Annotated in this window: 54 protein-coding genes (2 of these 54 cut by a window edge); 23 read left to right on the top strand and 31 right to left on the bottom strand. The window is 61.4% G+C overall.

The genetic code is table 11. The annotated features are described in order from the left end of the window. The 3 genes from PMI25_RS18350 to PMI25_RS18360 all read left to right on the top strand — a co-directional run. Positions 1–42, top strand: partial view of a beta-ketoacyl-ACP synthase gene (locus PMI25_RS18350; RefSeq protein ID WP_007967260.1) — the end only. The gene continues 1,185 nt to the left of window position 1, outside the view; the window shows 42 of its 1,227 coding nt (coding positions 1,186–1,227); the start codon falls outside the window, past its left edge; the stop codon is at positions 40–42. A 25-nt stretch (positions 43–67) separates the two neighbouring features. After that, positions 68–871: a hypothetical protein gene (locus PMI25_RS18355; RefSeq protein WP_007967258.1), complete on the top strand. Its 804-nt coding sequence runs from the start codon at positions 68–70 to the stop codon at positions 869–871. A 271-nt stretch (positions 872–1,142) separates the two neighbouring features. Next, on the top strand, positions 1,143–1,580 hold the full coding sequence (locus tag PMI25_RS18360; RefSeq protein ID WP_007967257.1) for a hypothetical protein: 438 nt from the start codon (positions 1,143–1,145) through the stop codon (positions 1,578–1,580). An 82-nt stretch (positions 1,581–1,662) separates the two neighbouring features. On the opposite strand, the gene PMI25_RS18365 is transcribed toward PMI25_RS18360, so the two are convergent. Then, entirely contained in the window at positions 1,663–2,559 is an 897-nt protein-coding gene (locus PMI25_RS18365) for a LysR family transcriptional regulator (protein ID WP_007967254.1), read from the bottom strand. Positions 2,560–2,677: 118 nt separating this feature from the next. Here PMI25_RS18365 and PMI25_RS18370 point away from each other — a divergent pair, with 118 nt between their 5' ends. Beyond that, positions 2,678–3,952 (top strand): MFS transporter, encoded by a 1,275-nt coding sequence (locus tag PMI25_RS18370; RefSeq protein ID WP_007967252.1) that lies wholly within the window; start codon positions 2,678–2,680, stop codon positions 3,950–3,952. Here the strand turns inward: PMI25_RS18370 and gspM are convergent. The 24 genes from gspM to PMI25_RS18490 all read right to left on the bottom strand — a co-directional run bounded on the left by gspM (position 3,945) and on the right by PMI25_RS18490 (position 31,402). Beyond that, positions 3,945–4,391, bottom strand: a complete 447-nt coding sequence (gspM, locus tag PMI25_RS18375; protein ID WP_007967251.1) for a type II secretion system protein GspM — start codon at positions 4,389–4,391, stop codon at positions 3,945–3,947. The two genes, PMI25_RS18370 and gspM, sit on opposite strands and share 8 nt — an antisense overlap. After that, on the bottom strand, positions 4,388–5,482 hold the full coding sequence (gene gspL, locus PMI25_RS18380; RefSeq protein ID WP_007967249.1) for a type II secretion system protein GspL: 1,095 nt from the start codon (positions 5,480–5,482) through the stop codon (positions 4,388–4,390). The genes gspM and gspL overlap by 4 nt, the downstream gene beginning before the upstream one ends. After that, positions 5,479–6,327, bottom strand: a complete 849-nt coding sequence (locus tag PMI25_RS18385; RefSeq protein WP_007967247.1) for a general secretion pathway protein GspK — start codon at positions 6,325–6,327, stop codon at positions 5,479–5,481. The genes gspL and PMI25_RS18385 overlap by 4 nt, the downstream gene beginning before the upstream one ends. Continuing rightward, the gene (locus PMI25_RS18390) at positions 6,324–6,830 is read right to left on the bottom strand and encodes a type II secretion system protein GspJ (protein ID WP_007967246.1); all 507 of its coding nucleotides are present in this window, start codon (positions 6,828–6,830) and stop codon (positions 6,324–6,326) included. The genes PMI25_RS18385 and PMI25_RS18390 overlap by 4 nt, the downstream gene beginning before the upstream one ends. Then, positions 6,823–7,206, bottom strand: a complete 384-nt coding sequence (gspI, locus tag PMI25_RS18395) for a type II secretion system minor pseudopilin GspI (protein ID WP_007967244.1) — start codon at positions 7,204–7,206, stop codon at positions 6,823–6,825. Before gspI ends, PMI25_RS18390 begins: the two co-directional genes overlap by 8 nt. Continuing rightward, positions 7,199–7,666 carry a type II secretion system minor pseudopilin GspH gene (gene gspH / locus PMI25_RS18400; RefSeq protein WP_007967242.1) on the bottom strand — a complete coding sequence of 156 codons (468 nt, stop codon included), beginning with the start codon at positions 7,664–7,666 and terminating at the stop codon, positions 7,199–7,201. Before gspH ends, gspI begins: the two co-directional genes overlap by 8 nt. Continuing rightward, complete coding sequence (gspG, locus tag PMI25_RS18405; protein ID WP_007967241.1) at positions 7,666–8,124, bottom strand: type II secretion system major pseudopilin GspG; 459 nt, start codon at positions 8,122–8,124, stop codon at positions 7,666–7,668. Before gspG ends, gspH begins: the two co-directional genes overlap by 1 nt. Before the next feature lie 3 nt (positions 8,125–8,127). Then, entirely contained in the window at positions 8,128–9,336 is a 1,209-nt protein-coding gene (gene gspF, locus PMI25_RS18410; protein WP_024164476.1) for a type II secretion system inner membrane protein GspF, read from the bottom strand. 3 nt (positions 9,337–9,339) lie between these two features. Continuing rightward, positions 9,340–10,812 carry a type II secretion system ATPase GspE gene (gene gspE / locus PMI25_RS18415; protein ID WP_007968312.1) on the bottom strand — a complete coding sequence of 491 codons (1,473 nt, stop codon included), beginning with the start codon at positions 10,810–10,812 and terminating at the stop codon, positions 9,340–9,342. Further along, positions 10,809–12,701: a type II secretion system secretin GspD gene (gspD, locus tag PMI25_RS18420; RefSeq protein WP_007968314.1), complete on the bottom strand. Its 1,893-nt coding sequence runs from the start codon at positions 12,699–12,701 to the stop codon at positions 10,809–10,811. The genes gspE and gspD overlap by 4 nt, the downstream gene beginning before the upstream one ends. An 8-nt stretch (positions 12,702–12,709) precedes the next feature. Continuing rightward, a complete protein-coding gene (locus PMI25_RS18425) occupies positions 12,710–13,165 on the bottom strand; it encodes a type II secretion system protein N (RefSeq protein ID WP_238547090.1) in 456 nt (151 codons plus the stop codon). A 58-nt stretch (positions 13,166–13,223) separates the two neighbouring features. Next, positions 13,224–13,772, bottom strand: coding sequence for a cytochrome b (locus PMI25_RS18430; protein ID WP_007968317.1), 549 nt, complete (start codon positions 13,770–13,772; stop codon positions 13,224–13,226). A 75-nt stretch (positions 13,773–13,847) separates the two neighbouring features. After that, on the bottom strand, positions 13,848–15,314 hold the full coding sequence (gbpA, locus tag PMI25_RS18435; protein WP_007968318.1) for an N-acetylglucosamine-binding protein GbpA: 1,467 nt from the start codon (positions 15,312–15,314) through the stop codon (positions 13,848–13,850). Positions 15,315–15,598: 284 nt separating this feature from the next. After that, complete coding sequence (gene hemE, locus PMI25_RS18440; protein WP_007968321.1) at positions 15,599–16,666, bottom strand: uroporphyrinogen decarboxylase; 1,068 nt, start codon at positions 16,664–16,666, stop codon at positions 15,599–15,601. Between the two features lie 253 nt (positions 16,667–16,919). Continuing rightward, positions 16,920–18,338, bottom strand: coding sequence for an FAD-dependent oxidoreductase (locus PMI25_RS18445; protein WP_007909438.1), 1,419 nt, complete (start codon positions 18,336–18,338; stop codon positions 16,920–16,922). Positions 18,339–18,371: 33 nt separating this feature from the next. Next, entirely contained in the window at positions 18,372–22,817 is a 4,446-nt protein-coding gene (gene gltB, locus PMI25_RS18450; RefSeq protein WP_007968324.1) for a glutamate synthase large subunit, read from the bottom strand. A gap of 349 nt (positions 22,818–23,166) precedes the next feature. Beyond that, a complete protein-coding gene (locus PMI25_RS18455) occupies positions 23,167–24,756 on the bottom strand; it encodes an AAA family ATPase (RefSeq protein WP_007968326.1) in 1,590 nt (529 codons plus the stop codon). A gap of 10 nt (positions 24,757–24,766) precedes the next feature. Then, positions 24,767–25,867, bottom strand: coding sequence for a 3-dehydroquinate synthase (gene aroB, locus PMI25_RS18460; RefSeq protein WP_007968327.1), 1,101 nt, complete (start codon positions 25,865–25,867; stop codon positions 24,767–24,769). 151 nt (positions 25,868–26,018) lie between these two features. After that, the gene (gene aroK, locus PMI25_RS18465) at positions 26,019–26,537 is read right to left on the bottom strand and encodes a shikimate kinase AroK (protein ID WP_027611316.1); all 519 of its coding nucleotides are present in this window, start codon (positions 26,535–26,537) and stop codon (positions 26,019–26,021) included. 4 nt (positions 26,538–26,541) lie between these two features. Next, positions 26,542–28,614: a type IV pilus secretin PilQ gene (gene pilQ, locus PMI25_RS18470; RefSeq protein WP_007968331.1), complete on the bottom strand. Its 2,073-nt coding sequence runs from the start codon at positions 28,612–28,614 to the stop codon at positions 26,542–26,544. 13 nt (positions 28,615–28,627) lie between these two features. After that, positions 28,628–29,155 (bottom strand): pilus assembly protein PilP, encoded by a 528-nt coding sequence (locus tag PMI25_RS18475; RefSeq protein ID WP_007968333.1) that lies wholly within the window; start codon positions 29,153–29,155, stop codon positions 28,628–28,630. Then, positions 29,152–29,775 carry a type 4a pilus biogenesis protein PilO gene (gene pilO, locus PMI25_RS18480; protein WP_007968335.1) on the bottom strand — a complete coding sequence of 208 codons (624 nt, stop codon included), beginning with the start codon at positions 29,773–29,775 and terminating at the stop codon, positions 29,152–29,154. The genes PMI25_RS18475 and pilO overlap by 4 nt, the downstream gene beginning before the upstream one ends. Further along, on the bottom strand, positions 29,772–30,338 hold the full coding sequence (locus PMI25_RS18485; RefSeq protein WP_007968337.1) for a PilN domain-containing protein: 567 nt from the start codon (positions 30,336–30,338) through the stop codon (positions 29,772–29,774). The genes pilO and PMI25_RS18485 overlap by 4 nt, the downstream gene beginning before the upstream one ends. After that, positions 30,338–31,402 (bottom strand): pilus assembly protein PilM, encoded by a 1,065-nt coding sequence (locus PMI25_RS18490; protein WP_007968339.1) that lies wholly within the window; start codon positions 31,400–31,402, stop codon positions 30,338–30,340. Before PMI25_RS18490 ends, PMI25_RS18485 begins: the two co-directional genes overlap by 1 nt. Positions 31,403–31,621: 219 nt before the next feature. On the opposite strand from PMI25_RS18490, the gene PMI25_RS18495 reads away from it, so the two are divergent. Continuing rightward, positions 31,622–34,066, top strand: coding sequence for a penicillin-binding protein 1A (locus PMI25_RS18495; RefSeq protein WP_443200891.1), 2,445 nt, complete (start codon positions 31,622–31,624; stop codon positions 34,064–34,066). Between the two features lie 261 nt (positions 34,067–34,327). On the opposite strand, the gene PMI25_RS18500 is transcribed toward PMI25_RS18495, so the two are convergent. The 3 genes from PMI25_RS18500 to rpmE all read right to left on the bottom strand — a co-directional run bounded on the left by PMI25_RS18500 (position 34,328) and on the right by rpmE (position 36,819). Beyond that, entirely contained in the window at positions 34,328–35,596 is a 1,269-nt protein-coding gene (locus PMI25_RS18500; RefSeq protein ID WP_007968342.1) for a malic enzyme-like NAD(P)-binding protein, read from the bottom strand. 183 nt (positions 35,597–35,779) lie between these two features. Beyond that, a complete protein-coding gene (locus tag PMI25_RS18505) occupies positions 35,780–36,562 on the bottom strand; it encodes a thermonuclease family protein (protein WP_045122129.1) in 783 nt (260 codons plus the stop codon). A 41-nt stretch (positions 36,563–36,603) separates the two neighbouring features. Next, positions 36,604–36,819 carry a 50S ribosomal protein L31 gene (gene rpmE / locus PMI25_RS18510; RefSeq protein ID WP_007968345.1) on the bottom strand — a complete coding sequence of 72 codons (216 nt, stop codon included), beginning with the start codon at positions 36,817–36,819 and terminating at the stop codon, positions 36,604–36,606. A 284-nt stretch (positions 36,820–37,103) separates the two neighbouring features. Between rpmE and PMI25_RS18515 the strand changes: the two genes are divergently transcribed. From PMI25_RS18515 to PMI25_RS18560, 10 genes are all read left to right on the top strand, one after another. Continuing rightward, a complete protein-coding gene (locus PMI25_RS18515; RefSeq protein WP_007968347.1) occupies positions 37,104–39,323 on the top strand; it encodes a primosomal protein N' in 2,220 nt (739 codons plus the stop codon). Positions 39,324–39,585: 262 nt separating this feature from the next. Then, positions 39,586–41,322 (top strand): arginine--tRNA ligase, encoded by a 1,737-nt coding sequence (gene argS, locus PMI25_RS18520; protein WP_007968348.1) that lies wholly within the window; start codon positions 39,586–39,588, stop codon positions 41,320–41,322. 1 nt (position 41,323) lies between these two features. After that, positions 41,324–42,031 carry an SPOR domain-containing protein gene (locus PMI25_RS18525; RefSeq protein ID WP_007968349.1) on the top strand — a complete coding sequence of 236 codons (708 nt, stop codon included), beginning with the start codon at positions 41,324–41,326 and terminating at the stop codon, positions 42,029–42,031. 305 nt (positions 42,032–42,336) lie between these two features. Beyond that, on the top strand, positions 42,337–42,867 hold the full coding sequence (hslV, locus tag PMI25_RS18530; RefSeq protein ID WP_007968352.1) for an ATP-dependent protease subunit HslV: 531 nt from the start codon (positions 42,337–42,339) through the stop codon (positions 42,865–42,867). 55 nt (positions 42,868–42,922) lie between these two features. Then, positions 42,923–44,260, top strand: coding sequence for an ATP-dependent protease ATPase subunit HslU (hslU, locus tag PMI25_RS18535; protein WP_007968354.1), 1,338 nt, complete (start codon positions 42,923–42,925; stop codon positions 44,258–44,260). Positions 44,261–44,462: 202 nt separating this feature from the next. Beyond that, positions 44,463–44,843 carry a gamma-butyrobetaine hydroxylase-like domain-containing protein gene (locus tag PMI25_RS18540; RefSeq protein ID WP_007961787.1) on the top strand — a complete coding sequence of 127 codons (381 nt, stop codon included), beginning with the start codon at positions 44,463–44,465 and terminating at the stop codon, positions 44,841–44,843. Between the two features lie 257 nt (positions 44,844–45,100). Beyond that, positions 45,101–46,780 carry a class II poly(R)-hydroxyalkanoic acid synthase gene (gene phaC / locus PMI25_RS18545; protein ID WP_007961785.1) on the top strand — a complete coding sequence of 560 codons (1,680 nt, stop codon included), beginning with the start codon at positions 45,101–45,103 and terminating at the stop codon, positions 46,778–46,780. A 222-nt stretch (positions 46,781–47,002) separates the two neighbouring features. Then, positions 47,003–47,857, top strand: coding sequence for a poly(3-hydroxyalkanoate) depolymerase (phaZ, locus tag PMI25_RS18550; RefSeq protein WP_007961784.1), 855 nt, complete (start codon positions 47,003–47,005; stop codon positions 47,855–47,857). Positions 47,858–47,996: 139 nt separating this feature from the next. Further along, a complete protein-coding gene (gene phaC / locus PMI25_RS18555; protein WP_007961783.1) occupies positions 47,997–49,679 on the top strand; it encodes a class II poly(R)-hydroxyalkanoic acid synthase in 1,683 nt (560 codons plus the stop codon). Between the two features lie 30 nt (positions 49,680–49,709). Beyond that, positions 49,710–50,330 carry a TetR/AcrR family transcriptional regulator gene (locus PMI25_RS18560; RefSeq protein WP_007961782.1) on the top strand — a complete coding sequence of 207 codons (621 nt, stop codon included), beginning with the start codon at positions 49,710–49,712 and terminating at the stop codon, positions 50,328–50,330. Positions 50,331–50,442: 112 nt separating this feature from the next. Here PMI25_RS18560 and PMI25_RS18565 read toward each other — a convergent pair whose 3' ends face one another. From PMI25_RS18565 to PMI25_RS18575, 3 genes are all read right to left on the bottom strand, one after another. Further along, positions 50,443–51,360 (bottom strand): phasin family protein, encoded by a 918-nt coding sequence (locus PMI25_RS18565; RefSeq protein ID WP_007961781.1) that lies wholly within the window; start codon positions 51,358–51,360, stop codon positions 50,443–50,445. A gap of 10 nt (positions 51,361–51,370) precedes the next feature. Continuing rightward, on the bottom strand, positions 51,371–51,793 hold the full coding sequence (locus PMI25_RS18570; protein ID WP_007961780.1) for a phasin family protein: 423 nt from the start codon (positions 51,791–51,793) through the stop codon (positions 51,371–51,373). A 243-nt stretch (positions 51,794–52,036) separates the two neighbouring features. After that, a complete protein-coding gene (locus tag PMI25_RS18575) occupies positions 52,037–52,312 on the bottom strand; it encodes a polyhydroxyalkanoic acid system family protein (protein ID WP_003220859.1) in 276 nt (91 codons plus the stop codon). 154 nt (positions 52,313–52,466) lie between these two features. On the opposite strand from PMI25_RS18575, the gene ubiE reads away from it, so the two are divergent. The 8 genes from ubiE to tatC form a co-directional block, all read left to right on the top strand. Then, positions 52,467–53,237, top strand: a complete 771-nt coding sequence (ubiE, locus tag PMI25_RS18580; RefSeq protein WP_007961779.1) for a bifunctional demethylmenaquinone methyltransferase/2-methoxy-6-polyprenyl-1,4-benzoquinol methylase UbiE — start codon at positions 52,467–52,469, stop codon at positions 53,235–53,237. After that, a complete protein-coding gene (locus PMI25_RS18585; protein WP_007961778.1) occupies positions 53,237–53,860 on the top strand; it encodes a ubiquinone biosynthesis accessory factor UbiJ in 624 nt (207 codons plus the stop codon). Before ubiE ends, PMI25_RS18585 begins: the two co-directional genes overlap by 1 nt. Next, a complete protein-coding gene (gene ubiB, locus PMI25_RS18590; RefSeq protein ID WP_007961777.1) occupies positions 53,857–55,461 on the top strand; it encodes a ubiquinone biosynthesis regulatory protein kinase UbiB in 1,605 nt (534 codons plus the stop codon). The genes PMI25_RS18585 and ubiB overlap by 4 nt, the downstream gene beginning before the upstream one ends. 80 nt (positions 55,462–55,541) lie before the next feature. After that, complete coding sequence (hisI, locus tag PMI25_RS18595) at positions 55,542–55,943, top strand: phosphoribosyl-AMP cyclohydrolase (RefSeq protein WP_003220851.1); 402 nt, start codon at positions 55,542–55,544, stop codon at positions 55,941–55,943. Beyond that, positions 55,936–56,268, top strand: coding sequence for a phosphoribosyl-ATP diphosphatase (locus PMI25_RS18600; RefSeq protein WP_007909355.1), 333 nt, complete (start codon positions 55,936–55,938; stop codon positions 56,266–56,268). The genes hisI and PMI25_RS18600 overlap by 8 nt, the downstream gene beginning before the upstream one ends. A 25-nt stretch (positions 56,269–56,293) precedes the next feature. Beyond that, positions 56,294–56,575, top strand: coding sequence for a twin-arginine translocase TatA/TatE family subunit (locus tag PMI25_RS18605; protein WP_003220847.1), 282 nt, complete (start codon positions 56,294–56,296; stop codon positions 56,573–56,575). 9 nt (positions 56,576–56,584) lie between these two features. After that, entirely contained in the window at positions 56,585–57,034 is a 450-nt protein-coding gene (gene tatB, locus PMI25_RS18610) for a Sec-independent protein translocase protein TatB (RefSeq protein WP_007961776.1), read from the top strand. Continuing rightward, positions 57,031–57,176 carry the 5' end (the start) of a twin-arginine translocase subunit TatC gene (gene tatC, locus PMI25_RS18615; protein WP_007961773.1) on the top strand. The gene runs 646 nt beyond the window's last position, so only the first 146 of its 792 coding nucleotides appear in the window; the start codon lies at positions 57,031–57,033; its stop codon lies off the right edge, out of view. Before tatB ends, tatC begins: the two co-directional genes overlap by 4 nt.

Here is a 57,176-nt window from a genome sequence, read left to right on the forward strand (position 1 = left end):
GGTGGCGTCAACACCTCGTTGATTTTCCGCCGCTGGCACTGACCGCAACACGTTTGGAGTGAAGGGAATGACTCAGTTTCACCGCATCGCCGCCCTGCTGGCCCTGGCCTTTGTGCTCGGCGGTTGCACCAGCAAACCGGTTTACAACGCCAAGGAAGAGTTCTCGCCCAACCTCGGCTTCACCCAGCAACAGATGAGCCGCGCCATCGTCACCGCGCTCAATGATCGCCAGTGGGTGGTGCAGTCGGTGCGTCCGGGCATGATCAAGGCAGCGATTACCGTACGCGGCCGTCACCACGCCGAAGTCGACATCCCGTTCAGCCCGACCTCGTTCGAAATCGACTACCGCAGCAGCTACGGCCTCGACGCCAAGGACGGCAAGATCCACGGCAACTACAATCGCTGGGTCAACCGCCTGCGCGACAACGTGCTCAAGGAACTGTCGATCAACCCGGACATCGAGTTCGTCAACGACTTGGGCATCGTCAAGCAAGGCGCCGACGAACCGACCTACCTGAGCTTTCGCGAGGGCGTCAAACGCGCCACCGACGCCGGCCTGCTCGACGGCAGCGTGAAGTTCTACCTGGCCGGCGAAACCCTGCCAAAACAGGTGCGCAAACTCGACACCGTCAGCAGTAGCCGCAAAACCAACGGCTCGAACAAATCCGACACCGACGCCTGCTTCTGGGCCCTGCAATCGGCCCTCGCGACCCTGCAGAATGCCGCGAAAAAAGCCGACGCCAACGCCGTGATCAACATCGCCAGCGTCGACCAGCGCGACCTGTACAAAGACACCGAGAAATTCCAGTGCCGTGCGGGCCTCGTAGTGTCGAGCGTGGCGTTGCGCGGAGACCTTGCGCACGTTGACTGACGGAGTGAATCCAATCCTGTGGCGAGGGGATTCATCCCCGATGGGTCGCGTAGCGGCCCCGAAACCTGAGAACTCGGAGCATCAGACATACCGAGCTCACTGGTTTTACGACGGCTGCGCCGCCGATCGGGGATAAATCCCCTCGCCACAAGGTGTTGTCTCCATTTCTGCATCTACACTCGCTCAACAGGCCTCATTCAACGCCTGCCGGAACGGCGAGCCCCCATCGATCGAGCACTCGCGGTTCTCTTTCACCGTCAAGGAGATGACCATGCAAGTGAAAGCCCTGATCGCCGCCACGCTCCTCGGTTTATTGCCCAGCGCCAGCCACGCCACCAATCTGATGTACATGCCGTTCGAGACCGTGCTCTCGGATGCGATTCGTGCCGGGCGGCTGGATGGCAGTGTGAAGTTCTATCTGATCGGCAACGGGCCGCAGGGCACGCAGCGCTTGTTGCGCCGGGATGTGGTCAGTGATCTGAAGACCAACGGCTTCAACAAGAGTTATCACGATTCCTGCGAGTGGGTGCTGCAGTCGAACCTGATCAAGTTGCAGGCCGACGCCAAACGGGTCGGGGCGAATGCGGTGGTCAATATCGTCAGTTATTACGACCAGCATGTGCGCAAGGATTTGAATACTTATGAGTGCCGGGCCGGGGTATTTGTGACGCGGGTGGCGTTGAAGGGGGATCTGGTGCGGTTGCCCTGACGGCAAGATCAAAAGATCGCAGTCTGCGGCAGCTCCTACATTGGAATGCTTACCTGTAGGAGCTGCCGCAGGCTGCGATCTTTTAAGCGGACTCAACCTTGCGCGTCAGCAGTTCGACAAAGGCCTTGGCCATCGGCGATTTCTGATCCTTGCGCTGTACCAGCCACACCGCCGATACCGCCTCCGGATCGAGCAGCGGTCGATAGACCACACCGTCGATGCGCATCCGCTGATACGACGCCGGCAACACCGAAACTCCCAGCCCCGCTGCGACCAGTCCGATGATGGTCATCGCCTCGCCAGCCTCCTGAGCAAAGTGCGGGCTGAACCCGGCATCGCGCGCCAGACTGAGCAGTTGCGCATACAGCCCGCTGCCGTAGCTGCGTGGAAAGAACACGAACGGCTCCAGCGCCAGCGCCGAGAGGAACAGCCCTTCCTCGCTGCCCTGGGCCAACGGATGTTTGGAGCCGAGCACCGCCACCAGCGGCTCACGCATCAGCTCCACCACACTGAGCGAATCCGGCAAACCCAGCGGACGCATGATGCCGACTTCGATCGACTCATCCACCAGTGCGTCCGCGACCATGGTGCTGCTCATCTCCCGCAGGTTCAGGTGCACTGCCGGGAAACGCTGACGAAAAGCAAAAATCGCTTGGGGAATGGTCGAGTTGAACGGCGCCGACGAGGTGAAGCCAATCTTCAATTCGCCGAGTTCGCCGAGTTGCGCACGCCGGGCGACGTCCGCCGCTTTGTCGACCTGCGCCAGCACCAGCCGCGCCTCATCCAGAAACAATCGGCCGGCTTCGCTCAGCTCGACCCGACGATTGGTGCGCTCGAACAACCGCGCGCCGACCTCTTGCTCCAGCGCCTGAATCTGCTGGCTCAGCGGCGGCTGGGAGATGCCCAGCACCTGTGCGGCGCGGCCGAAATGCAGTTCTTCGGCGACCGCGATGAAGTAGCGCAGATGACGCAATTCCATGGAAACCCCATTAGGTCGTTAAAGCTATCAAACAGGTCGAACAATATATTGGATAGAAACATTAGCCAGCTATATGATTTTTTCATTGCCTGCCTGGCCGTGCCCTCCGAGGTCTGAAGTGAAAACAGCTGTCGCCCCCCTGGCCCATGAAGTCCCGCCTGCCGCAGCGGACGATGTCGTCGCCGAGCTGCAGGAGATCTACATCGAAAAAGGCACACCGATGTTCATGCGCACGGTGCTGGCGCTGTTCAGCGGCGGCTTTGCGACCTTCGCCCTGCTGTATTGCGTGCAGCCGATGATGCCGCTGCTGTCCCACGAATATTCGATCAACGCCGCGCAGAGCAGCCTGATTCTGTCGGTGGCGACCGGCATGCTGGCCTTCGGTCTGCTGATCACCGGGCCGATCTCCGACCGCGTCGGGCGCAAACCGGTGATGGTCGCAGCGCTGTTTGCCGCCGCGTTGTGCACCATCGCCAGTTCGATGATGCCGAGCTGGCACGGCGTGCTGATTATGCGCGCGCTGATCGGCCTCTCGCTGAGCGGCCTGGCGGCCGTGGCGATGACGTATCTGAGCGAGGAGATCCATCCGCAGCACATCGGTCTGGCGATGGGCCTGTACATCGGCGGCAACGCGATTGGCGGGATGAGCGGGCGCTTGATCACCGGGGTGCTGATCGACTTCGTCAGCTGGCACACGGCGATGCTGGTGATCGGCGGCCTGGCGCTGGTCGCGGCAGCGGTGTTCTGGAAAATCCTTCCCGAGTCGCGCAATTTCCGCTCGCGCTCGCTGCATCCGCGCAGCCTGCTCGACGGCTTCACCATGCACTTTCGCGACGCCGGACTGCCACTGCTGTTTCTGGAAGCATTCGTGCTGATGGGCGCCTTCGTCACCCTGTTCAACTACATCGGCTATCGTCTGCTCGCCGCGCCGTACAACCTCGATCAGGTGTTCGTCGGTTTGCTATCGGTGGTGTACCTGTCGGGCATCTACAGCTCGGCGAAGATCGGTTCGCTGGCAGACAAACTGGGACGGCGCAAGGTGCTATGGGCGACGATTGCGCTGATGTTCGCCGGCCTCGCGCTCACCATGTTCACGCCGCTGTTGCTGGTGATTGTCGGCATGCTGATCTTCACCTTCGGCTTCTTCGGCGCGCACTCGGTGGCGAGCAGCTGGATCGGCCGGCGCGCGACCAAGGCCAAGGGGCAGGCGTCTTCGTTATACCTGTTCAGCTATTACGCAGGTTCCAGCATTGCCGGGACGGCGGGTGGGGTGTTCTGGCATCTGGGCGGCTGGAACGGGATTGGCCTGTTCATTGGTGCGCTGTTGCTGGTGGCGCTGCTGGTGGCGTTGAAACTGGCTAAGTTGCCACCTCTGACCGGCGCGACTATCTGAACTGCAGCCGCGCCTCAATCAGCGTGTCGCGCGGCTCCAGCGTCAGTGACTGCAACAAGACGTCGTCCCGCTCAAGCCTGTCCAGCCAGCGCAGCAGTGGCTCGGGCTGGCCGCTGAGGGTCAGGCGAATCTGCTCGTTATCGCTGTCCATCTGCTGCACCTCAAGCCCTGCCGTAACGAGGCTCTCGCTGATCCACAAGGACAACGGCTGACTGGCATCGGACAACGACCGGGTCTGCGGTTGAGCGCGCTCCAGCTGCACGGCGAAATGCTGTTGCTGGCGATACCGATGCTCGGCCGCGTCCAGCCGTTGCATCGCCGGTTGCCAGAGGCAAAAAAATAGCGCGCCGCCGAGCAGTCCGGCCATCATCAGCACAAGCAGGCCACGCTCACGCTGCGAAAGGCGTCGCCACCGCTTGATGTGAACGTCGGTGTTCATACGTCATCCTCCCAGGTCAGCGTTGCCGTCACCCGGTCGAGCATCTTGCTGGCGCCATCGATCCTGATCGTCAAACCTTGCTGGCGACCGCGCTCACGCAAGCGCTCAAGCTCGGCAAAACTGTTTGCAGTCAATTGCACTTTCCAGCCATTGGCTTGCTCATATTCAATGCGCCTGACCTCAACCTGACTGGCGCCAATCACTTGTTCAACCAACCTGACCAGCGCTGCAATGCGGGTTTCGCGCGACTGTGCAGGCACACTCTGAATCGCCTCGATCTGCGCGGTCAGGCCAACGATTTGCGCGTGTTGTGGATACAGCGTCTTGAAGCGCTGGTCATTGACCTGCGCCAGACGCCGTGTTTCGCCATCGAGGAAACGTATCCGCGTTTCACTGGCGCCCGCGCCCAGCAACAACAGAATCAGCACCACCGCCGATAAGGTACGCCACGGCAGCGGTGAGTTTCGGGGAGCAAATTCGCCATGTCGCAGGTTGATCGCCTGACGAAAACCCTCCGCCAGCCATGCCTGTTCATCCGGTTCATCACGCCAGAGCATGTCCTCGGGCAACACACTCTTCAGCGCCAGCAAATCTTCCTCCGTCAACGCGAGCCGGGCCGGCAACGCTCCACCCAATAACCACCGCCCGAACCATCGGGTAGCGATCGGCTGATCCGTGGGCAACAAATCGGCATCAACGAACACCGAGCGCACGTGCAGGCCATTTTCGGTGAGCAGCGACAACACTGCCGCCAAGCGCTCACGAGCGATGACGATCAGCGGATAACGTCGCTCGGCATCCGCTCGACCGACGCTCAAGTGCACCCTGTCCAGCGCTTCGCCAAGCTGCTCTTCCACCGCAAACGCGAGGGCCTGCGCGGCGGGCGCACGGCGGCCGGGCCAGGGTTCACTGCGCAACCAACTGCAGGATTCGATGGGCAGTAACAAGTTGATTTTTTGCCCGTGCAGCACTTGGGCCGCTTGATGCAGCGGCATTGTTAACCGCTCGCTGGTGTGCGACCAGAGACAACAAGGCCAGTCGGACGACAGGTCCGCAAGCCCTTCGGCGGTCAGGTAAAGCCAGTTTTTCATTGCGTTATCTCGTTGCCGCGGGAGGGAAGTAAACGGCGTTGCAGGACTGTCAGTCGGGCTGTTTTCACGATGTACTCGACGTCGGTGCTCAGCGTCAGCACCTGCTGGTCTTGCACGACGCGCACAGTCAGGCGGTGCCAGCGGCTGTCGACACCGAGGCCATGTGTGTTGACCCCGGCATCGGCAATCAGTGGATCGGTGCTGAATGCTTGAACAGCGGGCCAAGGCTGCGCCGAGCGCTGGCGAACCAGCGCATCGGCGGTGGCGGACTCGATTTCCAGCACGCGCAGCAACAGCGCCGGTGCGGTGTTGATATTCAGCGGCGCATCCGTGGGCAGCAGCGCTACCCACGGTTCCAGGCGACGCAGCGTGGTCGCATCAAAACCCGGCAGTAGACGCAACTGGCTCACTTCGGACAAGGCGCCGACCTGACTCGGTTGCAGCGCGGGCAGCTCCAGCAATTCGAGCAACCTCGCCCAGCGCTCCAGCGTCACCACCTCGATCTGGCCCTGGCGCAGCAATGCGTTGAGATTGAACCGCGCCGACAGGTCCTCGATTTGCACCTCGACCTGCGCCTGATCGTTATCGAGTCCGGGCATGATTCGGGGCCAGTCGCGAAGCATCTCGGCGTGGCTTTGCTGATTCACCACAGCCCGATGCAAACGTCGCAGCGCCCAGGCTTCTCCGGCATCTGCCAACTGGCGCAGGTGCAGGGTCTGCAGCTGTTGCACGCTGCTCTGCAAGGACAGTCGGTGGCTGCGCAACAGGCCACTGGTGATCAGCAAGGCCAGGCTCAACACCAACATCACGCTGATCAGCGCCAGCCCTTGTTGCCGGCGCTTCATGACAAGGCTCCCGGCAACAACCACACCCGGCGAATCGCCTCATAGCGCCGAGTCGACACCTGCAACTCCAGCGCCAACGGTGTACCCGCAGAGGCCTCGATCATTCGCCATCGCAGATCAATCACCTCATCCAGCAGTTTTTGCCGCTGGACAGTCAGCGCCCCCTCAGCGCGGCTTTCGCGCCACAGCACGCCGTCGAGCAGGCGATAGGTCAGTTCCTGGCGTTCGCTACGCGGTTGATCCAGCGGATTGCGCCAGTTGCTGCGTTGCACACGCAGTTGCCCGGCATTCAAGACCAGGGGCTGCCCGGTGACCTGCAATAGGTCACGCTCGATCACCGCCACCGCCCGTTGCAGACTCCTGAATTCGCGTTCGTGGTCGGCCGTCGCTTGCTGCACGCGCAGCACGCTGTCTAACAGCCCCCAACTGGCAAGACCAAGTACGGCGAAAATCGCCAGCGCGAGGATCAGTTCCAGCAAGGTAAAACCACGCTGGTCACTCATGACGGCTTTGCAACCGAGCCATTGTTCGATAGAGCGGCTGATCGCCGTCGGCCAGACTGACTTCCAGCTCCACCGAAAACTGACCCGCTGTATCGACTTCGCGCAAGTGCTGACGCAGGCGCCAGTCACGACGATCCATGCGCACGATCTGCTGCTGTTGCCCGCTGACCCAAGCGCTTTGCAGGCGCAGTTCGCTGAGCCGGTTATCCGCCAGCCATGCTGCAAACAGCCGCTGCTCAGCCGCACCGCTCTGCTGCACCACGTAACGGCTTGCCGATAACAGGGACGCCGCCAGCACCGCGAAAATTGCCAGCGCCACCATGACTTCCAGCAACGTGAAACCTTGCATCCGCCTGACCATCGCTCGCTTATTCATCGAGCGTTACCTCACTCAAGCCATCCGACGCCAGACCGGCCCACACCCGCTCGCGACTTGCCAGCAACAAGCTGAATGCGCTGATTTCATCACTGCTGAGCATCAATAATTGCGGGGCCGGTGCGCTGTTCAGCAAACGCACCGGCAGACCATCCAGCACAAGCTGCGCATGCAGATCCGCCGGCCATTGCTGCAGGGCCGTCAACGGCTGCCAGCCTTGCGCGTCGAGCTGCAGAACGCGATAGCCCTCGAGGCTGAAACCCACGCCAAATTCCCGCCCTTCAAGCACCGCGCGTTCGCGAAACTGCTCGATCATCCGCGCAATCCGGCTCGCCTCCTGTCGCGCCATTTGCGCCGGATTATTCCCGCCGACCAAGCTGAGCATGCCCAGCAGCATGCCGATCAGCACCATGACCACCATCAATTCCAGCAAGGTGAAACCCCGGCAATGCTGGCGCATCAGTCGACGGCCCAGTTGCCGATGTCGGCGGCGTGGCCTTCCCCGCCACTGACGCCGTCGGAGCCCAGCGAATACAAGTCGTAACCGCCGCCCACCGAGCGCGTGCCGGGGTTGAGGTATTGATACGGCGTGCCCCACGGATCACGCGCCAGACTTTTCAGATAACCGGCGGGGTTCCAGTTGCGCGCCGCCGGTGTGCCGGTCGGGCGTTTGACCAAGGCTTCAAGGCCCTGCTGCGTGGTGGGGTAACGCGCGTTGTCCAGCCGATACATCTCCAGCGCCGTGGCAATTGCCTGAATGTCGATCTTCGCCGCAGTGGTCTTCGCCTGATCCGGCCGGCTCATGAATTGCGGCACGACAATGGCGCCGAGAATGCCGATGATGACCACCACGACCATGATTTCGATCAGGGTGAAACCGCGCTGCGCGGCCGCTGTGTTTCTGTGCAGAAGAACCATGGATCAATTCACCAATTGGTTGAGACTGAGGATCGGAAGGAGGATGGCCAGGACGATCAGCAACACCACGGTGCCCATCACCAGCAGCATCGCCGGCTCGAACAGACTCACCATCAACGCGATGCGCGCGGCGAGGCTGGCTTCCTGTTGTTCGGCGGCACGGGCGAGCATCGCGTCGAGTTCACCGGCGCGCTCACCGCTGGCAATCATGTGCAGCATCATCGGCGGGATATCGCCGCTACGTTCCAGGCTGCGGGTCAGGGTCGAGCCTTCGCGCACCGAGCGAGCGACCGTGCTCATGTGCGCACGAATGGTCCGGTTACCGATGACGGCAGCGGCGATTTCCAGCGCATCGACCAAGGGCACCGCGCTCTTGCCCAGAATCGCCAACGTGCTGGCAAACCGCGCCGCTTCCATGGCACGCAGCAACGCGCCGATCAGCGGAATGTTCAACACCAGCGCATGCCAGCGCAGCCGCCAGATCGGCTGACGCAAACTCCAGCGCCAGCTGCCGAGCAGCGCCAGACCAGCGCCCACAAACAGCAGACCAGACTGACGTACGCCGTCGCTCAGGCTGATCAGTGCGCGGGTCAGCCATGGCAGCGGCTGGCCGCTGTCGATAAAAATCTTCACCACGTCCGGCACCACGTAGCCCAGCAGAAAAGCGACGATGACCAGGCTCGCGAACATCAGAATCGCCGGATAGATCAGTGCCATCTGGATCCTTTGCCGCGATGCCTGCCGCGCCTGGGTGTAAGCGGCCAGTTGTTCAAGCACATGCCCGAGATGGCCGGAGCGTTCACCCGCCGCCACAGTAGCCCGGTACAGCTCGGGAAAAGCCGCCGGGAAGCGGCCTAACGCGACGGCCAGCGCATGCCCTTCCATGATTCGCCCGCGCACTGCCCACAGCAATCCGGCCACGCGGCGCCTGGTGGTTTGACGGGCGACCACTTCCAGCGCTTCCTCCAGCGGCAGACCGGCCTGCACCAGCGTCGACAATTGCAGCGTCAGCAGTGCCAGATCGCCAGCGCTCAGGCGGCCGGCGCGCCATGTTCCGTGGCCGTCGCCATGGCTGCGCAGTTCCTTGAGCTGTAATGGCCACAGCCCGCGCTCGCGCAACAGCTGTCGCGCATGCCGGGAATTCTCCGCTTCGAGTTGGCCTCGGCAGCGATGACCCTGAGCGTTGTCGGCGCGGTAATCGAAGGTCGGCACCGGCTAGTCCTCCTGCGTCACGCGCAGCCACTCATCGACGCTGGTTACGCCGTCGAGCACCCGTTGCCGAGCGGCCTGAAACAGACTTCGCGACTCCTGGCGCGTGGCGTCGGTCAGCTCGCGCTCACTGGCCCCCTGATGAATCAGCGCGGCAACCGCATCGGTGATGCTGATCAATTCGTAAATACCGATGCGTCCCCGATAGCCATGCTGACAATGCTCACAGCCCTGCGCACGAAACAGCAGCGGCGCCGCCAGGGGCTCAAGCCCCAACCGCTGGCAGGTCGCCGCATCGGCGAAATACGCTGTCTTGCAGTGCACACACAGCGTGCGCAACAAACGTTGCGCGAGTACACCGACCAGCGACGAGGCCAGCAAATACGCATCCACGCCCATGTCGACCAGACGCGTGACCGCGCCGACGGCGTGATTGGTGTGCAATGTCGACAACACCAGATGCCCGGTCAACGAAGCCTGCACGGCGATCTGCGCCGTCTCGCGATCACGGATTTCACCGACCATCACCACGTCCGGATCCTGACGCAGAATGGCGCGCAGACCGCGCGCGAAGGTCATCTCGACTTTCGGATTGACCGGCATCTGGCCGATCCCCGGCAGGTGATATTCAATCGGGTCCTCGACCGTGAGAATGTTGCGCGACGGATCATTCAGGCTGCTCAATGCGGCATACAGGCTGGTGGTTTTGCCGGAGCCGGTCGGCCCGGTGACCAACAAAATGCCATGAGGTCTGGCGAGCAGTCGTTGCAGGGTGGCGAGGGTGTCATCCGGCATGCCCAGACTTTGCAGTTCCAGGCGTCCGGCCTGCTTGTCGAGCAGGCGCAGCACCACGCGTTCACCGTGCGCCGACGGCAGCGTCGAGACCCGCACATCGACTTCGTGGCCGGCCAGCCGCAGGGCAATCCGGCCATCCTGCGGCACACGTTTTTCCGCGATGTCCAGGCGCGCCATGACCTTGATCCGCGACACCAGCAACGTCGCCAGTTCACGCCTTGGCCTGAGCATTTCGCGCAACTGGCCGTCGACGCGCATGCGCACCGAAAGGTATTGCTCGAAGGTTTCCAGATGCACGTCCGAGGCCTGCGCGCGCACCGCTTCGCTGAGCAGTGCATTGATCAGGCGAATCACCGGTGCATCACCTTGTTGCTCCAGCAGGTCTGCGGTCTGCGGCACTTGCTCGGCGAGGCTGAGCAGATCCAGTTCATCGTCCAGCCCTTGCGCGACCTGTTGCGCGGCGCTCTGGCCTTCACGATAGGTCGCGGCCAGTCGCTCAGCGAACAGCTCCGGCGCAAGCACCTCGATCGACAATTCGCGGGCGCACAACCGGCGCACTTCGGCGAGCGCTGTCAGCGACGTGTCGCCGCGAATGAGCAGACGGGCCTGCGTGCCCGTGCCGTGCAGCAGCACGCCAAACCGCCGGGCGAAGCCGAACGGCAGGACTTCCAGCGCGGCACTCATGGCGCCACCGTTGCCGGCTCAAACAAATGTCGCGCCTCGGCCGGTAGCAACAGCGAGTTGCTCTCCCCGGCTTTGGGCTGGCTCAGATCACGCAAGGTGTCGTAACGCTGCTGGCTGATGCCGGAGAGATCCTCGCGACTGCGCACGATGGTCGGACGCAGAAACACCATCAGATTGCTTTTGGTCTGGGTGTCGCGGCTCCAGCGAAACAACGCGCCGAGATAGGGAATGTCGCGCAGCAACGGCACACCGCTTTTCTGCGTGCGCACGCTGTCGCGGATCAGCCCACCGATCACAATGATCTCGCCGTCGTCCGCAAGAATCGTGCTTTTCAGGGCACGTTTGTTGGTGATCAGATCCGAAGAATCAATCCCCGACACCGAGGGCGCGATGTCCGAGACTTCCTGCTCGACTTCCAGGCGCAGGGTCGAGCCTTCGTTGATGTAGGGTTTGATCTTCAGGCTGATGCCGACATCCTTGCGCTCGACCGTGGTGAACGGATTCTCTGCACCGCTGCTGTTGGTGGAGTAGGAGCCGGTCTTGAACGGCACGTTCTGCCCTACGATGATTTCCGCTTGCTGATTGTCCAGGGTCAGCAGGCTCGGCGTGGACAGCAGATTGCTCCGCGTATTGCTCGCCAGGGCCGAAATCAAAGCGCCGAAACGGTCGCTGCCCAATTGCAGAATCGCGCCGTCGGGCGCCGATATTTTCTCGTCGAACGTCAGCCCGCCGACGATGGGAATGTCGGTACCGGGAAAGTTGATAAAGCCCTTGGCATCACCGGTGCTCAAGCCCCACTGCACACCCACGGCGTCAGCGATATCGCCGGAAATTTCCACGATGGCGGCGTGGATCAGCACTTGCGCGCGAGGCTGATCCAGCTCGCGAACGATATTTTCAATGGTTCTGACCTGAGCCGGATCGGCAATCAGCACCAACGCATTCTGGCTCTCGTCGGCCTTGAGCATGAACGGCGTCGCCACGGCCGCGTCCTTGCCGCTGCCGAGGGCCACTGGCTGCTTGCGATTCTGGCCCATGCTCTCCAGCACTTCTGCCAATTGCCTGGCATCGCTGTGGCGCAAACGAATCACCCGCGCAGTGTCGAGACTGGCGGTGGCCGGAACATCGAGCTGGCGAATCAGCTCGGTCAGACGCTGACGTACGACAACGGGGCCAATGACAATCAGTCGATTGGTTCTGACATCGGCCAGCACCTGAATCGGCGAGTCGGCATTGCGCTTGCCCAGCGAAGACTCGATGACGGTGGCGACATCACTGGCCTGGGCAAAGCGCAGCGGTACCACGGCGTGCTGATCTTGCTGCCCGGCGTCGAGTTGGCGCACCACGCGGGCGATGCGCTCAACGTTGGCCTGGGTGTCGGTGATCACCAGGGCGTTGGCCGACACTGACGGGCCGAAGTAGCCGTTGGCAGACACCAATGGCCGGAGCAGCGCGGCCAGATCGGCAGCGCTGCTGGTGTTCAGTTCAATGACCCGGGTAATGAATTGCGCCGGAGTCGCTTGCGTATCGGCAGATTGGCTGGCGCGGGTTTTCACGTCGGCCACCGGGGTGATCAGGATGCGGTCGCCCTCATCGATCACGGTGAAGTTGTGCGCGTCCAGCACCGAGTAGAACAAGCGCCGTACGCCTTCGCGATCCAGCGCCTGACGGGACATGACGGTGACGCGGCCCGACACGCGCGGATCGAGCACCACAGTGGTGCCGAGGATCGTCGAGATTTCTTCGACGATGTCGCGCAACTCGGCCTGATTCATCGCCAACTGCCAGCGCTGTTCCACGGCGTGCACCGGGTATCCGAGAAGCGGCGTCGCCAGCACGGCGCAAGCCAACACGACGCGCAGGGCCTGCGCGCCAATCAAACTGTTCATCAATGTAGTCACTCTGACTGCCCGGCGAGCGGGCGTAGAAAACGTGCGGAAATCTCAGCGGGTTTTGCCTCGGCGGGCGCTGACAAGTGCGTGAGGAAGGCGCTGGCAGGGGGTGCGAGAGGTAATAATTCTTCCCGGCCCTTGTTCCATAACACCACGTGCTGCGCCTCAACCCGACGCAACACGCTGCCGCTCGGCAAGTCTTCGCCAACCCGATACAACCGCGCCTCTTGAGCGGTGCTGATCAACGCTTTCGACAGGCCACTGTCGGCGACAAACGTCGCTTGCAGGGTCAGCGACTCGGCACTTGGCTGAAGTGCAGTGTGCGTTGCGAGGCCGAATACCGTCGCCACCGCCGTGGTGTTCAACGGCCCGGGCACGGGCGCAGCCGGCAGCGGCACGGCGACCGGCAGCGGCAGGCGTTGCGCGTGGCGAAATGCCCACTCCTGCCATGCAAGAAACACGGCACATGCGACCGGCAGCGCCCACAGGCTCAATGATGAAAAGATCCTCACCGGTTGCTCATCCCGAACGCCCGCACGCCTGACGAATGCGCGAACGCCACGACATGCGCCGCAACACGCGATAACCCCGCAGCTCGTGCAGGATCACCGCGCCGATATGCATGGCGACCAGTACGGCCAGGCCGGTGCAGGCCCAGATGTGCAGCACGAAAAAGCCATCCGTCAGCGCCACATCGTTCAGCGGTTGCGGGAACTCGAGCAGGCCGAATACAGGGATCGGCCGATCCATCATCAACACGCCACTCAGAAGCACCACCACCACCAGCAGATAGATCAGCCGATGGACAAACATGGCGAGCATTTTGCCCGGGGATACCTGCGCCATGCGCTCATGTCGCAGATGGCGGACAAACAACACCAGACGCCAGCAAAACACTGGAATGAACAGCGTGGTCAGCGAGACATTGACCCCGGCCACCCACTGTTTGATGTCATTGGCGACGTTAATGTTGGCCACATAGAAGCCGGTGACCAATGTCCACAGGATCACCGCTGCCGACACCCAGTGCAGCAGCATTTGTTGCTTGGAATAAACCGGAAGCATCATTCGAATCGCCCCTGAAAAACACCAGCGGTCAGACGTGCCCTTCAGGCCGCCTGACGCCATTACGCAGAACGGGCCTTAGAGCTTGTTCCACGCCACATCCGAGTGCTCGCCAACGCCCGGTTCAAAGGCATTCGCCTCAGGCGTGTACTGCTTGCAATAGCCGGATGCCGGGAACGGTTTGCACTCGAACACCTCATCGGTTTTCGCTTGCAGTACCTTGGTGCCGGCGGTGTATTCGCTCAGTCCTTCAGGGAACAGGAAGTCGTAATCGGCACCCGCGCCTTCACCCGTAACGTTTACCGGCTGGGTGTCCTGACGGGTGGTGCGGCCATCCAGCGTGGTACCCACCAGGGTCAAGGTGTGCGGGCCGGGGTTACTGCGAATGTCCATGGCCAGCGAGGTCACACCGCTGTCGGCTTGAGCAGTGGTGGTGCCGACCAGTTTGTTCTGGTCGTTGAACAGGTTGGCTTCAACGTTCATTTTGCGGTTGGACATCATGCTGAAATCGACTTTGGTTCGGCCTTTGTCGAGCACGTATTCCGGTTGTTGCGAAGTCACCGCCATGCGCGCGTCGGTGTCCTCTTTCATCAGCAGTTGCACTTCGTAGCGTACGACGCCGCTGTCTTTTTGCGCGTACAGCGTGTTGGTGCCACGAATCGCTTCGACGTCGCCGTTTTCATCGCGAACACCCGCGCGGATCAGGGTCTGCGACTGGTTGATCTGCTGGGCGAGCTTGAACGACCAGTTTTGCGGCTCGGCGTCTTCAGCGTTGTCGATCGAGATTTCGACGCTGTAAGCCGCGCTTTCACCCGCTGCGGTGAAGGCGCGCGCCTTGACCTTGTCACCGGTCAGCAGCGGCGTGGCAGCAGCAATGGTGCCAACGGCAGACCAACCACCCGGCAGTACGGCTTCTGCGAGGATGTTCACGTCCGCGACGCTGTGGAACGCCGCCGCGGTATCACCGACGCTCCAGATTGCGAGGATCACATGGTGACCGTTTTTGTCCTCGGGGATGCTGCAGTGGTGCTTGGTGCCGGGTACCGGGAGCTGGAAATCACCCTCGACCTGGCAAAAAGGCGTGCTCTCGAACGAAGCGCGTTTGAGCGATTCATTCGGGTTCCAGCCATTACGGGTGATGAAATATTGGTGTTTTTCTACAGGGTGCGGAGCTTTGTAATGCCACTGGAAATCCAGAGTGCGCTCTTTGAGCTCGGTGAGCTGCCAACGGGTGGCGGACTGCACGTCCATGGGAGAAAACAGCTCGTGGCCGCCGCTGGCGATTTTGCCGTCAATCGGGCCTTGCCCGGGTGCGCCGCCGACGCCTGCCGGAAAGCCCTTGAAGGTTTCACCGACACTTTGCGGCTCATACTGAGCTTGACCACAAGCGGTATTCACCCCCTTCTGACAGAGAAAAGCGCGCGATGGCGGAAACTCCACATAACCGTGGGCCGCTGCGCCCGAAGAACCCAACAGGGCCGATAACAACATCAACGAAAAAGCACATGTTGTCGACGCACTTCTTTTAAAAGTAGGTTTTTTCATTGTTATTCCAGGCAAATCTTAATAAGCGAGCCCGGCCCGACGCCAGGCTCTATTACAGCACTCAGCGCCATGCCGAGCACATGCCTGAAACCTTACGTGGATAGAGAAAAGTTCTATGTAGGAGTAATCGTCGGGTGCAGCAGGAATAGTCTCCGCAATAATTAATCCGACAACTAAGGAAAGAATTCTTACAACAGGAAATGATTAATTAAAATTTGAAGCAGCATAAAAAAAGCCTGTCCCGCATAACACGGGACAGGCTTATTTATGCAGATGTTGCGAAGTTATTCGTGGTACTGCGCCGACAACTCATGCACCGCACGCAGGAACGCGCCCGCATGCTCCGGGTCGACCTCAGGGGTGATGCCGTGACCCAGGTTGAACACGTGACCACTGCCTTTACCATAGCTGGCCAGAATACGCCCCACTTCAGTGCGGATCGCTTCCGGTTTGGCGTAGAGCACGGTCGGGTCCATGTTGCCTTGCAGCGCGACCTTGTCACCGACACGGGCGCGGGCGTTGCCGATGTCGCAGGTCCAGTCCAGGCCCAGTGCGTCGGCGCCGGCCTCGGCGATGCTTTCCAGCCACAGGCCGCCGTTCTTGGTGAACAGGATCACCGGCACCTTGCGCCCGTCGTGCTCGCGGATCAGGCCGCTGACGATTTTCTTCATGTAGGCCAGGGAGAATTCCTGATACGCCGCCGCCGACAGGTTGCCGCCCCAGGTATCAAAGATCTGCACCGCTTGCGCGCCGGCCTGGATCTGGCCGTTGAGGTACGAGGTCACCGACTGCGCCAGCTTGTCCAGCAGCAGGTGCATGGCTTGCGGGTTGTCGTAGAGCATCGCCTTGGTCTTGCGGAAGTCTTTCGACGAGCCGCCTTCGACCATGTAGGTGGCGAGGGTCCACGGGCTGCCGGAGAAACCGATCAGCGGCACACGGCCGTTCAGCTCGCGGCGGATGGTGCTGACCGCATCCATCACGTAGCCGAGATCCTTGTGCGGATCGGGGATCGGCAGGGCTTCGATATCGGCCAGGGTGCTGACGACTTTCTTGAAGCGCGGACCTTCACCGGTCTCGAAGTACAGGCCCTGGCCCATGGCATCGGGGATGGTGAGAATGTCGGAGAACAGGATCGCCGCATCGAGTTGCGGATAGCGGTCGAGCGGTTGCAACGTGACTTCGCAAGCGAATTCCGGATTCATGCACAGGCTCATGAAATCACCGGCCTGGGCACGGCTGGCGCGGTATTCAGGCAGGTAGCGGCCGGCCTGGCGCATCATCCACACCGGGGTGACGTCTACAGGTTGCTTGAGCAGGGCGCGGAGGAAACGGTCGTTCTTCAGGGCAGTCATGTCGGCATCCGGAAAAAAAGTGCGGGCATTTTCTCAGAGCGCGACGCAAAAGGCACGGATGCAGGTCAGCCTTTTGTCTATCGGGTCAATTTATTGCGTTGGAAATGCGTTATCCGCAACACCGAGAAACAACTGTGGGAGCGAGCTTGCTCGCGAATAGGCTTGTACATCCAACATTGAAGTTGACTGACAGACCGCTTTCGCGAGCAAGCTCGCTCCCACAGGGTTATTGCTTTTGGCTTCGGATCCGGGTTTAGACGCCCAGGTAATCCAGGATCCCTTCAGCCGCATTGCGGCCTTCGAAGATCGCCGTCACCACTAGGTCGGAACCGCGCACCATGTCGCCACCGGCGAAGATTTTCGGGTTGCTGGTCTGGTGCTTGTACTGACCTTGCTCAGGCGCAACGACGCGGCCTTGGCTGTCGGTCTGGATTTCGAACTGTTCGAACCACGGCGCCGGGCTTGGGCGGAAACCGAAGGCGATGACCACGGCGTCGGCCGGGATGATCTCTTCGGAGCCCGGGATCGGCTCGGGGCTGCGGCGGCCACGGGCGTCCGGTTCGCCGAGACGGGTCTCGACCACCTTCACGCCTTCGACCTTGTCTTCACCAACGATGGCGATCGGCTGGCGGTTGTAGAGGAATTTCACGCCTTCTTCCTTGGCGTTCTTCACCTCTTTGCGCGAGCCAGGCATGTTCGCTTCGTCACGACGATAGGCGCAGGTCACCGACTTGGCGCCCTGACGGATCGAGGTGCGGTTGCAGTCCATCGCCGTATCGCCACCGCCGAGCACCACGACCTTCTTGCCTTTCATGTCGACGAAATCTTCCGGCGACTTTTCAAAGCCCAGGTTGCGGTTGACGTTGGCAATCAGGAAGTCCAGCGCGTCGTAGACGCCCGGCAGATCCTCACCGGCAAAACCGCCCTTCATGTAGGTGTAGGTGCCCATGCCCATGAATACCGCATCGTATTCGGCGAGCAGTTGCTCCATGGTCACGTCCTTGCCGACCTCGGTGTTGAGGCGGAACTCGATGCCCATGCCGGTGAAGACCTCGCGGCGATTGCTCAGCACGGTCTTCTCAAGCTTGAACTCGGGAATGCCGAAGGTCAGCAGACCACCGATTTCCGGGTTCTTGTCGAACACCACCGGGGTCACGCCGCCACGCACCAGCACGTCGGCACAACCCAGCCCCGCCGGGCCGGCACCGATGATCGCGACGCGCTTGCCGGTCGGTTTGACCTTGGACATGTCCGGGCGCCAGCCCATGGCGAACGCGGTGTCGGTGATGTACTTCTCGACCGAACCGATGGTCACCGCGCCGAAGCCGTCGTTGAGAGTGCAGGCACCCTCGCACAGACGATCCTGCGGACACACCCGGCCGCAGACTTCCGGCAGGGTGTTGGTCTGGTGCGACAGCTCGGCGGCCTGGAGGATGTTGCCCTCGGCCACCAGCTTCAGCCAGTTGGGAATGAAGTTGTGCACCGGACACTTCCATTCGCAATACGGGTTGCCGCAACCCAGGCAGCGGTGGGCCTGATCGGCCGACTGCTGGGGTTTGAACGGTTCGTAGATCTCGACGAACTCTTTCTTGCGTTGACGCAACAGTTTCTTCTTCGGATCCTTGCGCCCGACATCGATGAACTGGAAGTCGTTATTCAGACGTTCAGCCATTGTTAAAACCTCATCAAACTCTTCAGGCGCATATCACTGCGGGTTGGCACGAGTGCTGGAAAGCAACGATTTCAGGTTGGCAGCCTTAGGCTTGACCAGCCAGAAACGACGCAGGTAGTCATCAAGGTTTTCGGCGAGTTCACGACCCCACTCGCTTTCGGTTTCCTTGACGTACTCGTTCAGCACGTTCTGCAGGTGGCTGCGGTAGGCTTCCATCGCCTCGCCGCTGATCCGCTGGATTTCCACCAGTTCGTGGTTGACCCGGTCAACGAAGGTGTTGTCCTGATCGAGCACGTAGGCGAAACCACCGGTCATGCCAGAGCCGAAGTTGTAACCGGTCTTGCCCAGGACGCAGACGAAACCACCGGTCATGTACTCGCAGCAGTGATCGCCAGTGCCTTCCACAACGGTGTGGGCACCGGAGTTGCGCACGGCGAACCGCTCGCCTGCGGTGCCAGCGGCGAACAGCTTGCCGCCGGTGGCGCCGTACAGGCAGGTGTTGCCGATGATGGCGCTGTTCTGAGTCTGATAGACGCTGCCCTTCGGCGGCACGATGACCAGTTTGCCACCGGTCATGCCTTTGCCGACGTAGTCGTTGGCGTCGCCTTCCAGGTACATGTTCAGACCGCCGGCGTTCCACACGCCGAAGCTCTGACCGGCCGTCCCTTTGAAGCGGAAGGTGATCGGCGCATTGGCCATGCCCTGATTGCCGTGCTTGCGTGCGATTTCGCCGGAGATCCGCGCGCCGATCGAACGGTCGCAGTTGCAGATGTCCAGATCGAACTCGGCGCCGCTGAGGTCGTTGATCGCCGAGGTCGCCATGTCGACCATTTTCTCGGCCAGCAGGCCCTGATCGAACGGCGGGTTGCGCTCAACGCCGCAGAATTGCGGCTTGTCCGCCGGGATGTGATCGCTGCCCAGCAGCGGGGTCAGATCCAGGTGGTGTTGCTTGGCGGTCTGGCCTTCGAGCACTTCCAGCAGATCGGTGCGACCGATCAGTTCTTCGAGGGAGCGCACGCCGAGTTTGGCCAGCCACTCACGGGTTTCTTCGGCGACGTAGGTGAAGAAGTTCACCACCATGTCGACCGTACCGATGTAGTGATCCTTGCGCAGCTTCTCGTTCTGCGTCGCAACGCCGGTGGCGCAGTTGTTCAGGTGGCAGATGCGCAGGTATTTGCAGCCCAGGGCGATCATCGGTGCCGTACCGAAGCCGAAGCTTTCGGCGCCGAGGATCGCCGCCTTGATCACGTCGAGGCCGGTTTTCAGGCCGCCGTCGGTCTGCACCCGGACCTTGCCGCGCAGGTCGTTGCCGCGCAGGGTCTGGTGAGTTTCGGCCAGGCCGAGTTCCCACGGCGCGCCTGCGTATTTGATCGAGGTCAGCGGCGATGCACCGGTGCCACCGTCGTAACCGGAGATGGTGATCAAGTCCGCATAGGCCTTGGCCACACCGGCGGCGATGGTGCCGACGCCTGCTTCCGCCACCAGCTTCACCGAGACCAGTGCCTTCGGGTTGACCTGTTTCAGGTCGAAGATCAGTTGCGACAAGTCTTCGATCGAGTAGATGTCGTGGTGCGGCGGTGGCGAAATCAGGGTCACGCCCGGCACTGCGTAACGCAGCTTGGCGATCAGCCCGTTGACCTTGCCGCCCGGCAGTTGCCCGCCCTCGCCCGGCTTGGCGCCCTGAGCGACCTTGATCTGCAGCACTTCGGCGTTGACCAGGTATTCCGGGGTGACACCGAAACGGCCGGTCGCGACCTGCTTGATTTTCGAACTCTTGATGGTGCCGTAACGTGCTGGATCCTCACCACCTTCGCCGGAGTTGGAACGCGCACCGAGGCGGTTCATGGCTTCGGCCAAGGCTTCGTGGGCTTCCGGCGACAGGGCGCCCAGCGAGATACCGGCGGAGTCGAAGCGCTTGAGCACCGATTCCAGCGGTTCGACTTCACTGATGTCCAGCGGCGTGTCGAGGGTCTTGACCTTGAACAGGTCGCGGATCATCGACACCGGACGGTTGTCCACCAGCGAGGTGTATTCCTTGAACTTGGCGTAATCGCCCTGCTGCACGGCGGCTTGCAGGGTGTTGACCACGTCCGGGTTGTACGCGTGGTATTCGCCACCGTGGACGAACTTCAGCAGACCGCCCTGCTGGATCGGCTTGCGCGGACTCCAGGCTTCGGTAGCGAGGGCTTTCTGCTCGGCTTCGATGTCGACGAAACGCGCACCCTTGATGCGGCTCGGCACGCCACGGAAGCTCAGTTCGCACACTTCTTCGGACAGGCCGATGGCTTCGAACAACTGCGCACCGCGGTACGAGGCGATGGTCGAGATGCCCATCTTCGACAGGATCTTCAGCAGACCTTTGGTGATGCCCTTGCGGTAGTTCTTGAACACCTCATAGAGGTCGCCCAGCACTTCACCGGTACGGATCAGGTCACCCAGCACTTCGTAGGCCAGGAACGGATAGACCGCCGAGGCGCCGAAACCGATCAGCACCGCAAAGTGATGCGGATCGCGTGCGGTGGCGGTTTCCACAAGGATGTTGGAATCGCAGCGCAGGCCCTTCTCGGTCAGGCGATGGTGCACCGCGCCGGTGGCCATGGAGGCGTGGATCGGCAGTTTGCCCGGGGCGATATGACGGTCGCTCAGAACGATCTGGGTACGCCCGGCGCGCACGGCTTCTTCAGCCTGATCGGCGACGTTGCGGATCGCCGCTTCGAGGCCGACGCTTTCGTCGTAGTTGAGGTCGATGATCTGCCGCTCGAAACCCGGGCGGTCGAGGTTCATCAACGAACGCCACTTGGCCGGCGAGATCACTGGCGAGCTGAGGATTACGCGCGAGGCGTGTTCCGGCGATTCCTGGAAGATGTTGCGCTCGGCACCGAGGCAGATTTCCAGCGACATCACGATCGCTTCACGCAGCGGGTCGATCGGCGGGTTGGTGACCTGCGCGAACTGCTGGCGGAAATAGTCGTACGGCGTGCGCACGCGCTGCGACAGCACGGCCATCGGCGTGTCATCGCCCATTGAACCGACGGCTTCGTAGCCTTGTTCTCCGAGCGGACGCAGCACCTGATCACGCTCTTCAAACGTGACCTGATACATCTTCATGTATTGCTTGAGCTGATCGACATCGTAGAACGCCGAACCGTGGTCGTTGTCTTCCATGGTCGCCTGGATGCGCAGGGCATTCTTGCGCAACCATTGCTTGTACGGATGACGGGATTTCAGACGGTTGTCGATCGCGTCGGTGTCGAGGATCTGCCCGGTTTCGGTGTCCACGGCGAGGATCTGGCCCGGGCCGACACGGCCCTTGGCGATCACGTCCTGCGGCTGGTAGTTCCAGACGCCGATTTCCGAGGCAACGGTGATGAAACCGTTGGTGGTGGTGACCCAGCGCGCCGGACGCAGACCGTTACGGTCGAGCAGGCACACCGCGTAACGACCATCGGTCATGACCACGCCGGCCGGGCCGTCCCACGGCTCCATGTGCATCGAGTTGTACTCGTAGAACGCACGCAGATCCGGGTCCATGGTTTCGACGTTCTGCCACGCTGGCGGAATGATCATCCGCACGCCACGGAACAGGTCGATGCCGCCGGTGACCATCAGCTCCAGCATGTTATCCATGCTCGAGGAGTCGGAACCAACACGGTTGACCAGCGGGCCGAGTTCTTCCAGATCCATCAGATCGTTGTTGAACTTGGTCCGACGGGCCTGCGCCCAGTTACGGTTACCGGTAATGGTGTTGATCTCGCCGTTGTGCGCGAGGAAGCGGAATGGCTGGGCCAGTGGCCATTTCGGCAGGGTGTTGGTGGAGAAGCGCTGGTGGAACACGCAGATCGCGGTTTGCAGGCGCTGGTCACCGAGGTCCGGATAGAACGCGGCCAGGTCGGCCGGCATCATCAGGCCTTTATAGATGATGGTCTTGTGCGAAAAGCTGCAGATGTAGTGGTCGGTGTCGGCGGCGTTGGCCACCGACGAACGACGCCGGGCGCTGAACAGCTTGACCGCCATGTCCTGATCGCTCAGGCCTTCACCGCCGATGTACACCTGCTCGATCTGCGGCAGGCGCTCGAGGGCCAAACGGCCGAGGACGCTGGTGTCGATCGGCACTTTGCGCCAGCCGATCAGTTGCAGGCCTTCAGCGAGGATCTCGCGGTTCATGTTCTCGCGAGCGGCTTCGGCTTTGGCCGGATCCTGGTTGAAGAAGACCATGCCCACGGCATATTGCTTGGGCAGCTCGACGCTGAAGGCTTCCTGGGCAATCGCACGCAGGAACGCATCAGGCTTTTGAATCAGCAGACCGCAACCGTCACCGGTCTTGCCGTCGGCATTAATCCCACCGCGGTGGGTCATGCAGGTCAGGGCCTCGATGGCCGTTTGCAATAGGGTATGACTGGGTTCGCCCTGCATATGGGCTATCAGGCCGAAACCGCAGTTATCCTTGAATTCATCTGGTTGGTACAGACCTGCTTTCATAGACACTTTCTCACCAGGCTGCCTCTTTACGAGGCAAATTTCTTTTCAATTCAACCACTTGCTTGCCGCGCCGAACGTACGCCGGCTTTGCGGGGGCAAAAGGGTGGTCATTGTACACAGCGACACAGACGCTCACAAATTTGACGACGAAATGTCGCAAATCTATGTCGCATTTGTGAAAGGTTTAAAGCGATATGCTGTGCTAGTCAAAACTTTTTTAATTCTGACCGCAACGACTCAAAGACTACTGTGACGCAGACACCACAAGGCACGCGACCTGGAAGGAAGCGCGCACTCGTAGAAATTTTGAGGTGCTTGGAGAGGCGGCCTGGGTAAGGCCGCCGAATCTTCAGCGAGTTGTTGCCAGTTCCTGTTGGACGCTGGCGACAGTGCGAGGCCAAGGTTTACCAGCCTGAACCTTCGCTGGCAAGGCCTTGATGGCAGAAACGGCTGCATCACGATTGGCGAAGTTGCCGTAGGTGATCACGTAGAGAGGCTTGCCGTTGAGGACTTTCTTGAAATAACGGTACTCGCCGCCCTGCTCCTTGACGAAGTTCTGTGCGGTCGCTTCGGAGCTGGTGCCGAGGATCTGCACCACGTAGTTGCTGGTCGGCTGACCGGCGTACCAGCTGCCACCGGCGGCTTTGGCGACGGTAACCGGCTTCTCGGCCGGTTTGGCGGCTGCAACAGGCTTGGCCGGGGCCGGAGCCGGTTTGGCCGCTGGCGCTGCCGGAGCAGGCTTGGCGGTGGCGACCTGAGTCGGTGCCGGGGTCGGCTTGGCGGCGGGCACCGGAACCGGGGTTGGCGCCGGACCGGCCGGAACACCTGCCGGTGGCGCGGAAGTGGTGACGGTCGGCGGCGTTGCGCTGGAGCCTTCGACCGGCACGCCGTCGTCACCTTCAGTGATGCCGCCTGCGGCTTCAGCCAGCGGGCCGCGCATCACCGGTTGCGAGTTGCCGACCAGCGGCAGCGGCATCGGCTGGGTATTGCCGGCGAACTCGACGTTCGGCGCGCCACCCTTGGCGCCCTGACCCAATGGCAGTTGTGCCTGTTCGTTGGCGGGTGCGCCAGTGGTTGGCGCCTTGTTGCGACCCGGCATCAGCCAGGCGGCGGCGACCGCGACCACAACGACGGCGGATATCGCCAATACGTGTTTCTTCGGCATGTTGAACCCCATACTTGGACGCTTGACCACAGAGCGGCTGGCAATCATGACTTCGATCAGTGCATCGCGAGCGACCTGGTTGATGTTGCCAGGCCAACCCTCGGCGCTTTCGTGAATCTCAGAGATCTGATCCGCGGTGAAAAGTTCGACACCCCGGCCCGCACCTTCGAGCCGTTGGTCGAGATATTCGCGGGTCTCTTCTTCGGTGTACGGCTGCAATTCGATGACGTGGAAACGCTCTTCCTCGAGGTGCAAGGCCTCCAGTTGCGCGATCAGCGACGACTCACCGAACAGGAACACGTGCGGACGACCTTCCGGTGCCCCGGCACCCAGCGCCATCAGCGCTTCGAGGGCGGACTCGTCGAGCTGCTCGGCGTCATCCACCAGCAGATAGACTTCCTGACCGGTCAGCGCCAGTTGCACCACTTGCGCCAGAATCGCGCCGACCTCGGCCTGCGCCACGTCCAGTGCCTGCGCAACCTGACGCAGCACGCCAGCGGCATCGCCGGCGCCACGGGCCGACACCACAACGCTTTGCACCGATTGCTTGTTGGTGCTGGCTACCAGCGCCTGACGCAGCAAGGTCTTGCCGCTGCCCTGCGGGCCGGTGACCACCAGCAGCAACTGGCTGTAACGCGCCAGGTGATGCAGTTGCCCCAGCACCGGCTTGCGCTGGGCCGGGAAAAATTTGAAGCCCGGTACCCGCGGCGCGAAAGGGTCGTGACTTAACTGGAAATGGCCGAGGAACGCCTCGTCGGCATGCAAACTAGTCATCGGAATCTTATTAACCTTTAAGCTGAGCCAGAGCGCGGTAATCCGCTCCCAGCGTGGCCTGTAGAACCTCTTTCGGATAATCGGCGGTCACCACCGCTTCGCCCATCCGGCGCAGCAGCACCAGGCGCAGACGACCGTCGATCACTTTTTTATCAATTGCCATATGTTCGAGAAAATCGGTTTCGGTCATTTCTTCCGGCGGAATCACCGGCAGACCGGCACGCTGGAACAGACGAATGCCGCGATCACGCTCCTGCTCGCTGATCCAGCCCAGACGCGCGGACATTTCCAGCGCCATCACGGTGCCAGCGGCCACCGCCTCACCATGCAACCAGACACCATAGCCCATGTGGGTCTCGATGGCGTGGCCGAAGGTGTGGCCGAGGTTGAGCGTGGCGCGCACGCCGGTTTCCTTCTCATCGGCGCCGACCACGGCAGCCTTGGCTGCGCAGGAGCGCTCGATGGCGTAGGTCAGGGCCTTCTGGTCCAGCGCGCGCAGGGCGTCGACGTTGTCTTCAAGCCAGGTCAGGAACGGCTCGTCGCAGATCAGACCGTACTTGATGACTTCGGCCAGACCGGCGGACAGTTCACGCTCCGGTAGGGTTTTCAGCGATGCGGTATCGATCAGCACCACGTTCGGCTGATAGAACGCGCCGACCATGTTCTTGCCCAGCGGATGGTTGATACCGGTCTTGCCGCCCACCGACGAATCGACCTGGGACAGCAGCGTGGTAGGAATCTGGATGAAATCGACACCGCGCTGGTAGCAGGCGGCGGCAAAACCGGCCATGTCACCGATGACACCACCGCCGAGGGCGATGATCGTGGTGCGGCGGTCGTGACGGGCCGTCAGCAGGCCGTCGAAGATCAGTTGCAGGGTTTCCCAGTTCTTGAAGGCTTCGCCGTCCGGCAGCACCACCGAGATCACCGAGAACTGCGCAAGGCTTTGGGTCAGACGTTCGAGATAGAGCGGCGCAACGGTCTCGTTGGAGATGATTGCCACTTGCCGCCCGTGGATATGCGGCGCCAGCAGCTCAGGCTGATCCAACAAACCTTCGCCAATATGAATCGGGTAGCTGCGCTCGCCTAGATCGACCTTGAGTGTCTGCATGTGTCCCCACAGTGAAGATGGAAGCAGGCGTCCTGCCCTGAATTATTGGTTGTCTGCGGCCTATTGCGGGTATGACGCCGCTCGCACGCCATCCGCCACAACCTCGACGGCTGTGACAGGACGCCGAGGATAGCGCATTTCCGGCGGCGCTTTAACGGGGTGGCAGCTGCGCCAGACGGTCGAGAATGTCGAGCACCACCATGCGCGGTGGCCGTTCGTCGGTTTCCACCACCAGATCGGCGATCTCCCGATAGAGCGGATCGCGGATCTCGAGCAGGTCTCGCAGGGTTTTCGCCGGATCGGCGGTGCGCAGCAAAGGCCGATTGCGATCGCGCGACGTGCGGCCAACCTGCTGCTCGACGGAGGCGTGCAGATACACCACCCGCCCGCCCGCGTGCAGGGCCTTGCGGTTGGCATCGCGCATCACCGCGCCGCCGCCGGTCGCCAGCACCACGCCGTCGAACGCGCACAGCTCGGCGATCATCGCCTGCTCACGGTCACGAAAGCCGGGCTCGCCTTCCTTGTCGAAGATCCACGGGATATTGGCGCCCGTGCGCAGTTCAATTTCCTTGTCGGAATCTTTGAACGGCAGGCGCAGCTCTTTGGCCAGCAACCGGCCGATGGTGCTTTTGCCAGCGCCCATCGGTCCTACAAGAATCAAATTTCGCACAGAATCAACGACTCACAGCAATCGCCTGGTTATTCATGATACGCGGAGTGAGAAATACCAGCAGCTCGGATTTTTTCTCCGAAACCACATCACGCCGGAAAAGGCGGCCAAGATACGGCACATCGCCAAGAAATGGCACCTTATCTACGACCTTGCTTTGAGTATTTGAGAAAACACCGCCAATCACGATGGTCTCGCCGTCGTTCACCAGCACCTTGGCGTTGACCTCGTTCTTCTTGATCGGCGGCACATCCTGCACCTTGTTCAGGTAGTCCGGTTCGTCCTTGGTGACCTTGACCTCCATGATGATGCGGTTGTCGGGGGTGATCTGCGGCGTCACTTCCAGCGACAGCGAAGCCTCCTTGAACGACACCGACGTCGCGCCGCTGGAGCTGGCTTCCTGATACGGAATCTCGGTGCCCTTGAGGATCTTCGCCGTTTCCTTGTCGGAGGTGACGACTTTCGGCTGGGAGACGATTTCACCGTTGCCGGTCTTCTCCATGGCAGTCAGCTCAAGATCGAGCAGCACGTTGTCGGTGATGAAGGCGATGCCGATCCCGGACGTGTTACCGACCGTGCCCATGTCGACGAACGGCGAGTTGGTGCTGGTACTGCCCGGCGTGCCAATGGTGGTCGACGAGCCATTGCTGACCCCGGAGGTGTTCCAGTTGCCCTTGTTCTGGATCGAGCCGCCCCAGCGCACGCCCAGACTCTTGTCGTAATCGACGTTGGCTTCGACGATCCGCGCCTCGATCATTACCTGACGCACCGGAATATCCAGTTGCGCCACGATTCGCCGCAGTTCGTCGAGACGATCCTGGGTCTGGTAGGCAATGATGTTGTTGGTCCGTTCATCGACGGTGATCGAGCCACGCTCGTCGATTTTCGCCTCGGCACTGGTCACCGACTGGAACAGCTTGGCGATGTCCGCGGCCTTGGCGTAATTCACTTGCAGCAGCTCGCGGCGCAGCGGCGCCAGTTCGGCGATCTGTTTTTGCGACTCCAGCTCCTGGCGCTCGCGGGCCGCAATCTCGTCGGCCGGGGCCACCAGCAGCACGTTGCCGATCTTGCGTTTATCCAGGCCCTTGGTTTTCAGCACCAAGTCCAGCGCCTGATCCCACGGCACGTTCTGCAGACGCAGCGTGATCCCGCCCTGCACCGTATCGCTGGCCACCAGATTGAGGTTGGTGAAATCGGCGATCAGTTGCAGCACCGAACGCACATCGATGTCCTGGAAATTCAGCGAGAGCTTTTCGCCGCTGTAGCTGTTGCGGTCGGCGTTGCGCTTTTGCAGGTCATCGACGGTCATCGGGCGAATGCTGACGGTCAGCTTGTTGTCGGTCTGGTAGGTGGAATAGTCGAACGTACCGCTGGGTTCGACGGTGATCACCGCACGATCACCGGTCGCGGCAGCGTTGACGAACTGCACCGGGGTGGCGAAATCCTTGACGTCGAGGCGTACCCGCAGCCTGTCGGGCAACTGCGTGCGGGCAAAGCTGAGGATGATCTTGCCGTCATGCTCCTGGATGTCCGGGGCGATGGTCGGGTCCGACAGGTCGATGACTACGTTGCCCTCACCCGCCGTGCCGCGCTGGAAGTCGACGCCACGAATGGCCTTGGCGACGGGCGCATACACCTTCGCCGCAGCAACGGCTGGGCGTGGCGCGACAGCGGCTGGACGCGGCGCGGCCGGCTTGGTGCCCTGCCCGACCACGACAAACAGATTGTTGCCTTCGACCCGAAAGGTATAGGGCGTCAGTTGCGTCAGGCTGATGATCAGGCGCGTGCGGTCGTTGGCCTCGACCACTGTGGCGGTTCGCGCATTGCCGCTGCCCAGATCGCGGGTCTTGCTCGCCAATTGACTGGCGACACCCGGCAGATCCAGTGCAATCCGCGCCGGGGAATCGGTGGTATAGCCCTTGGGCTGCGGTGGTGGGCCGTCGAACGACAGCTTCAACTCGATGCGGTCACCCGGTAACGCCGCGACATCCAGCGTCTTGAGGCTGGCCGCCTGAACCATCGGTGAAAGCAGCGCTATCCATAGCGAAAAACCGAGGCTAAAGAAAATCCTGTTCATTGTTCGACTTCCACTATGAGTGCTCTTTCAAAGGAATGGTGCGCGGACGCTCCAGCCAGGCGCCTTCGCCATCGGGGACGATTTCGACCACATCGACCTGAGTGGCGCTGATGGCGACGATGCGCCCGTCGTTGCGCCCCAGGTAGTCGCCGACTTTCAACCGATGCACTGCACCCGCTCCGCGCAGCAGGGCGAAGGAGCCGGAGGCATTGGAGATCGTGCCGACCATTTCAAACTGCTCGATGTTGAAACCTTCGAGGTACTGCTTGACCCGGTTGGGGTCGGGCTTGACGTTGCGCGAGCCGCGCTGCTGACCGGCCAGATCGACGCGCACCTGACGCGAGAACGGGCTGCGCAGGTTGGCCGCACTGTAGGTAAACGTGGGATAGGAACGGAACGTCGGCGTCGGCTCGATCTTGCCCGCCGGCCGCAGACGCACTTCGTTCATGTAGGCATCGAGGTCGCTGAAGTCATCTCCACCAAAGCATCCGCCAAGACCCAGCAACAGCACCGACAGAGCGAAATAACGGATCGGGGTCATTTATTCAGCCCCTTGTCGTTATAGCGGTAGGTCTTGGCGAGGATGCTCATGCGCAGCTTCGTCCCGCCGTCCGGGTTGGCAGGCGCGAGCTCGAAATCGTGCAAGGTGACGATCCGTGGCAACCCGGCGACGCCACTGACGAAGGTCGCGAGGTCGTGGTAAGCCCCGGTCACGGTGATCTGGATCGGCAACTCGATGTAGAACGGCTGGGTGACTTCCGGCAGCAGCTTGATCTCTTCGAATTCGAGACCACTGCCCAGCCCGGTGCGGGTGATGTCTTCGAGCAATCCCGGGACTTCGGTGTCGCTGGGCAATTGGCGCAGGAGCACGCCGAAGGAGGTCTCCATCTCCTTCATCTGCTGGGTGTAGAGCTCCAGATTGGCAGCCATGTGCGCTTTACTGGCGAACTGCTCCTTCAAGGTGTCTTCTTCCTGACGCTTGGCTTCCAGCAGGTTTTCCATGTCGCTGATGAAGAAGTTATAGCCAAGCGCCAACACCAGCACCGCCAATAACGCCCCGGCGATGGTTTTCACCGCGGCCGGCCAGGAGCCGATATTGCTGGTGTCCAGATCATTGAAGTCGATGTTGCGCAGACTTTGCAGCCATTCGGACGGCTTCATTTGTCGCCCTCCGTTACAGTTGGCTGGGTCTGACGCACGGTCAGTTGAAAGATGTTGGCCTGATCCACCTGACCGGCGGTCGTCGCCTTCACCTCGTTCAAGCTGGGCGCATCGAACCAGTCGGAAGCGTCCAGATTGCGCATCAGCTCCGAGACGCGATTGTTCGACTCCGCCGCGCCGCTGATCGACAGCGTCTTGCCGAGCAGTTTCACGCTGGTGAAATACACGCCGTCCGGCAACGTGCGCGCCAGTTGGTCGAAGATCCGCCCGCTGATCTGCCGGTTGCCCTGCAAGTCCTGGATGATGCGCATGCGCTCGACCAGTTGCTGGCGCCGCGCCTTGAGCTCGCTGATCTGCTTGATCCGCTCATCGACCACGGCAATCTGTTTGCCGATGTAAGCATTGCGCGCCGCCTGCCGCTCGATGGCGGTGCTGAAAATCTGATCGGCGATGAACACTGCGCCCACCGAACCGACGAAGACCCCGATCAGGATCAGCAGAAAGCGTTTGCGCCGCTCTTCGCGGCGCTCCTCGCGCCAGGGGAGAAGGTTGATCCGCGCCATCAGTCGAAACTCCTGAGCGCGAGCCCGCAGGCAATCATCAGGGCCGGTGCGTCACTGGCCAGGGCCCCGGCGTTGACCTTGCTGCTCAAGGCCATGTCGGAAAACGGGTTGGCGACCTGGGTCGGCGTGCCCAGGCGCTGTTCGATCAGGCGATCCAGCCCCGGCACCGATGCCGTACCACCCGCCAGCAGAACATGATCCACCGCGTTGTACTGACCCGAGGCAAAGAAGAACTGCAGCGAGCGCGAGACCTGCTGCACCAGCGCCTCCCGGAACGGCTGCAACACCTCGCTGACGTAGTCATCGGGCAAGCCGCCCTGTTTTTTCGCCAGACCGGCCTGCTCGATGGTCAAGCCATAACGACGCTGGATTTCCTCGGTCAGTTGCCGCCCGCCGAACAGTTGCTCGCGGGTGTAAATGATTTTGCCGTTGTGCAGAACACTGAGGGTGGTCATGGTCGCGCCGATGTCCACCACCGCCACGGTGAGGCGCTCCTGCGATGCGGCCAGTTGCATGGCGAGCAGGCCGAACGAGCGCTCCAGTGCGTAGGCTTCGACATCGACCACTCGCGCGGTCAGCCCGGCCAGCGCCAGCGCCGCCTCGCGCACTTCGACATTTTCCTTGCGGCAGGCGGCCAGCAGCACGCTGACCCGCTCCGGGTTGCGCGGTGAAACGCCCTGAACCTCGAAATCGATGGCGACTTCGTCCAGCGGATAGGGAATGTACTGGTCGGCCTCGATCCTGAGCTGGTTTTCCAGCTCGTCGTCGGTCAGCCCGGCGTCCATCTCGATGATCTTGGTGATCACCGCGGAACCGGCCACCGCCACCGCCACGCTCTTGAGACCGGTCCGCGCCTTGACCAGCACGCGGGACAAGGCATGGCCTACGCCTTCGAGCTCGGCGATGTTCTTTTCAACCACGGCGTTGGGCGGCAGCGGCTCAACCGCGTACGCCTCGACCCGGTAGCGGTCGCCCTGACGACTCAGTTCCAAAAGCTTCACCGAAGTGGAGCTGATGTCGATCCCCAGTAACGTATTGGTCTTTTTATTGAAGAGTCCCAGCACTACCAATTCCCTATGACTTTCCGTGAGTTACGGACTCTGTAATACGCATTGCGTTCCTTCACCCCACCTTGACAGAAGCGCAAATGACGCCCCCAGCAGAAAAGTGCTTATAATGCCCAGCGTTTTTTTCCGCTTTTTACTGCCGGCCCAGGCTGTTCCGTGTGTTACCGGAGCCCTGTCGCCACATTCATTCTTTGCCCTGGATGCCCAAAAGCCTTGATTCGTCTGCTGAAATTTTTCGGTTGGTCCATCGTCGCCGTTTTCTGCGGACTGCTTTTAGGTCTCAGCGGCGCGTTTCTTTACCTTAGTCCGGGTTTGCCGTCTGTGGAGGCGCTGAGAAGCATTCAGTTGCAGATTCCTCTGCGGGTTTACAGCAGCGACAACAAGTTGATCGCAGAATTTGGCGAAATGCGCCGTACTCCGATCCGTTTCGCCGACATTCCACCCAATTTCATTAATGCGTTACTAAGTGCTGAAGACGACAATTTCGCCAATCACTATGGCGTTGATCCGAGCAGCCTGATGCGTGCGGCGACCCAACTGGTCAAAAGCGGGCACATTCAGTCCGGCGGCAGCACCATCACCATGCAGGTGGCGAAGAACTTCTTCCTGACCAGCGAACGCAGCTTCTCGCGCAAGACCACCGAGATTCTTCTGGCCCTGCAGATCGAACGACAGCTGACCAAGGACGAGATCCTCGAGCTGTACGTGAACAAGATTTATCTGGGTAACCGCGCCTATGGCATCGAGGCGGCAGCGCAGGTGTATTACGGCAAGTCGATCCGCGACGTCAGCCTGGCGCAGATGGCGATGATCGCCGGCCTGCCGAAAGCCCCGTCGCGCTTCAACCCGCTGGCCAACCCGGCGCGCAGTAAGGAACGTCGCGACTGGATCCTCGGGCGCATGTACAAGCTCGGGAAGATTTCCGAGGCCGACTACACCGCCGCGATCAACGAGCCGCTGAACGCCAGTTATCACGTACCGACGCCGGAAGTGAACGCGCCGTACATCGCCGAAATGGCCCGTGCCGAAATGGTCGGTCGCTATGGCAGCGACGCCTACACCGAAGGTTTCCGCGTCACCACCACGGTACCGAGCAATCTGCAGGAAATGGCCAACACCGCGCTGCACGAAGGCCTGATGACCTACGACCAGCGTCACGGCTACCGTGGCCCTGAATCGCGTCTGCCGGGCAAGACCCACGAAGCGTGGGCCAGCGAGCTGACCAAGCAGCGCACCATCAGCAGTCTTGAGCCGGCCATCGTCACCCAGGTCGACAAGAATGGCTTGCAGGTGCTGACCCGTACCGGCGAAGAACACGTCGCCTGGGACACCATGAAATGGGCACGGCCGTTCCTCAACACCAACAGCATGGGCGCCGCACCGCGCCAGCCGTCGGATGTGGCGCAGGTCGGCGACCTGATTCGCGTGCAGCGTCAGCCGAACAACTCGCTGAAATTCAGCCAGATCCCGCAGGCGCAAGGCGCGCTGGTGTCGCTGGATCCGCAGAACGGCGCGATTCGCTCGCTGGTCGGCGGTTTCGCCTTCGAGCAGAGCAACTACAACCGCGCCCTGCAGGCCAAGCGTCAGCCGGGTTCGAGCTTCAAGCCGTTCGTCTACAGTGCTGCACTGGACAGCGGTTATACCGCCGCGACGCTGGTCAACGATGCGCCGATCGTGTTCGTCGACGAGTACCTGGACAAGGTCTGGCGGCCGAAGAACGACACCAACACCTTCCTCGGCCCGATCCGTCTGCGCGAGGCGCTGTACAAGTCGCGTAACCTGGTGTCGATCCGCCTGTTGCAGGCGATGGGTGTGGGCAAGACCATCGACTACATCACCCGTTTCGGCTTCAACAAGCAGGACCTGCCGCCGAACCTGTCGCTGGCACTGGGCACCGCGACCCTGACCCCGATGGAGATCGCTACCGGCTGGAGCACCTTCGCCAACGGCGGCTACAAGATCACCCCGTACATCATCGACAAGATCGAAAGCCGCAACGGCGACACGCTGTTCGTCGCCAACCCGCCGACCGTGCCACAGGGTGGCTCGGCGACCGATGGCATCGCGGCGCCGACACCTCAGTCGATCACCGTCAACGCCGCGCCGGTGCCGGGTGAAGCACCGGGCGCTGCCACTGCGCCACAAACGCCGGCCGTGGCCGAGCGAATCGTCGATGGCCGCACCACCTACATCCTCAACAGCATGTTGCAGGACGTGATCAAGCTCGGCACCGGTCGCCGCGCACTGGCCATGGGTCGCAGCGACATCGCCGGCAAGACCGGTACCACCAACGAATCGAAGGATGCATGGTTCTCCGGTTACAACGCCGATTACGTGACCACCGTTTGGACCGGCTTCGACCAGCCGGAAAGCCTCGGCCGTCGCGAGTTCGGTGGCACCGTGGCGTTGCCGATCTGGATGAACTACATGTCTGCCGCGCTCAAGGACAAGCCGCCGCACGTACAGCCTGAGCCGGAAGGCATTCTCAGCCTGCGGGTGGATCCGGTCAGCGGTCGTGCGGCAACGCCGAGCACGCCTGGCGCGTACTTCGAACTGTTCAAGTCGGAAGACACGCCGCCTTCGGTGAATGAGCTGGGCAACGGTGCCGTACCGGGCAGTCCGCTGCCGGCGGATGAGCAGGCACCGATCGATCTGTTCTGATCCAGCGTCATTGAAAAGCCCCGCCTTCGAGAGAGCGGGGCTTTTTATTGTCTGTTGGTTTTGTGGTGAGACCACTGGCCTCATCGCGAGCAGGCTCACTCCTACAGGGACCAAGGTGCGGCATAGATAGAGTGAACAACTCAAACCCTGTAGGAGTGAGCCTGCTCGCGATGGCGCCATTCCAGTCGCGACAAAAATATCAGGCATAAAAAAGCCCCGACTCATGACGAGCCGGGGCTTTCGTTGAAGCGCTACAACGACTTAGCCGTTGAACACGTCATCCACACTTTTCAGCGGGTAGTTCTTCGGATACGGCAGGGTGGCCACACCGGTCTCGATCGCAGCTTTGGCCACAGCGTCGGAGATCAGGGTGATCAGGCGCTTGTCCATTGGTTTCGGAATGATGTACTCACGGCCGAATTCCAGCGGCGCACCACCGTAGGCGTCGCACACGTCCTGCGGCACTGGCAGCTTGGCCAGTTCACGCAGGGCGTTGGCCGCAGCTACTTTCATTTCTTCGTTGATGCGCTTGGCGCGAACGTCCAGGGCACCACGGAAGATGAACGGGAAGCCCAGTACGTTGTTGACCTGGTTCGGGTAGTCGGAACGACCGGTGGCCATGATCACGTCGCTGCGGGTGGCGTGTGCCAGCTCCGGGGAGATTTCCGGATCCGGGTTCGAGCAGGCGAAGACGATCGGGTTGGCCGCCATCGACAGCAGGCCTTCAGGGCTCAGCAGGTTCGGGCCGGACAGACCGACGAACACGTCAGCGCCTTGCAGAGCGTCAGCCAGGCTGCGCTTGTCGGTGGCGTGAGCGAACACGGCTTTGTACTGGTTCAGGTCGTCACGGCCGGAGTGGATCACACCGGTACGGTCAACCATGAAGATGTTTTCGATTTTTGCGCCCATGCTCACCAGCAACTTCATGCAGGAGATGGCCGCAGCGCCTGCGCCGAGGCAGACGATCTTGGCTTCCGGCAGGGTCTTGCCGGCGATTTCCAGGGCGTTGATCATGCCGGCCGCGGTCACGATTGCGGTGCCGTGCTGGTCATCGTGGAATACCGGAATGTCGCACTGCTCGATCAGAGCACGTTCGATCTCAAAGCACTCAGGTGCCTTGATGTCTTCCAGGTTGATGCCGCCGAAAGTGATGGAGATGCGTTTTACCGTGTCGATGAAGGCTTGCGGGCTTTCGGAGTCGACTTCGATGTCGAATACGTCGATACCGGCGAAGCGCTTGAACAGCACGCCTTTACCTTCCATAACCGGCTTGGAAGCCAGTGGGCCGAGGTTACCCAGCCCCAGAATCGCGGTGCCATCGGAAATGACTGCAACCAGGTTGCCCTTGCCGGTGTACTTGTAGGCCAGTTCAGGATCGCGAGCGATCTCACGCACTGGTTCAGCTACGCCGGGGCTGTAGGCCAGCGACAGGTCGCGGGCGGTAGCAGTGGCCTTGGTGAGCTCGACACTCAGCTTCCCTGGACGAGGATTGGCATGATATTCGAGAGCGGCAGTTTTCAGATCAGACATTTTGGCATTCCGCTTTTTACTGTTGGACAGACTGGTCAGCGAGGATACGCGCCTCGTAAAGTCCCCACAAGACTGAGCGGTCACCCCTGTCAAGCGCGCTGTCCTACGACTTTGGGCCAAGAGCCACGGCGCACAAGGGCTGGACTGTTCACAATCGACAGAAAAAATGTCTACAATTTTTATTCAGCGAGCGCTTTGCAGCATTGAAGGATCCGTCAGCGGAAGTAACCAGCGTGGCTGACCCGGTTTCAAACCGCCGCGTCGCGAACGATCGACGACCCAGCCGCGAGCCTCGATCTGCTTGCCTTTCAACGCCTGCAACCGGGCGCTGTCAAATTGTCCGACCAGATTGGGCGCAACGCGCAGTACAACCGAACCCTGCAACTCGATCCAGACTCCACCGCGATTGCGCTGAACTTTGCTCACACGCCCGCTGACCACGGCGAAACCCGAACGCTGGATCTGCTGCGCTTTCAGTACCGGCGACTGGCGCCAGACGCCGCGTCCAGCGGTTCGCGCGCTCCTCTCAGCAGCCTGCTGACAGGCAACAAGATCGATGTTCGGCGCCACCGCGACCTGAAAACCGAGGCCATCGGCGAGCATTTGCGCTTCAAGACTGGCGCCGCTGGCACTGTAGACATGCGCCAGGGTCCGGCCGTAATGGTCTTTGGCCTGCCTGCCGGGGAGCAACCCGACCCGCCCGCCACTGTCCGCCACCAGCGCTTCGAGGCGTTTGCGCGCCGCCACGGCGAAGGGTTCGTCACTGCGGCCCTGCTTGCCCAGCTCCGGCGTGTTGAGACCGATCATCCGCACACTGCGCCCATCGCTCAGGCGTAGCGTGTCGCCATCGACCACACGCTGGACGCTGACGCTGCTCAGGCCGGCAGGCGTGGGGCAAAATGCCTGGGCAGCGGACAGCCAAATCGCGGACACAAAAAAGGCGCCCACAAGGGACGCCTTTTTCATCAGCCTGGAGAAACCGTCGAAGTTTTCCAGAATGACCAATCTTACTTCTTGGCGCCGAAGGCACCGAAACGGTCGGCGAACTTCTGAACGCGACCACCGGTGTCCAGAGTCTTCTGCTTACCGGTGTAGAACGGGTGGCACTCGTTGCAAACGTCGATCGCCAGGGCTTTGCCGAAGGTCGAACGGGTTTCGAACTTGTTGCCGCAGCTGCAGGTTACTGCAACTTCTGGGTAATTCGGGTGGATATCAGCTTTCATGATGTCTTCCTCAGCTAGCGTGCCGCCACCCAACACTATTGTTGAATACCGCACGTAATTAGGCCGCGGATTCTACCAGACAATGTCAATCGCGCAAGCTGTCCCTGAGACCGACCGTCTGCTAGGCTCCCGGGCTTGAACGCACCCCTGTGGGAGCGAGCTTGCTCGCGAATGCGTTGTGCCAGTTGATGACTTCGTGCCTGACACACCGCGTTCGCGAGCAAGCTCGCTCCCACACTTGATCTGCGCCAAGCCTCCTTTTGTGTTGATAGAGATCCCCCCGCGTGCCCGACGCCATTCTGCGCCTCGCCCTGCCTTCGCCCCTGCGCCGCCTGTTCGATTATCGGGCGCCGGCCGGGGTATCGCGTGCCCAGTTGCAGCCGGGCATGCGCTTGCGTGTGCCGTTCGGTCGGCGGGAAATGATCGGGATCCTGGTCGAAGTCACCGACACCAGCGATGTACCGCTGGAGAAACTCAAACCGGCGCTGGCCCTGCTCGATGTCGAGCCACCGCTACCGCCCGCGCTATTCAAGCTGTGCCTGTGGACATCCCAGTATTATCAGCACAGCCTCGGCGACACCCTGAGCTGGGCGCTGCCGGTTTTGCTGCGACAGGGCGAACTGGCTGAGGCCCGTCAGGAGCGCTTCTGGTCGGTTGCGCCCGGTGCCAGCCTCGATGATCCGCGCATCGCCCGCGCCCCGCGCCAGCGTGAAGCATTGTCGACGCTGGCGCAGCACCCCCACGGCGTGGCCCATCAGTTGCTGAGCAAGCTGATGCTGAGCAAGGACAGCCTCGACCTGCTGCTGGCCAAGGGACTGGTGCAGGTGGAGATTCGCCGGCATGCGCCCGGCGTGCGCCATGAACACTGGCTGGCGCAACCGGAACTGCCGCTCAACACCGAACAACGCGCCGCTTACGAGGCGATCCGCGCCGGGTTCGACAGTTATCACGCGTTTCTGCTGGCCGGGGTCACCGGCAGCGGCAAAACCGAAGTCTATCTGCAACTGATCCGCGAAACCCTCGAAGCCGGCAAGCAGGCGCTGGTGCTGATCCCCGAGATCAACCTTGGCCCGCAGACTCTGGCGCGGTTCGAACAGCGCTTCAATGCGCGCATCGCCCTGCTGCATTCGGCGGTCAACGACCGTGAGCGCCTCGACGCCTGGCTCGCTGCCCGCGACGGCGAGGCCGACATTATTATCGGCACCCGCTCGGCGCTGTTCACCCCGATGAAGAACCCGGGACTGATCATCATCGACGAAGAACACGACGGTTCTTATAAACAACAGGAAGGCCTGCGCTACCACGCGCGGGATCTGGCGCTGGTGCGCGCGCGACAGGAAAACATCCCGATCGTGCTCGGCTCCGCCACGCCGTCGCTGGAAAGCCTGCACAACGCCTACACCGGTCGTTATGGCCTGCTACGCCTCAACGAGCGGGCCGGCGGCGCCAAACAACCACGTTTCCTGCGGCTGGACGTGAAAAGCCGTCCGCTGGACAGCGGCATTTCCGGACCGATGCAACAAGCCATCGGCCAGACCCTCGCGGCCGGCCAGCAGGTGCTGGTATTCCTCAACCGGCGCGGCTTTGCGCCGACATTGCTGTGTCACGATTGCGGCTGGATGTCGGAGTGTTCACGCTGCGACGCGCGGATGACCGTGCACCAGCGCTACGGTGAGCTGCGCTGTCATCACTGCGGCAACGTCGAACGCACGCCGCGCCAGTGCCCCAAGTGCAACAAGGTCGATCTGCGCCCGGTGGGCGCCGGCACCGAACGCGCCGAGGAACGGCTGGCGATTCTGTTCCCGGACTACCCGGTGCTGCGCGTCGACCGCGATAGCACCTCGCGCAAGGACGCGATGAATCAATTATTCGCGACGATTCAGAAGGGTCAGCCGTGCATTCTGGTCGGCACGCAGATGTTGGCCAAGGGGCACCACTTCCCCCGGGTCACGCTGGTGTCGATTCTGGATGCCGACGGCGGGCTGTTCTCCGGCGACTTTCGCGCCAGCGAGCGCATGGCGCAGTTGATCGTGCAGGTGGCCGGGCGCGCCGGCCGGGCCGAGGAGCCGGGCAAGGTAATCATCCAGACCCACCTGGCCGACCATCCTTTACTGGTGCAACTGACCGAGCAGGGTTACTTCGCCTTTGCCGAGCAGGCCTTGAGTGAGCGCCGCGCGGCGGGGCTGCCGCCGTTTTCACACCTGGCGCTGTTACGCGCCGAAGCGCACAAACCGGGGCAGGCGGAAGGTTTTCTCGATGAGGCATGCAGCGCCGCCGAGCGTTTGCTGGCTGAACAGAATCCAGGCGGGATCGAATTGCTCGGACCGGTGCCGGCACCGATGGAGCGCCGTGCGGGGCGCTATCGTGCACAGCTGTTGGTGCAAGCGGCGGCGCGGGCACCCTTGCATCGACTGCTCGCCAGCTGGTTGCTGGAGCTGGAACAGATGCCGAGCGGGCGCGCGGTGCGCTGGTCGCTGGATGTCGATCCGGTGGATTTGTATTGACGCTGACCTGTGGCGAGGGAGCTTGCTCCCGCTGGGGCGCGAAGCGGCCCCAAAACGGTAATGCCAGCCAAACCGATCCAGCCGGTTTTACGACTGCTGCGCAGCCGAGCGGGAGCAAGCTCCCTCGCCACAGGGTAATTTGTCACCACATATCCACATCCTGCCTGCTAAGGTTGGCAAGCCCGTCTTCGCAACGGATAATGCCCAGTTTTTCCACCCGCGCATCGATGCGCCGCCGCGCTTGCGGTCGAAAGAGAAGACCATGAAAGACACCATTCGCCAGCTGATCCAACAAGCCCTCACCCAACTCGTCAACGAAGGTGTGTTGCCTGAAGGCCTGTCGCCGGCGATTCAGGTGGAGAACGCCCGCGACAAAACCCACGGCGACTTCGCCAGCAACATCGCCATGATGCTGGCCAAGCCTGCGGGCATGAAGCCGCGCGATCTGGCGGAGAAAATCATTGCCGCGCTGCCGGCCGACGAGAACGTCACCAAGGCCGAAATCGCCGGCCCGGGTTTCATCAATTTCTTCCAGAACACCCAGGCCCTGGCCTCGCGCCTCGACGCCGCTCTGGCCGACGCCCACGTTGGCGTGCGCAAGGCCGGCCCGGCGCAGCGCACCGTGGTCGACCTGTCCGCACCGAACCTGGCCAAAGAAATGCACGTCGGCCACTTGCGCTCGACCATCATCGGCGACGGCGTGGCCCGTGTTCTCGAGTTCCTCGGCGACGAAGTGATCCGTCAGAACCACGTGGGCGACTGGGGCACCCAGTTCGGCATGCTGATGGCGTATCTGCAGGAAAACCCGATCACCAGCGACGAGCTGTCCGATCTGGAAAACTTCTACCGCGCCGCCAAGCAGCGTTTCGACGAATCCGAAGAGTTCGCCGACCGCGCCCGTGGCCTGGTGGTCAAGCTGCAGGCCGGCGATGCCGAATGCCTGGCGCTGTGGACACGATTCAAGGACATCTCGCTGTCGCACTGCCAGAAGATCTACGAACTGCTCAACGTCAAACTGACCATGGCCGACGTGATGGGCGAAAGCTCCTACAACGACGACCTGATCAACGTGGTCAACGACCTGAAAGCCGCCGGCATGCTGGTCGAGAGCAACGGCGCCCAGTGCGTGTTCCTCGACGAGTTCAAGAACGCCGACGGCGATCCGCTGCCAGTGATCATCGTCAAGGCTGACGGCGGTTACCTGTACGCCACCACTGACCTGGCGGCCGTGCGCTACCGCAGTGGCAAGCTGAAGGCTGACCGCGCGCTGTACTTCGTCGACCAGCGTCAGGCCCTGCACTTCCAGCAAGTGTTTGCCGTGGCGCGCAAGGCCGGTTTTGTGACCCATCCGATGGAAATGGAGCACATGGGCTTCGGCACCATGAACGGCGCCGATGGCCGTCCGTTCAAGACCCGTGACGGCGGCACCGTGAAGCTGATCGACCTGCTGACCGAAGCCCGGGAACGCGCCTACAACCTGGTCAAAGAGAAGAACCCGGAACTTGCCGAAGACGAACTGCGCAACATCGCCAAGGTTGTCGGCATCGGTGCGGTGAAATACGCCGACCTGTCCAAGCACCGCACCAGCGACTACAGCTTCAACTTCGACCTGATGCTGAACTTCGAAGGCAACACCGCGCCGTACCTGCTGTACGCCTACACCCGTGTGGCCGGGGTGTTCCGCAAACTGGGCAAGGACTTCAGTGAAGTCGAGGGCCAGATCGTCCTCGAAGCGGCGCACGAGCAGGAGCTGGCGGCGAAACTGGCGCAGTTCGGCGAAGTGCTGAACAGCGTTGCGGAAAAAGGCACGCCGCACATTCTCTGCACTTATCTGTATGACGTCGCCGGTCTGTTCTCCAGCTTCTACGAGAACTGCCCGATCCTCGCCGCCGAAACGCCGGTCCAGATGCAGAGCCGTCTGCGTCTGGCCGCGCTGACCGGTCGTACTCTCAAGCAAGGCCTGGAACTGTTGGGCCTGGAAACTCTGGAGCGCATGTAAGTTGGCTGCCAAGAAAAAACCTGCACCCAAGCGTGGCGCCAGCCGTTACCAAGCTCCTGCAAAGCAACCGATCCCGGGCTGGCTGTGGATGGCCATCGGCCTGACGGTCGGCGCGTTCATCGTGTTCCTGATGAAACTGGAGCCGGGCAAGGGCAGCGACACGGTCAAGCGCGAGAAAGTCGAGCAGGCGCAGCAGCAGAAAGCGTCGAAGATCGCCGAGGCCAACAAGACCCCGCCGAGCCCGACGCAACCGGTGAAGCCGAAGTACGACTTCTACACCCTGCTGCCGGAATCGGAAGTGATCGTGCCGCCGGATGCCGTGCCGGAGAAAACCCTGCCGACGCCGCAAGTGCCGACCACACCGGTGACCCCCGCGGAAGCAGCGAAGATCGACACCGCACGGGCGCAGGCTGCGTTGTCGGGCATCACCCCGCCGCCAGCGCCGCCGGTGGCGAAAGCGGCGCCGGTGACCAAGTTCTTCCTCCAGGCCGGTTCGTTCCGCAAAGAGGCGGACGCGGACAAGGTGCGGGCGCAGATCATTCTGCTCGGCCAGGCTGTGGCGGTTGAATCCGGTACGGTGAAGGATGAAACCTGGTATCGCGTACTGGTTGGCCCGTTCAGCAACCGCGAACAGCTGACCACCGCACAGAAACAATTGGCCGGCAGCGGCTTCAGCAATCTGCTGTTACAACAACGCCAGAGCCGATGACCTGACGCCGAACGTAAATCGTTCGGCGGACTTTGTGGCGAGGGAGCTTGCTCCCGCTGGGGTGCGAAGCGCCCCCAAACCCTGTGAATCCAGTGCATCAGACAGACCGGGATTGCAGGTTTTACGACTGCTGCGCAGCCGAGCGGGACGGTGCGAGGATTCGACAAGCTCCCTCGCCACAGAGGTTTGCACCACCCCTTCATCACCATTCGTCTCCCATTACCCTCCCCGGTTGAAATCCTCTCCAGCACCCCCATATGAATGGGCATAAGGCATTTTCGCCCCGCTGCGTGGAGACTCTTCCCTTGACCACCATCGTTTCAGTCCGCCGCCACGGCAAAGTCGTCATGGGCGGCGACGGCCAGGTTTCTCTCGGCAACACCGTGATGAAAGGCAACGCCAAAAAGGTGCGTCGCCTGTACCACGGCCAGGTCATCGCCGGTTTCGCCGGTGCCACCGCCGACGCCTTCACCCTGTTCGAACGTTTCGAAGGCCAGCTCGAGAAACATCAGGGCCACCTGATCCGCGCCGCTGTCGAACTCGCCAAAGAATGGCGCACCGACCGTTCCCTGAGCCGCCTCGAAGCCATGCTCGCGGTTGCCAACAAGGACGCCTCGCTGATCATCACCGGCAACGGTGACGTGGTCGAACCTGAAGACGGCCTGATCGCCATGGGTTCCGGCGGCGCCTACGCGCAAGCTGCGGCCAGCGCGCTGCTGAAAAAGACCGACCTGTCGGCTCGCGAGATCGTCGAGACCGCCCTCGGTATCGCCGGCGACATCTGTGTATTCACCAACCACACCCAGACCATTGAGGAGCAGGATCTCGCTGAATAAGCCTGACGCGGCCTAAGTGCCACGGCTTGTTTCTGCTTGAGGACCGTCAATTACTATGTCCATGACTCCCCGCGAAATCGTCCACGAACTCAACCGCCATATCATCGGCCAGGACGATGCCAAGCGCGCCGTCGCGATTGCCCTGCGCAACCGCTGGCGCCGCATGCAGCTGCCTGAAGAGCTGCGCGTTGAAGTGACTCCGAAAAACATTCTGATGATCGGCCCGACCGGTGTCGGTAAAACCGAAATCGCCCGTCGTCTGGCGAAACTGGCCAACGCGCCGTTCATCAAGGTCGAAGCGACCAAATTCACCGAAGTCGGCTACGTTGGCCGTGACGTCGAATCGATCATCCGTGATCTGGCCGACGCTGCGATCAAGATGCTCCGCGAGCAGGAAATGACCCGCGTACGTCACCGTGCCGAAGACGCTGCCGAGGATCGTATCCTCGACGCACTGCTGCCACCGGCACGCATGGGCTTCAGCAATGAAGAAGCGCCGAGCAGCGACTCCAACACCCGTCAGCTGTTCCGCAAGCGCTTGCGCGAAGGGCAACTGGACGACAAGGAAATCGAGATCGAAGTCGCCGAAGTGGCCGGCATCGAAATCGCCACGCCACCTGGCATGGAAGAAATGACCAGCCAGTTGCAGAACCTGTTCGCCAACATGGGCAAGGGCAAGAAGAAAGCGCGCAAGCTCAAGGTCAAGGAAGCGCTGAAACTGGTGCGCGACGAAGAGGCCGGGCGTCTGGTCAACGAAGAAGAGTTGAAGGCCAAGGCGCTGGAAGCGGTCGAGCAGCACGGCATCGTGTTCATCGACGAAATCGACAAGGTCGCCAAGCGCGGCAATGTCGGCGGCGCCGACGTGTCCCGTGAAGGCGTACAGCGCGATTTGCTGCCGCTGATCGAGGGCTGCACCGTCAACACCAAGCTGGGCATGGTCAAGACCGACCACATCCTGTTCATCGCTTCCGGTGCGTTCCACCTGAGCAAGCCGAGCGATCTGGTGCCTGAGCTGCAGGGTCGTCTGCCGATCCGCGTCGAACTCAAGGCGCTGAGCCCGGAAGACTTCGAACGCATCCTCAGCGAACCGCACGCCTCGCTCACCGAGCAATACTGCGCACTGCTGAAAACCGAAGGCCTGAACATCCAGTTCCAGCCGGAAGGCATCAAGCGTCTGGCGGAGATCGCCTGGCAGGTCAACGAGAAGACAGAGAACATCGGTGCCCGTCGTCTGCACACGCTGCTTGAGCGTCTGCTGGAAGAGGTGTCGTTCAGTGCCGGCGACCTGGCCAGCGCGCATGACGACAAGCCGATCCTGATCGACGCTGCGTACGTCAACAGCCACCTGGGCGAATTGGCGCAGAACGAAGACTTGTCCCGTTATATCCTGTAGGTCACCTTCTGTGTGAGCGGGCTTTTGTGGTGAGGGGATTTATCCCCGATGGGGCGCGAAGCCGCCCTTATCCCGTTGAGTGCGGTATCTCAGACACACCGCATCAACGGGTTTGCGGCTGCTGCGCAGCCGATCGGGGATAAATCCCCTCGCCACAAAGTTCGCTGACACAGGGCCTCTTTTCAGACGGATGACTGGCCCCATGACCAACATGATCCCCACCGACATCAAACTGCACAAAGCCTCGAAAACCCTGACGCTCAAATACGCGTCCGGCGAGGAGTACACCCTGCCCGCCGAATTTCTGCGCGTGCATTCCCCCTCCGCCGAGGTCCAGGGCCACGGCAAACCGATCCTGCAATTCGGCAAACTCAATGTCGGCCTCAGCGACCTGGAACCGGCCGGTCACTACGCACTGAAACTGACCTTCGACGACGGTCACGACAGCGGCCTGTTCACCTGGGAATACCTCTACGAGCTGGGGCGACGTCATGACGCACTCTGGGCCGATTATCTCGCTGAGCTCAAAGCCGCCGGGAAAACTCGCGATCCGGACCAGTCGATCGTCAAGCTGATGCTCTAGTCCGAGACTCTTGCTCTTTAGAGGGCATTTTCTAAATTCATCTGTTTGAATGCTGCGCCAAGTGGTCGAGGATCGGCCGCTTGCGAAAAAAATTAAACTCGGGTAACCAATGGAGCTGGCAAGTTCCCTGCAGTGCTCTACGACTGTAAAGCAGCTATGCAGAATTAACGGTCACCCGAGCAGTAGTACCTGGCATTCGCTGTGGAACTGCACAGCACAACACCGGGTACTCGTCTCAGGACAATGGAGCGTCGTAGATGAGTAACAAGAATAACGATGACCTGAAGTACCAAGCCTCGGAAAACACCCTGGGGCTTAATCCCGTCGTTGGGCTGCGCGGAAAGGATCTGCTGGCCTCTGCTCGAATGGTGCTGACCCAGGCCATCAAACAACCGATCCATAGCGTCAAGCACGTGACCCATTTCGGTCTTGAACTGAAGAACGTGCTGTTCGGCAAATCCGAACTGCAACCGGCCAGCGATGATCGTCGCTTCGTTGATCCGGCGTGGAGTCAGAACCCGCTCTACAAACGTTATCTGCAAACTTACTTGGCGTGGCGCAAGGAGCTCCATTCCTGGATCGACGATAGCAGCCTGTCACCCAAAGACATCGCTCGCGGCCACTTCGTGATCAACCTGATGACCGAAGCCATGGCCCCGACCAACACCGCCGCCAACCCGGCAGCGGTCAAACGCTTCTTCGAGACCGGCGGCAAAAGCCTGCTCGACGGCCTCTCGCATCTGGCCAAGGATCTTGTGCACAACGGCGGCATGCCGAGCCAGGTCAACATGGGCGCGTTCGAGGTCGGCAAGAGCCTGGGCGTGACCGAAGGCGCGGTGGTGTTTCGCAACGACGTGCTGGAGCTGATCCAGTACAAGCCGATCACCGAGCAGGTGCACGAGCGCCCGCTGCTCGTGGTGCCGCCACAGATCAACAAGTTCTATGTGTTCGACCTGAGCCCGGACAAGAGTCTGGCGCGCTTCTGCCTGCGCAACAACGTGCAGACCTTCATCGTCAGCTGGCGCAACCCGACCAAGGCCCAGCGCGAGTGGGGCCTGTCAACCTACATCGATGCGCTGAAAGAAGCAGTCGACGTGGTCACCGCCATCACCGGCAGCAAAGACGTGAACATGCTCGGCGCCTGCTCCGGCGGCATCACCTGTACCGCCCTGCTCGGCCACTACGCCGCCCTCGGCCAGAACAAGGTCAACGCGCTGACCCTGCTGGTCAGCGTGCTCGACACCACCCTGGACAGCGACGTCGCCCTGTTTGTCGACGAGCAGACCCTCGAGACCGCCAAGCGCCACTCGTACCAGGCCGGCGTGCTCGAAGGCAAAGACATGGCCAAGGTCTTCGCGTGGATGCGCCCCAACGATCTGATCTGGAACTACTGGGTCAACAACTACCTGCTCGGCAACGAGCCGCCGGTGTTCGACATCCTGTTCTGGAACAACGACACCACCCGGCTGCCGGCGGCGTTCCACGGCGACCTGATCGAGATGTTCAAAAACAATCCACTGATCCGCCCCAATGCACTGGAAGTGTGCGGCACGCCGATCGACCTCAAGCAGGTCACCGCCGACATCTTCTCGCTGGCCGGCACCAACGACCACATTACCCCGTGGAAGTCCTGCTACAAGTCAGCGCAGCTGTTTGGCGGCAAGGTCGAGTTCGTGCTGTCGAGCAGCGGGCACATCCAGAGCATCCTGAACCCGCCGGGCAACCCGAAATCGCGCTACATGACCAGCGAAGGCATGGCCGCCAATGCCGACGACTGGCAGGAGAATTCGACCAAGCACACCGATTCCTGGTGGCTGTACTGGCAGGCGTGGCAGGCCGAGCGCTCGGGCAATCTGAAAAAGGCACCACTGAAACTGGGCAACAAGGCGTACCCGGCAGGCGAGGCCTCGCCGGGCACTTATGTTCATGAGCGGTAACTGACACACCTCGGCTCCCCGAACTGTGGGGTGAAACTGTGGTGAGGGGATTTATCCCCGATGGGCTGCGAAGCGGCCCCAAAACCATCTGACGCGGTAGTTCTGAAAAACCGTGCGTAATGATTTTGCGACTGCTGCGCAGCCGATCGGGGATAAATCCCCTCACCACAAGGCTCACTCCTGCAGGGGAGCGGGGATGAATTAATTCACAGGGCCTGAAGCATGCCGCAACCGTTCATTTTCCGTACCGTCGATCTGGATGGGCAGACCCTCCGCACCGCGGTACGCCCCGGCAAGCCTCATTTGACACCCTTGCTGATTTTCAATGGCATCGGCGCCAACCTGGAGCTGGTGTTTCCGTTTGTCGCGGCGCTGGACCCGGATCTGGAAGTGATCGCCTTCGACGTGCCCGGTGTCGGCGGCTCGTCGACGCCGAGCCGGCCGTATCGCTTTCCCGGGCTGGCGAAGCTGACGGCGCGGATGCTCGACTACCTCGACTACGGTCAGGTCAATGTGATCGGCGTGTCGTGGGGCGGCGCGCTGGCGCAGCAGTTTGCCCATGACTACCCCGAGCGCTGCAAGAAACTGGTGCTGGCAGCGACGGCGGCCGGGGCTTTCATGGTGCCGGGAAAACCGAAAGTGCTGTGGATGATGGCCAGTCCCCGGCGCTACATCCAGCCATCGCACGTGATCCGCATTGCGCCGCTGATCTACGGCGGCTCGTTCCGCCGCGACCCGACGCTGGCTGCCAGCCATGCGGCGAAAGTGCGTTCGGCGGGCAAGCTCGGTTACTACTGGCAACTGTTCGCCGGCCTGGGCTGGACCAGCATTCACTGGCTGCACAAGATCCATCAGCCGACCCTGGTGCTGGCCGGCGACGACGATCCGCTGATCCCGCTGATCAACATGCGCATGCTTGCCTGGCGGATTCCCAATGCCCAGCTGCACATCATCGACGACGGTCATTTGTTCCTGATCACCCGCGCCGAAGCCGTGGCGCCGATCATCATGAAATTCCTTGAGGAGGAACGGCAGCGCGCCGTCATGCACCCGCATCCGACGCCGCTGGGCGGATAAATCACGGCGGCAGGCTTTATGCAGGGTTTTGAACAACGTGCGTGGCAGGACGCCGCGCAGGCAGCAACCCGTAACAGCGACTATGGTGTTCTGGTTCGGTGAGTTTGTTTTTGACCTGAAGACGAAGGAGTGTTGAGTCATGCGCGACAAACCTGCGACGGGCGTAGTGCCCAGCCCCGCCGTGTTCATCAATGCACAAAGTGCAATGACCGGCCTGCGTGGGCGGGACCTGCTCTCGACCTTGCGCAGCGTCGCCGCCCACGGTCTGCGCAACCCGATTCACAGCGCGAAACACGCCTTGAAACTCGGTGGCCAGCTCGGTCGCGTGCTGCTCGGTGAAACCCTGCACCCGACCAACCCGCAGGACGCGCGGTTCGCCGACCCGGCGTGGAGCCTCAATCCGTTCTACCGGCGCAGCCTGCAGGCGTATCTGGCCTGGCAGAAACAGGTCAAGAGCTGGATCGATGAAAGCAGCATGAGCGAGGACGACCGCGCCCGCGCGCATTTCGCGTTCACTTTGCTCAACGATGCCGTGGCGCCCTCCAATACCTTGCTCAATCCGCTGGCGGTGAAGGAACTGTTCAACTCCGGCGGCCAGAGTCTGGTGCGCGGTTTGAGCCACCTGTTCGATGATCTGCTGCACAACGATGGCCTGCCGCGTCAGGTCACCAAGCAGGCTTTCGAAGTCGGCAAGACCGTCGCCACCACCACCGGCGCCGTGGTGTTTCGCAACGAGATGCTCGAGCTGATCCAGTACAAGCCGATGAGCGAAAAGCAGTACGCCAAGCCGCTTTTGGTGGTGCCGCCGCAAATCAACAAGTACTACATTTTCGATCTCAGCCCGCACAACAGCTTCGTCCAGTACGCGCTGAAAAACGGCCTGCAGACCTTCATGATCAGTTGGCGCAACCCGGACGTGCGTCACCGCGAATGGGGCCTGTCGACCTACGTCGAGGCGGTGGAAGAAGCGATGAACATCTGCCGGGCGATCACCGGCGCGCGCGAGGTCAACTTGATGGGCGCCTGCGCCGGCGGCCTGACCATCGCCGCGCTACAGGGTCATCTGCAGGCCAAGCGGCAACTGCGACGGATCTCCAGTGCGACCTATCTGGTCAGCCTGCTCGACAGCGAGATCGAGACCCCGACCACGCTGTTCGCCGACGAACAGACCATCGAAGCGGCCAAACGCCGCTCCTACCAGCGAGGCGTGCTCGACGGTCGCGACATGGCCAAGGTGTTCGCCTGGATGCGGCCCAACGATTTGATCTGGAGCTATTTCGTCAACAACTACCTGCTCGGCAAAGAGCCGCCGGCCTTCGACATCCTCTACTGGAACAACGACAACACCCGCCTGCCCGCCGCCTTCCACGGCGACCTGCTGGACTTCTTCAAGCACAACCCGCTGACCCACCCGGGCGGGCTGGAAGTCTGCGGCACGCCGATCGATCTGCAGAAAGTCACCGTCGACAGCTTCAGCGTGGCTGGCATGAACGACCACATCACGCCGTGGGACGCGGTGTACCGCTCGACCCTGCTGCTCGGTGGCGAGCGGCGCTTTGTACTGTCCAACAGCGGGCACGTGCAGAGCATCCTCAACCCGCCGAGCAACCCGAAAGCCAATTACGTCGAGAACGGCAAGCTCAGCAGCGATCCACGCGCCTGGTACTACGACGCCAAACGCGTCGACGGCAGTTGGTGGCCGCAGTGGCTGGAGTGGATTCAGCAACGCTCCGGCACACAGCACGAGACCACGTTTACCCTCGGCAATCCGAACTATCCACCGATGGAGGCAGCACCCGGCACCTACGTGCATGTGCGCTGACGCTTAACCGAACTTTTCTAAGAAGACTGGATGAAAACCCGCGACCGGATTCTCGAATGTGCCCTGCAACTGTTCAACGAAAAGGGTGAGCCCAACGTCTCCACCATGGAGGTTGCCAACGAAATGGGGATCAGCCCCGGCAACCTCTACTACCACTTTCACGGCAAGGAGCCGTTGATTCTCGGCCTGTTCGAACGCTTTCAGAATGAGCTGGCGCCGCTGCTCGACCCGCCATCGGATGTCGAGTTGGCGCCGGAGGATTACTGGCTGTTCCTGCACCTGATCGTTGAGCGCCTGGCGCAGTACCGCTTTCTGTTCCAGGACCTGTCGAACCTCGCCGGGCGCCTGCCGAAGCTGGCCAAGGGCATTCGCAACCTGCTCAATGCGCTCAAGCGTACGCTGGCGTCATTGCTGGCGCGGTTGAAGGCAGCAGGGCAGTTGGTCAGTGATACCCAGGCGTTGGGCCAACTGGTGGAGCAGATCACCATGACTCTGTTGTTTTCGCTGGACTATCAACGGATTCTCGATCGCGAGGGCGAGGTCAAACTGGTGGTGTACCAGATCATGATGCTGGTGGCGCCGCATCTGCTGCCGCCGGTGAAGGTGGCGACGGAGCGGATGGCCCTGCAATACCTCGAAGATCACGAGTGACCCAGAATCAAAAGATCGTCCGAAGGCTCGGGCCGCGATCGGACGATCTTTTGATCTTCAAACAAAAACGCCCGACCTTCACAGGCCGGGCGTTTTGTTTTGCCCTGAAAAATCAGGACTGACTGGTTGGCGTCGACGGGGTCGATGCGGCAGTCGGGGTAGCTACCGGAGTCGGTGCAGCGGCGGAATTCGACGCGCTGGCCGGGATTGCCGGGGTAGCAGGCTTGGCTGCCGGAGCTGCCGGTTTTGGCGCAGCGGCTTTCGGCGCGGCCGGTTTTTTCACTGCCGGTTTTTTCGCCGCAGTCGGTTTGGCCGCAGGCTTGGCGGCAGCGGTTTTCGCTGCTGGCTTGGCTGCTGGCTTGGCTGCTGGCTTCGCCGCCGTTTTAGCGGCAGGCTTCGCAGCGGCCTTGGCGGCTGCAACCGGCTTGGCCGCTGCTTTCGCAGCAGGTTTGGCGGCAGCCGTTTTCGCTACGGATTTAACGGCTGCTTTAGCCTTCGCCACCGGTTTGGCAGCCGCTTTGGCCAATGGCTTGGCCGCTGTTTTGGCTGCCGGTTTTGCCGCTGCAGTTTTAGCGGCTGGTTTGGCCGCAGCGGTTTTCGCCGCTACCGGACGTGCCTTCTCGCCAGTGAGTTTCTCGATCTGCTTGGTCAGAGTCTCGACCTTGCTGTGCAGCGCTTTGACTTCGTTGCGGCTAGGCACACCGAGGCGCGAAATCGCGCTGTTCAGGCGCTTGTCGAAAGCCCCTTCCAGCTCGTCCCACTTGCCCAGTGCGCGATCTTTCACGCCGCTGATGCGCGACTTGGCCGAAGAAGCGGAGTCCTTGGCGGCATCGACTTTTTTGCCGACTGCAGACTTGGTGAGCTTCTCGGCTTTCTCGCCGTCTTTGACCAATGTATCGAAGAGCTTGCTGCCGTCAGTGTCGATCTTCGAGTACACGCCTAAACCAGCCAGCCAGATTTTGCGGGAGTAGTCTTCGACTTTCCCAATCCACGAGCTGCCTTCTTTATCGGTGTTCTTTTTACCAGCCATCCCGTTCTCCTTAAGATTTACGCGCGACGCGTTCGAGCAATGCCGTCAGCTCATCGAGCTTAGCAGAGAGTGTCTCAACGTCATGTTTAGACGGAATGCCGATACGATTCAAGGCGCTTGCTACACGGGAGTCGAACGCCTTCTCGACCTTGTCGAGCTGAACTTCGACGCGACCTTTGAACGAGCTGACTTCATCCTTGGCTTCGTCGATCTCGGCGTTGGCGGCTTCGAGTTTTTCGGTGACGGCTTTTTTGCCTTGCTTTTCAACAGTTTGACCAGCCTTGATCAACTCTTGAAAGTAGTCGCTACCTTCCTGGCCGACCTTGGTGTAGGCACCCAGGCCTGCCAGCCAGATCTTGCGGGCATAGGATTTGACGTCGCTCAGAGCAGAAGTCGAAGCGTCGATTTTTTTCTTCAGAATGACTTTGGCCATGGTGCACCTCACGCGCAGAAGGTTTGAGGAACTGCCCGCAAAAGTGTCGGGCTCAGGCACAAAGTAGGGAGAAAAATTAGAAACGGCACCCTAACAACTGACATAAAAGCCCGGGAGCACCACAAAACAAATGTAGGAGTGAGCCTGCTCGCGATAGCGTCGTGTCATTCAAAGAATTATTGGCTGACACGACGCTATCGCGAGCAGGCTCACTCCTACAGGAGATCTTGTTTCAGACAGAAATCAGACCAGCGCTTTGTCCAGCGCCTTCTCGATCTCGGCTTTGATCATGCCGCTCATGGCCGACATCATGATGCCCAGCTCCACATCGACACGAATCGAATCGTCAGCCACATGCACCGCGCCTTTCACGCCCGAGCGTTTGAGGTTCAGGGTGTCACCCGACCACTGCGGCTCCAGGCCATATTGATCGGAGAGTTTCTGCGCCAGCTTGTCGGCCTTCTCGCGGGCGGCTTCCTTGCCCAGGCTATGGGCACGCTCAACACTGATTTTGGCCATCGAATGACTCCTGCTTGATGAATAGGTGACGGTAAATCTTGACCGCGTCTGCGGCAAATCGTCCCGAAGGTTGCCCATCTTACCTTTAGCCATTCCAAGACAAAGCATGGCTTGGGGATTAGAATGTCGCGCATTCTCTTTTGGTGACAGCGATATGACTGATCAGCGCAAAGGCAGCGATGCCGAACCCACCACACACTTCGGCTTCAAAAACGTTCCGGAAAGCCAGAAAGCGGAAAAAGTCGCTGAGGTATTCCACTCCGTAGCCGCCAAGTACGACCTGATGAACGACCTTCTGTCGGGCGGCATGCACCGTCTGTGGAAGCGTTTCGCGATCGAACTGTCCGGTGTGCGTGCAGGCAACCGCGTGCTCGATATCGCCGGCGGCACTGGCGACCTGACCAAAAAGTTCTCGCATCTGGTCGGCCCGACCGGTCAGGTGGTACTGGCCGACATCAACGAATCGATGCTCAAGGTCGGGCGTGACCGCCTGCTGGACCTGGGTGTGTCGGGCAACGTCGAATTCGTTCAGGCGGACGCGGAAAAACTGCCGTTCCCGGACAATCACTTCGACTGCGTGACCATCGCTTTCGGCCTGCGCAACGTGACGCACAAGGAAGACGCCCTGCGCTCGATGCTGCGCGTGCTCAAGCCCGGCGGCCGCCTGCTGGTGCTGGAGTTCTCCAAGCCGACCAACGCACTGATGTCGAAAGCCTACGACGCTTACTCGTTCGCTTTCATGCCGCTGATGGGCAAGCTGATCACCAACGATTCGGAAAGCTATCGCTACCTGGCCGAATCGATCCGCATGCACCCGAATCAGGAAACCCTGAAGTCGATGATGGTCGACGCCGGTTTCGACCGCGTGACCTATCACAACATGACCGCAGGCATCGTCGCCCTGCACCGCGGCATCAAGCCCTGATGTTGCTCACCGGGCTGCTCGCCAGCGTCGAACTCGGCCTCAACCGGGTGCTGCGTCTCGACAGCACGGCGCTGCCGCGGCTGGCGCATCTGACCGGCAAGGTGATTGCCGTCGACTGCCGCAGCCCGGCGCTGCAACTGTTCATCCTGCCCAGCGATGAAGGCCTGATGCTCGCCTCGCACTGGGAAACCGGCGTCGACTGCACCCTGCGCGCCCCGGCGTCGAGCCTGGTGAAACTGGCCGTGAGCAAAGACAAGACCGCGGTGCTGCACGCCCCGGAAGTCGAGCTCGACGGTGACAGCGGCGTGCTGCTGGAACTGGCCGGGGTGCTGCAGGACCTCGAGCTGGACTGGGAGTACGAACTCTCACGCTGGCTCGGCCCGGTCGCCACGCAACTGATTGGCGGTCATCTGCGCAGCCGCGCACGCTGGTATCAACAAGGATTTGCCAGCCTCAACCAGAACCTCGCCGAATACCTCGCTGAAGAATCGCGCACCCTGGTCGGGCAGCGCGAAGCCGAAGCGCGGTTCAGCGAACTGGACCGGATCAAAGTTGATCTGGAACGTCTCGAGGCGCGCTTCGAGCGCCTTTCCCGATCCCTCGACCCAAGCGATAACGCATGAAGCTGCTTGCCGTCCGCCGTCTGTTGCGCATCCAGCGCGTCGTGATCCGCTACCGCCTCGATGACCTGCTGTTCGATCTGCCGCTGCCCTGGTTTCTCCTGGCGCTGCGCTACGTGCTGCCGTGGCGCTGGTTGCCGCGCAAGCCGCTGGAGCTGAGCCGAGGCGCGCGCCTGCGTCTGGCGCTGCAGGATCTGGGGCCGATCTTCATCAAGTTCGGGCAGATTCTCTCGACCCGTCGCGACCTGCTGCCGGAAGACATCGCCGATGAGCTGATGCTGCTGCAGGACCGTGTGCCGCCGTTCGATTCGCAGCTGTCGATCAAGCTGATCGAGGAGCAACTGGGCAAGAAGATCAGCGAAGTGTTCAGTCGCTTTGACGTCGAACCGCTGGCCTCGGCCTCGGTGGCGCAGGTGCATGCCGCACAACTGAAGACCGGCGAAGAAGTGGTAGTCAAGGTGATCCGCCCGGGCCTGAAACCGGTGATTGCCCAGGATCTGGCGTGGCTGTTCATCCTCGCCCGCGCCGCGGAGAAAGTCTCCGCCGACGCCCGCCTGCTGCACCCGGTGGACGTGGTGCAGGACTACGAAAAAACCATCTACGACGAACTCGATCTGCTGCGCGAGGCGGCCAACGCCAGCCAGTTGAAGCGCAACTTCGAAGGCTCGCCGCTGCTCTACGTGCCGCAAGTCTATTGGGACTGGTGCCGGCCGAAAGTGCTGGTGATGGAGCGCATCTACGGGATTCAGGTGACCGATCTGGCGACCCTCGCCGACCAGCGCACCGACATGAAAATGCTCGCCGAGCGCGGCGTAGAGATCTTCTTCACCCAGGTGTTCCGCGACAGTTTCTTCCACGCCGACATGCACCCGGGCAATATCTTCGTCAGCACCGTCAATCCGTGGAGCCCGCAGTACATCGCGATCGACTGCGGCATCGTCGGCAGCCTGACCCCGGAAGACCAGGACTACCTGGCGCGCAACCTGTTCGCCTTCTTCAAGCGCGACTACCGCCGCGTGGCGCAGTTGCACATCGATTCGGGCTGGGTCCCGGCGGAAACCAAGCTCAACGAATTCGAAGCGGCGATCCGTACCGTGTGCGAGCCGATATTCGAAAAACCGTTAAAAGATATTTCATTTGGCCAGGTGCTGATGCGCCTGTTCCAGACCGCGCGCCGTTTCAACATGGAAGTGCAGCCGCAACTGGTTCTGCTGCAGAAGACTCTGTTGAACATCGAGGGCCTCGGTCGTCAGCTGTACCCGGATCTGGATCTGTGGAACACCGCGCAGCCGTTCCTCGAGCGCTGGATGCGCGAGCGCGTCAGCCCCAAAGCCTTGATCGGCAACGTGCAGAGCCAGTTCGAACAACTGCCGCATCTGGCCAACATGGCCCGCGATCTGCTCGAACGCATGTCGCAACCGCACGCCTACGACCCGCCGCCACCGTGGCACAAACGCAAGGACGACTGGTTCCTGCGCCTGCTCGGTTGCGCACATCTGGCCGGCGGGACGATCCTCGCCGCCGGTGGCCCGCTGCACGAACTGGGGCATTGGCCGGCGGGCATCATGGTGGCCGTCGGCTTGTATCTGGTCGTTCGCCGATAGCCAGTTCGCTGATCGGCTGGCACACTGTTTCAACGCCTGAACCCGACTATTGAAGTACGGGTTCGCTGTCGGAGTCGAAGATGAAAAACTGGCTGGACGAGATCAAGTGGGACGCTGATGGCCTGGTGCCGGCGATTGCCCAGGATCACAAGACCGGACGCGTGCTGATGATGGCCTGGATGAACCGCGAAGCGCTGGAACTGACCGCTGCGGAAAACCGTGCAATCTACTGGTCACGTTCCCGTGGCAAGCTGTGGCGCAAGGGCGAAGAGTCCGGCCATGTACAGACCCTGCATGAAATGCGTCTGGACTGTGACGCCGACGTGATCATCCTGATGGTCGAACAGATCGGCGACATCGCTTGCCATACCGGCCGTCAAAGCTGCTTTTACCGCGTCTACGAAAACGGCGACTGGAAAACGGTCGACCCGGTTCTGAAAGACCCGCACGCCATCTATTCCGCAGGACACAAACATGAGTGACACCCTGACTCGCCTGGCCGAAGTGCTCGAAGAGCGCAAAGGCGCAGCGGCCGACAGCTCATATGTAGCTAGTCTGTATCACAAGGGCCTGAACAAGATTCTGGAGAAAGTCGGCGAAGAGTCGGTCGAAACCATTATTGCCGCCAAGGACGCCGCCATCAGCGGTGACTGCAGCGATGTGATCTACGAGACCGCCGACCTGTGGTTCCACAGCATGGTCATGCTCGCCCAACTGGGGCAGCATCCGCAGGCCGTGCTGGATGAACTGGATCGTCGCTTCGGCCTGTCCGGACACGTCGAGAAAGCCTCGCGTCCGTCCGCCTGAACAATTTTTAGAGAGGAACAGCAACATGGGCATTTTTGACTGGAAACACTGGATCGTCATTCTGGTAGTCGTGGTGCTGGTGTTCGGCACCAAGAAACTGAAAAACCTCGGCACCGACGTCGGCGAGTCGATCAAGGGCTTTCGCAAAGCCATGAACGATGACGAAAAGCCAGCCGCCGATCCGACCGTGACGCCTGCGCAGCCAGTACCACCGGTGCAGCCGCAAGCCACCGCTCAGGCCAACCCGCCGCACACCATCGACGTGCAGGCGCAGAAAGTCGAAGAGCCGATCCGCAAAGACGTGTGAGACTGACAAATGTTTGGTATCAGCTTCTCTGAACTGCTGCTCGTCGGCCTCGTCGCCCTGCTGGTGCTGGGCCCCGAGCGTCTGCCGGGCGCTGCGCGCACCGCTGGCCTGTGGGTCGGCCGGCTGAAGCGCAGCTTCAACGCGATCAAACAGGAAGTTGAGCGTGAAATCGGTGCCGACGAGATCCGTCGGCAACTGCACAACGAGCACATTCTGTCGCTGGAGCAGGAGGCGCGGAAGATTTTCACGCCGGTTCAGCAAGAGCCGACCCCGGTTGAGCATGTGGGTGAGCAGACGATTCACAGCCCTGCCGCAGTCGCTCCGGTGACACCTGCACCCGCCACACAGGCAGAAACGGTGCCCGCATCTGCAGAAATCTCGGTTGAACACGTTGCTCCAGCCGCCGCGCCCTTAGCGCCGGCCCCTCACGACCCTACATTGCCGCCGCGAGCCCCATGAGCGATCTTCCCGAAAACGACCAGCACATGCCGCTAGTATCGCACCTCACCGAGTTGCGCACCCGCCTGCTGCGTTGTGTGGCGGCGGTGTTCATCATCTTCGCCGGGTTGTTCGCGTTCACCCAGCAGATCTACACCTTCGT

The sequence above is a fragment of the Pseudomonas sp. GM30 genome (assembly GCF_000282275.2).
Classification (GTDB): Bacteria; Pseudomonadota; Gammaproteobacteria; order Pseudomonadales; family Pseudomonadaceae; genus Aquipseudomonas.

What these genes read in the sequence shown, in the direction of transcription:
- PMI25_RS18355 (WP_007967258.1), top strand. Translation starts at nt 68, where the DNA reads ATGACTCAGTTTCACCGCATCGCCGCCCTGCTGGCCCTGGCCTTTGTG.
- PMI25_RS18360 (WP_007967257.1), top strand. Translation starts at nt 1,143, where the DNA reads ATGCAAGTGAAAGCCCTGATCGCCGCCACGCTCCTCGGTTTATTGCCC.
- PMI25_RS18365 (WP_007967254.1), bottom strand. Translation starts at nt 2,559, where the DNA reads ATGGAATTGCGTCATCTGCGCTACTTCATCGCGGTCGCCGAAGAACTG.
- gspM (WP_007967251.1), bottom strand. Translation starts at nt 4,391, where the DNA reads ATGAACACCGACGTTCACATCAAGCGGTGGCGACGCCTTTCGCAGCGT.
- gspL (WP_007967249.1), bottom strand. Translation starts at nt 5,482, where the DNA reads ATGAAAAACTGGCTTTACCTGACCGCCGAAGGGCTTGCGGACCTGTCG.
- PMI25_RS18385 (WP_007967247.1), bottom strand. Translation starts at nt 6,327, where the DNA reads ATGAAGCGCCGGCAACAAGGGCTGGCGCTGATCAGCGTGATGTTGGTG.
- PMI25_RS18390 (WP_007967246.1), bottom strand. Translation starts at nt 6,830, where the DNA reads ATGAGTGACCAGCGTGGTTTTACCTTGCTGGAACTGATCCTCGCGCTG.
- gspI (WP_007967244.1), bottom strand. Translation starts at nt 7,206, where the DNA reads ATGAATAAGCGAGCGATGGTCAGGCGGATGCAAGGTTTCACGTTGCTG.
- gspH (WP_007967242.1), bottom strand. Translation starts at nt 7,666, where the DNA reads ATGCGCCAGCATTGCCGGGGTTTCACCTTGCTGGAATTGATGGTGGTC.
- gspG (WP_007967241.1), bottom strand. Translation starts at nt 8,124, where the DNA reads ATGGTTCTTCTGCACAGAAACACAGCGGCCGCGCAGCGCGGTTTCACC.
- gspE (WP_007968312.1), bottom strand. Translation starts at nt 10,812, where the DNA reads ATGAGTGCCGCGCTGGAAGTCCTGCCGTTCGGCTTCGCCCGGCGGTTT.
- gspD (WP_007968314.1), bottom strand. Translation starts at nt 12,701, where the DNA reads ATGAACAGTTTGATTGGCGCGCAGGCCCTGCGCGTCGTGTTGGCTTGC.
- PMI25_RS18430 (WP_007968317.1), bottom strand. Translation starts at nt 13,772, where the DNA reads ATGATGCTTCCGGTTTATTCCAAGCAACAAATGCTGCTGCACTGGGTG.
- gbpA (WP_007968318.1), bottom strand. Translation starts at nt 15,314, where the DNA reads ATGAAAAAACCTACTTTTAAAAGAAGTGCGTCGACAACATGTGCTTTT.
- hemE (WP_007968321.1), bottom strand. Translation starts at nt 16,666, where the DNA reads ATGACTGCCCTGAAGAACGACCGTTTCCTCCGCGCCCTGCTCAAGCAA.
- PMI25_RS18445 (WP_007909438.1), bottom strand. Translation starts at nt 18,338, where the DNA reads ATGGCTGAACGTCTGAATAACGACTTCCAGTTCATCGATGTCGGGCGC.
- gltB (WP_007968324.1), bottom strand. Translation starts at nt 22,817, where the DNA reads ATGAAAGCAGGTCTGTACCAACCAGATGAATTCAAGGATAACTGCGGT.
- PMI25_RS18455 (WP_007968326.1), bottom strand. Translation starts at nt 24,756, where the DNA reads ATGACTAGTTTGCATGCCGACGAGGCGTTCCTCGGCCATTTCCAGTTA.
- aroB (WP_007968327.1), bottom strand. Translation starts at nt 25,867, where the DNA reads ATGCAGACACTCAAGGTCGATCTAGGCGAGCGCAGCTACCCGATTCAT.
- pilQ (WP_007968331.1), bottom strand. Translation starts at nt 28,614, where the DNA reads ATGAACAGGATTTTCTTTAGCCTCGGTTTTTCGCTATGGATAGCGCTG.
- PMI25_RS18475 (WP_007968333.1), bottom strand. Translation starts at nt 29,155, where the DNA reads ATGACCCCGATCCGTTATTTCGCTCTGTCGGTGCTGTTGCTGGGTCTT.
- pilO (WP_007968335.1), bottom strand. Translation starts at nt 29,775, where the DNA reads ATGAAGCCGTCCGAATGGCTGCAAAGTCTGCGCAACATCGACTTCAAT.
- PMI25_RS18485 (WP_007968337.1), bottom strand. Translation starts at nt 30,338, where the DNA reads ATGGCGCGGATCAACCTTCTCCCCTGGCGCGAGGAGCGCCGCGAAGAG.
- PMI25_RS18500 (WP_007968342.1), bottom strand. Translation starts at nt 35,596, where the DNA reads ATGTCTGATCTGAAAACTGCCGCTCTCGAATATCATGCCAATCCTCGT.
- PMI25_RS18505 (WP_045122129.1), bottom strand. Translation starts at nt 36,562, where the DNA reads ATGAAAAAGGCGTCCCTTGTGGGCGCCTTTTTTGTGTCCGCGATTTGG.
- rpmE (WP_007968345.1), bottom strand. Translation starts at nt 36,819, where the DNA reads ATGAAAGCTGATATCCACCCGAATTACCCAGAAGTTGCAGTAACCTGC.
- argS (WP_007968348.1), top strand. Translation starts at nt 39,586, where the DNA reads ATGAAAGACACCATTCGCCAGCTGATCCAACAAGCCCTCACCCAACTC.
- hslU (WP_007968354.1), top strand. Translation starts at nt 42,923, where the DNA reads ATGTCCATGACTCCCCGCGAAATCGTCCACGAACTCAACCGCCATATC.
- PMI25_RS18540 (WP_007961787.1), top strand. Translation starts at nt 44,463, where the DNA reads ATGACCAACATGATCCCCACCGACATCAAACTGCACAAAGCCTCGAAA.
- phaC (WP_007961785.1), top strand. Translation starts at nt 45,101, where the DNA reads ATGAGTAACAAGAATAACGATGACCTGAAGTACCAAGCCTCGGAAAAC.
- phaZ (WP_007961784.1), top strand. Translation starts at nt 47,003, where the DNA reads ATGCCGCAACCGTTCATTTTCCGTACCGTCGATCTGGATGGGCAGACC.
- phaC (WP_007961783.1), top strand. Translation starts at nt 47,997, where the DNA reads ATGCGCGACAAACCTGCGACGGGCGTAGTGCCCAGCCCCGCCGTGTTC.
- PMI25_RS18560 (WP_007961782.1), top strand. Translation starts at nt 49,710, where the DNA reads ATGAAAACCCGCGACCGGATTCTCGAATGTGCCCTGCAACTGTTCAAC.
- PMI25_RS18565 (WP_007961781.1), bottom strand. Translation starts at nt 51,360, where the DNA reads ATGGCTGGTAAAAAGAACACCGATAAAGAAGGCAGCTCGTGGATTGGG.
- PMI25_RS18570 (WP_007961780.1), bottom strand. Translation starts at nt 51,793, where the DNA reads ATGGCCAAAGTCATTCTGAAGAAAAAAATCGACGCTTCGACTTCTGCT.
- PMI25_RS18575 (WP_003220859.1), bottom strand. Translation starts at nt 52,312, where the DNA reads ATGGCCAAAATCAGTGTTGAGCGTGCCCATAGCCTGGGCAAGGAAGCC.
- ubiE (WP_007961779.1), top strand. Translation starts at nt 52,467, where the DNA reads ATGACTGATCAGCGCAAAGGCAGCGATGCCGAACCCACCACACACTTC.
- PMI25_RS18585 (WP_007961778.1), top strand. Translation starts at nt 53,237, where the DNA reads ATGTTGCTCACCGGGCTGCTCGCCAGCGTCGAACTCGGCCTCAACCGG.
- ubiB (WP_007961777.1), top strand. Translation starts at nt 53,857, where the DNA reads ATGAAGCTGCTTGCCGTCCGCCGTCTGTTGCGCATCCAGCGCGTCGTG.
- hisI (WP_003220851.1), top strand. Translation starts at nt 55,542, where the DNA reads ATGAAAAACTGGCTGGACGAGATCAAGTGGGACGCTGATGGCCTGGTG.
- PMI25_RS18600 (WP_007909355.1), top strand. Translation starts at nt 55,936, where the DNA reads ATGAGTGACACCCTGACTCGCCTGGCCGAAGTGCTCGAAGAGCGCAAA.
- PMI25_RS18605 (WP_003220847.1), top strand. Translation starts at nt 56,294, where the DNA reads ATGGGCATTTTTGACTGGAAACACTGGATCGTCATTCTGGTAGTCGTG.
- tatB (WP_007961776.1), top strand. Translation starts at nt 56,585, where the DNA reads ATGTTTGGTATCAGCTTCTCTGAACTGCTGCTCGTCGGCCTCGTCGCC.